Below are 57,671 nucleotides of genomic sequence, written 5' to 3'. Positions count from 1 at the left end.
TCCTCTACACGCACCGCAAGTCGAACCAGATCGCGACGCCGGGTACACTACGCAACCTGTCGATCTCCGCGGCGAACCCGACCAACCCGACAGGCCAGAACATCGTCCTCGTTCAGCGGCGCCTCGCCGAGCCGGGACCGCGCCAATTCTTCCAGCGCACCGACACCTGGCAAGGCACGGCGGGCGTCCGGGGGAAGTTGGTCAACGACTGGGCGTGGGAAGTGACCGGCGCCTACGGCCGCAATACCGCGGTCGACGGATCGACCAACATCGCCAATCTTCAGCGCGTCGGCTATTCGCTCGACACGTCGCGGTGCAGCTTCGCGGCGGGCGCGGCAATTCCGTGCGCCGACTATCTCGGCTTCGGCGACCTGACGCCGCAGGTGCTGGACTATATCCTGTTCACCTCGCGCGACACCGGCGGCAATTCGCTGTTCTCGCTGACCGCCGATTTGACCGGCAGCCTGTTCCGCCTGCCCGCCGGGCCGGTCTCGTTCGCGACCGGCGTCACCTATCGCAAGGAAGAGGGTTGGCGGAACCCCGATCCGCTGACCGTCGCCGGCATCGCCAACACCAACCAGCAGTCGCCGATCTCCGGCGCGACCAAGGCCAAGGAGGCGTATCTCGAACTGTCGGTCCCGGTGCTGGCGAACGCGCCCTTCGTCCGGTCGCTGACGCTGGACGGCGCGGTGCGCTATTCCGATTACGACCTGTTCGGGAGCGACTGGAACTACAAGTTCAGCGCCGACTGGATGGTCACCGAAGGGCTGCGCTTCCGCGGCACCTATGGCACCGGATTCCGCGTACCAAACGTGCCCGAACTGTTCGGCGGCGTGTCGGAAGGCAATCTGACGACCAGCGATCCGTGCAGCCGCTACGGCACCAGCACCAACGCGACGTTGGTCGCCAACTGCCGCGCGTCGGGCGTTCCGGCGAATTATGTGCAGCTCGGCACCACGATCCTGACGACGGTCGGTGGCAACCAGAACCTTCAGCCCGAGACGTCGAAGAGCTGGACGCTCGGCACCGTCATCCAGCCGCGCGGGATCGTTCCGGGTCTCTCGCTGACCGCCGACTGGTTCGACATCGACATCGACGGCGCGATCCGGGCCATTCCGGGATCGACGAAGCTGGCGGTCTGCTACAACAGCGCCAACCTCTCCAGCCCCTTCTGCCGCGACTTCACCCGCAGCACGCTGACCGGCGAGATCACGCGCTTGTCGGCCCAGCCGATCAACACCGGGCGCGAACGAATGAAGGGCCTCGATCTCGGCCTCGTCTACGCGCACACGGTCGGCCGTCTGCAACTCCAGGTCGATGTGAATGCAACCTATCTCGACGAATATGTGGTCGAGCCCTTCCCCGGCGGTGCGCCGATCGTGTTCGACGGGCGGATCGGCGGCGGCAACGGCGGCTATCCTAAGTGGCGCGGCTATGGCGTCGCGACCGCGCGTCAGGACGGCGTGTCCTTCACTTGGTCGACGCAATGGATCGGCAAGGCACAGGATTTCAACGCCGCGCCCACCGCGATCGGCTATCGCACGCCCGACATCTTCTATCATAACGCACAGGTCGCCTTCGAAATCGACCAGCGGACCCGCTTCCAGGTCGGCGTCGACAATCTGTTCGACACGCAGGCGCCCTATATCCCGAGCTTCACCGACGGAAATACCGACACGATGACCTATGACCTGCTGCGTCGCCGGTTCTACGTCGGCGTCCGCACGGCGTTCTGAGCATGGCGACGATCAGATGGCCGCTGACGGTCCGGCGGGTCCACAAATGGCTGGCGCTATTCGTCGGGCTTCAGGTCCTGCTGTGGACGCTGACCGGATTCTACATGGTCGTCGTGCATATCGACACGATCCACGGGGACCATCTGGTCAAGGCGGTGCCGGTGGCGACAATCCCGACGTCCGGGCTGATACCGCCCGCCCGCGTCGGCGCGATCGGGGCGACGGAGGTACGGCTTCAACAGCGGCTGGGCATGCCCGTCTGGCGCGTGCAGACGGAAGACGGCGTGTCCGCCTATGATGCGCGAACGGGTGCGCGGCTCAGTGAGCTGACCGAAGCCGAAGTCCGCCGGATTGCCGCGGACCTCTATTCCGGCGACGCCCGGATCGTTCGTGCGACCCGGCTGACGACCCCGGTCCAGGAACTGGGCAAGCGCAAGCCGCCCTATTGGCAGGTCGAATTCGCGGGCTGGAACCGGCCGACGCTCTACATCGCCCCGCTCACCGGGGAACTCGTCGCGAAGCGGCACCTGCTCTGGCGCGTCTTCGATTTCGCCTGGATGCTGCACATCATGGACTATGACACGCGCAGCGACGTCAACAACCCGCTGCTCAGGGTCGCCACCTGGAGCGCATTCGCGATGGCGATCAGCGGCGCCTGGCTACTCCTCTGGTCGTTCCCGAAGCGGAAGAAGAAGGCAAAGGCATGAAGCGCATCCGTCTCTCGCCGCTGATCTTCCGCCGCATCCACAAATGGGTTGGCCTCATCCTGGGCCTGCAATTCATCCTGTGGGCGCTCAGCGGCTCCATGATGGCCCTGCTGAATGCCGATGCAGTCGGCGGCCACGACGGCCCCGCGATGCATGTCATGCCCGTATCCACCGATGGTCTGATCGATCTGGCGACGATGCTGGCGGGGCGTCCGGTCAGCGGCCTCGTGCTGCGCGACCTCGCCGGCCGGCCGGTCTATGAAGTCAGCGACGGCACCGGAACGCGCCTGCTCGACGCGACGACGGGACGGCGCGTGTCGGTGGATCGCCAGCTGGCGAGCGACGTCGCCGCGCACGGGATATTGAAGCAGGTCAAAGGGGTGTCGTTCCTCGCCAAACCGAATCTGGAGGCGCGCGATCACCCCGGCGCCATGTGGCGCGTCGACTTTCTCGATCCTGAAAATACCAGCGCCTACATCTCGGCGACGACGGGGCGCCTCCTCGTTACGCGCGGCGATACGTGGCGAACCTGGGACTTCTTCTGGATGCTGCACAACATGGACTATGTGAACCGCAGCAGTTTCAACCATCCGCTCATCATCTTCGTCGCCTTCTGCGTGCTGTGGCTGTCCGGGACCGGCTTCTATCTGCTCTTCAAGAGCTTCCGGAAAACCGACTTCCGCTGGCTCACCCCCCGACCGAAATCGCGGGTCGAGGGGGCAGCTTAGGCGGCGCCGACGACGAAGCTGGCGGTCAGCTCATATCGGTCGGCGGGGTGGGTCAGCACCGCGTGCGACACCAGCCGCCCGCCGCTCCACGTCCGCCGGATCATGACCAACGTCGGCTCGCCCGGCGTCATGCCCAGCAGTCCCCGGACCGCCTCGTCCGGAACCCTTGCCATCACCCGGTGCTCGACCCGTTCGATCGGTGCGATCCGCGTCAGATACTCGTTGGGCGTCGTGTGGTTGAAGTCCTCGTCCCCATAGCCCGGAGCGGCTTCCGCCAGCACCAGACGGTCTTCGAGCTGTAGCGGGAATTCGGCTTCGTGATGCACGATGTGGCTGTGGAAGATCGCGGTGCCGATCGCGACGTCGAGCAGAGCCGCGGTCTCCGCGTCTGCGCGCAGCCCCGCGTTGCGCAGCACCCGTGGCCGATAGGCGTGACCGCGGGACCGGACCTCGTCCGCGATGTTGCGGATCTCGATCAGGTGACCGATCGGCTTCGCCTCGGCGATGAAGGTGCCGGACCCGGCACGGCGCACCAGCACGCCCGCGGCGGTCAATTCGCGTAGCGCCCGGTTCGCAGTCATCCGGGAGACGCCGAAGCGCGCCACGATCTCGGACTCCGACGGCACCCGGTCGCCGGAAGACAAGCGGCCGCTCCTGACATCCGCCAGGATCGATTCCTTGATCTCGCGATACCGGGGGGAAGCCCCGTCCGCACTGGCGCCCGCATCAGCCATGATGGTTGTATAGACATCTTGACCCCCGGCGCCATGCGGGAAGTCGCCATCATGGACACGATCGCCCGCCGGCACGCGGGAGGAAGAGCACAGCGCCGCCGCCGGCCCGCCATCGCGCCTACCGGATCGAGAAGGCGTGCTTGCCCGCGATCCTATGGCTATCCGCACCGACCACCGTCCAGTCGACGCGGTAGGTGCCGGTCGGCAGCGGCTTTGCGCTGGTCATGACGATCGTCTTGCCGTCCGCCGCAATCGCGGTCGAGACGGGCATCTTCATGTCGGGATGATTGGCCATGCCGGGCATGCCGGTCATCACGAGAGTCGCCGTCGATGTTGCAGGCGCCAGGCGCTGGTTGAACACCAGCCGCACGGTCCCGGTCTTCGCCGCCGCCGTATTGGCGGCCGGTGAGGCGGACAGCAGCTTGGGATGCGCCATCGCCGGCATCGCGGATATCGCGAGCGTCGCCAGGACGATCATGTGGCGGAACGTCATCAATTTCCTATGCTCCATGCCATCGACATACGCAGCGGACACCCCCGCCCCTTGTTCGCCCGGATCGATGAGGGACAGGCGCCCGGCGTGCGTAAGGATGAAGCGGACTGGAAGAACGAAATGGACATGGACATCGATACCGCGCTCGGCCGCATCGGCGGGCGCGAGCCTCACCCCGGCCTCGACGGGTTGGAAGAGCGCGTGCTGACGATCATCGCCGACCAGCCCGCGCGCACGACGGCCATGCGCACGACGATCGCAGGGGCGGCCTTCGCCTTGCTGCTGGGCGTGGGCAGCGTGGTCTATCCCGCGCCGGAGGCTCGCGCGAAGGTCGTGGCCCCGTTCGGAGTGCCCAGTCCGTTGACGCCGTCCACATTGCTGCTGGGCGCCGAATGAACGTGCGGCGGCTGTTGCTCACCGCATTCGTCGTCTTCGCCGCCGCGATCGCGGGGGTGGGCGTCGGACGGCACCTGTTTCCGGCGGACGCCCGAGCGACCGGCGAACTCCACGGCCTGCTGCACGAACAGGTCGACCTCGACCCCGAACAGGATCGACAGATCCACGCGATCGAACAGAGCTTCGCCGGGCGGCGCAAGCAGCTGGAGGCGGCGATGCGCGCGGAAAATGCCGGTCTGGCGCGCGCCATCGCTGCGGAACATCGCATCGGCCCGCAGGTGACCGCCGCGATCCATGCGTCGCACCAGACGATGGGCGAGCTGCAAAAGGAGACGCTGGCCCATGTCTTCGCGATGCGCCGCCTGCTGCGTCCCGACCAGGCGACCAAGTTCGATGCCGCCATCACGAAGGCGCTGACCGAAGACGCACAGTGAGCGCCGGCTTCGCCGACCACAGCGACGGCGACCTCGCGGTGCTGAGCCGTGCCGGCGACGCGGCGGCGTTCGGCGAGATCGTGCGACGCTATAAGCAGCCGCTGCATCGCACGGTGGCGCGGTTGACCGGCGATGAGGATGAGGCCGTCGACATCGTCCAAGACGCCTTCATCGCCGCCCATGCCGCCATCGCGAAATTCGACACCGAACGGCCGATGCGGACATGGTTGACGCGGATCGCGGTCAACAAGGCGCGCGACTGGCGGCGGCGGCGGATCGTCCGCCGGCTGATATCGGCGATGATGCCCGACGAGCCGGTCGAGGTGCCCGACGACGTCCCGGCCATCGACAGCGCCGTCGCCGACCGGGCCGAGCTGCGTCGTGTCGAAACCGCCATCCAGCGGTTGCCCGCGAACCTGCGCGAAGTGCTGGTCCTGCGCACGATCGATGGCCTGACCCAGGCGGAGGTGGGTGAAGCCCTCGGCGTCAGCGAGAAGACGGTGGAGACGCGACTGTACCGGGCGCGCGCAAAACTGAGAGACGATCTCGGCCGCTAAGCGTTCGGCGCCGTGTCGGCTCCGCACGAAACGCCTCCTACAGGGCAAGGGCTCGGCGCCTGCGATGCGTATCCTGTTCGACAGACTTTTCCGGAAGACCAATGACCTCTTCGATCAACCGCCGCGGCCTGCTTCGCGGGTCGATGGCCATCGGCGGCACTGCCGCCCTGTCGGCCTGGCTGCCCGCCTGGGCTCAGCCCGTGTCCGCCGGTATCGCCCGGCCGCTGCCGACCGTGTCGGGCGAGGACATCCGCCTTCGCATCGCACACCAGATGATGACGATCGACGGGCGCCAGAGCCATGCGATCGGCATCAACGGCACGGTCCCCGCCCCGCTCATCCGCCTACGCGAGGGACAGACCGTGCGCCTGCACGTCGAGAACACGCTCGACGAAGACAGCTCGATCCATTGGCACGGACTGATCCTGCCGTTCCACATGGACGGCGTGCCCGGCGTCAGCTTTCCGGGCATCAAGCCGCGGTCGACCTTCACCTACGAATTCCCGGTCGTGCAGTCGGGGACCTATTGGTATCACAGCCATTCGGGGCTTCAGGAACAGCTCGGCCACTATGGCCCGATCGTCATCGACCCGAAGGGCGAAGACCCGATCCGGTCGGATCGCGAACATGTCGTCGTTCTGTCCGACCACAGCCAGATGCACCCGCACATCATCTTCACGAAGCTGAAGCAGCAAGGCGGCTATTTCAACTTCCAGAAGCAGACGCTGGCCGGCCTGCTCGCGGGCAAGGATCAGTCCGCGAAGGAGCGCCGGGACTGGGGCGCGATGCGCATGGACCCGACGGACGTCGCCGACGTGACGGGCAGCACCTACACCTATCTCGTCAACGGCCACGGTCCGCGCGACAACTGGACCGGGCTGTTCCGCCCCGGCGAGCGGGTCCGGCTGCGGCTGATCAACGCATCGGCAATGACGACCTTTAACGTCCGCATTCCCGGCCTCAAGATGACCGTCGTCCAGGCTGACGGCCTGCCCGTCCGGCCGGTAGCGGTGGACGAGATGCAGATCGCGGTCGCCGAAACCTATGACGTCATCGTCGAACCCGCCGACGACCGCGCCTACACCATCGTCGGCGAAAGCGTCGACCGGTCGGGCATGGCGCGCGCCACCCTCGCCCCGCGCGAAGGCATGGCCGCTGCCGTCCCTGCGCTGCGCCGCCGTCCGCTCGCCGATATGAAGGACATGGGCATGGGTGGCATGAACCATGGCTCGGGCGGATCGATGACCGGAATGGATCACGGCGGCATGGATCACGCCGCCATGGGCCACGCAGCGCCGGTCGCTCCGGCAGCCGCCGTCGACGCCTGCGCGCCTGAACACGCTGCTATGGGCCACTGTACCCCGGCGACCGGCGGGGCCGCATCCTCGGGACAGAACGCCGGCATGAACCATTCGATGCGCGATTTCTCGGTCGCGCCCGAGGTTAAGAAGACGCCGACCGTCCAGACGATCTCCCCGATGCCCGTGGATCGCATGGGTGAGCCGGGCCAAGGACTGGAAGACGTCGGCCACAAAGTGCTCGTCTACACCGACCTGATGGCGGTGGATCGCAATCCCGACGTCCGCGCACCCGATCGTGCGCTGCGCATCCACCTGACCGGCAACATGGAACGCTATATGTGGGCGTTCGATGGCGAGAAGCTGAGCGAGGTGAAGAAGCCGATCCCGTTCCTGAAGGACGAACGCGTCCGCGTGACGTTGGTCAACGATACGATGATGGGTCACCCCATCCACCTGCACGGCCATTTCTTCGAACTGGTGACGGGGCATGGCGAATATGCGCCGCGCAAGCACACCATCCAGGTGCAGCCCGGCGGAACTGCCACGTTCGACGTGACGACCGACGCGGTCGGCGACTGGGCCTTCCACTGCCACATGCTTTACCACATGCACGCGGGCATGATGCAAGTCGTCACCGTCCGTCCGCGCGGGGGAGAGGCGGCATGAAGGGGCTGATCCTTGCCACGGCCGGCGTGATGGCGCTTGCGGTGGCTTCTCCCGCGGCCGCTCAATCGATGGACCATTCCGGGCACATACCGGGCATGACCATGCCTGCGCCCAAGCCCAAGGCGGCGCCGCGCAAGCCCGTGGCAAAAGCGCCTGTTCGCAAGGCTACGAAACCCGCGGCGCGATCCGCCCCCCGGCGGTCAGCCGTCGCGGCGGGCGGTGCGACTGCCCCCGCCTGCACGCCCGAGCACGCCGCGATGGGGCATTGCACGCCGACGACCGGTTCCCCCACAGCTTCGGCGGCACCCGCTGCGAATTCTTCCTGTTCACCGGAACATGCTGCGATGGGGCATTGCACGGCTACGCCCGTTGCGCCGACGACGCGGCCGCAGACCGATCCAAACTGTCCGCCCGAACATGCGGCCATGGGCCACTGCGTTCCGAAAGCCCTTCCGCTAACCGATCCTGCGATGGGCATGGGAACCGGCGGCACCGCCCTCCCCGCCGGGAACGCGCCCGCGCCGGCCGCGCCCGAGGCCACCTATGCCGACCGGATCTGGGGTCGGGATGCGATGACACCGGCCCGCGACATCATGCGCCGCGAGCATGGCGGCATGTCGTTCTCGCAGCTCATGATCAATCTGGCCGAGCTGCAGGTCCGGCAGGGCCGCGACGGATATCATTGGGACGCCGAGTTCTGGTACGGCGGCGACATCAACCGCCTGACGCTCAAGACGGAGGGCGAAGGCACGCTCCGTGGCAGCGCCGGGGGCGAGGTCCAGGCGCTCTACAGCCGCGCCATCGGTCCCTATTTCAACCTCCAGGCGGGCGTTCGACAGGACGTCGCACCGGGACCGGATCGAACCTATGCGACGGTCGGCTTCGAAGGCCTCGCGCCCTATTGGTTCGATGTCGAGGGTGCGCTGTTCCTGTCGGACAAAGGTGACGTCTTCGGCCGGCTCGAAGGCTATTACGACCAGCGGATCATCCAGCGCCTCGTCCTGCAACCGCGGGTCGAACTGAACCTTTCGGCGCAAGACTTCCGCGCCAGCGGCGTCGGATCGGGCCTGACCGACGCGGAGGCGGGGCTGCGCCTGCGCTATGAAATCCGGCGTGAGTTCGCCCCCTATGTCGGCGTGTCATGGGAACGCAAATTCGGCGACACCGCGCGCTTCGCCCGTGCGGCCGGCAGCGGTACCGGCGGCTTCAGCGTGGTGGCGGGAATCCGGTCATGGTTCTGACGCCGGGTTGAAAGACGCGACAAGCCTGCGCAATGTGGCCCGGTGCGATCCGATGGGTCGCGGGGCCGCTTGAGGAGTCCGACATGAAATTCACTCACCTTGTGACCGTCGCCATCGCAGGCATGATCCCCATCGCGGCCGGTGCGGCGGACCCCGTCCTCATGCACCGCGACCCCGGGTGCCCGTGCTGCGAGAAATGGGTCGAGCAGGTGAAAGCGCAGTTCGGACGGACGGCGAGGGTCGTCGACGATGCCAAGCGGCCGGCGTTCATGAAGGCGCGCGGCGTGCCGGCGGATCTCGCCTCCTGCCACACCGCGGTGATCGACGGAATGACCTTCGAGGGCCATGTGCCCATCGCCGACATGAAGCGCGCGCTCGCGATGCGCCCCAAGGGCGTGAGCGGTCTCGCGGTGGCGGGCATGCCGATGGGGTCGCCGGGCATGGAGATGCCGGGCATGAAGGCGCAGCCCTATGACGTGGTAGCGTTCGGCCCCGCGGGTCGCCGCGTATTCGCGCGTCACGGAGGGTGACCTAAGCCCTGACCGCCTTGAGCACCTCGCCTTTACCCTGATCCGTCCGCCCTGCGCGAAGTCGAAGGGCATGGGGCTCCGGTGCTTCGACTTCGCTCAGCACGAACGATAATGGGTGAGCCCGATAAGCGGCTCGATGCTCCAAGAGCAGTCACCCGATCCGGACGACCGCTTCCAGCCCGTCGATCTTGCCCGCCAGCCCCGGCACCTCCTCCAACTGTCGCAACGCGTCGAAGCGACCGCGCTCGTCGCGATAGCGAACCACTTCGAACCCATGGCCTTGAAGCTCCGGAACCGCGTCGATCTCCTCCGCCGAGGCCGTGTTAATATCGATCATGTGAAGCGTCCCTGATGGATCGAAAGGACTGTCAGCACGCCCTTTCGCGATTGTCGCCCTGCCGCAGCGGTCACAGGTTCGCCTGCTCCTGCGGCGGCAAATCCGCATCCGGCGGATAGTAGAGACTGGCGCATTCTTCGCGCAGGCAGCCACCCTCGATAACCACGTCGTCGCGATAGGCATCGGCGATGAAGGCCAGCGTGTCGACATGCCGCGCCTCGAAATACATCTCGTGCACGTCGTCGCGCCCTGCGCCGTAAACGACGCGCCCGACCTTCGACCAGATCGACGCCATCGTGCACATCCCGCACGGCTGGAGCGTCGAATAGAGCGTCGCGCCGCGCAGCTCCATCTCGCCGATCGCCTCGCACGCGCGGCGGATTGCCATCATCTCGGCGTGCGCGGTCGCATCGGGCAGCTCCTCGGTCTGGTTGCGCTCGGCCGCGATCTCCCGTCCATCGAGCACGATCACTGATCCCAGCGGCGAGTCCGCGGGGTCGGACCCTTTGGACCGGGCCACCTCGATCGCGCGCCGCATCCAGCGCTCATCATCTACGTTCATGTCCACCTCTGCCGCGCTCAACGTCGGCGGGCGCCACTCGGTCCGTCATGGCCGCAATTCGGCCCCCGGGCCGTCGATCCGTGTCAGGCGTCCTCTTCCTCGGTCACGGCTCTCGAGGCTTCGGAGGCCCGCTCGGTCATGGTGACATAGTCAAGCTTGCCTGTGCCCAGCACCGGCAGCGCATCGACCACCCGCACGTCCTTGGGAACCGACAATTCCGCGATGCCATTGCCGCGCGCCCATTGCTGAAGCGCACCTGCGGTCGCCCCCGCCTGAGTGGTGAACAGCACCAGCTGCTCGCCCTTGCGCGCGTCCGGCCGCGTCACCACCGCATGCTCGGCACCCGGCCACAAAGTCGCGGCATAGCCCTCGACCGCCGGCAGGGACACCATCTCGCCGCCGATCTTGGCGAAGCGCTTGGCGCGCCCCCTGATCGTCACGAAGCCGGCGTCGTCGATGGTCACGATGTCGCCGCTGTCATGCCATCCACCCTCCGGCGGTTGCAGGACGCCGGGGGCGTCGGCCTTCAGATAGCCCGCCATGATGTTCGGTCCGCGGATCGACAGCCGCCCGCCCTCTTCGATTCCCGGCACCGGATGGACTTTCGCCTCCACGCCCGGCAGCAGCCGTCCGACGCTGCCGGCTCGGAAGTGCATCGGCGTGTTGACCGCGATCACCGGCGCCGCCTCGGTCGCGCCATAGCCTTCGAGGATGCGCAGGCCGAACTTCTCCGCATAGGTCCGCCGCGTCTCGTCGCGCACCCGCTCGGCACCGGCGAAGATATACCGCAGAGAGTAGAAGTCGTACCCGTGCGCCATCCGCGCATAGCCGGACAGGAAGGTGTCGGTGCCGAACAGGATCGTCGCATTGGCATCATAGGCCAGCGCCGGGACGATCCGGTAATGCAGCGGGCTGGGATAGAGCAATGTCTTCACCCCCGACAGGATCGGCAGCAGCGTACCGCCGGTCAGCCCGAAGCTGTGGAACACCGGCAGAGCATTCAGCACCACATCGGCCGAATTGAAGTCGATCCGTGCCGAGAGCTGGAGGCAGTTGGACAGCAGGTTGCGGTGCGTCAACACCACGCCCTTCGGTAAACCTTCCGATCCGCTGGTGAACAGGATGACGGCCGGCGCTTCGGGGGACACGCCGTGACGGCGATGCAGCCGCCCCGCCCAGCGGGTGGTGATCAGTGCCCGCAGCTTTGCGAACGCGCCGATAGCTGCCCCTACATCCTCCAGATAGACGATGGCGACGCCTGCGCCTTCCAGCCCGGCGAGCACCTCGCCCAGCTTCGCCTGCTCGACAAAGGCGCGCGCGGTGATGATCGTACGCACCTCGGCGGCCGTGCACGCCGCCTTCAGATTGGCGAGGCCCGCCGTATAGTTAAGCATCGCCGGCACCCGGCCGATGCCTTGCAGCGCGAAGAAGCTCGCCACCACCGCGTTGACGTTGGGCAGCAGCAGCCCGACCGCCTCCCCCGGACGGGTCAACGCCGCGAAGGGGCGCCCCAGCGCGATGCTGCCGGTCAGCAGCCGCCCGTAGCTCATGGGCTCGCGCTTCACATCCTCGACGACCGGACGTGCAGCGCCGTGCACATCCTTGGCATCAATCAGCGCCTGATACAGCGTGCGGTCGGTATCCGACGTCGCGAAGATCATGTCGCTCATCACGTCGTACAGTTTCGCGCCCGCCGCCGCCCGCCGCTGGCGCGCGGTCTCGCCTTCCACCTGGAACCGCTGGGGCGGCAGGATGGTGAGGTCGATCTTCGGAAAAGCGCGCAGCCGCACCTTGCCCTTCAGGCGCGAAAAGCGCGTGAACTGCGCGCCTGCGATCCGCACCGGGATGATCGGCGCATCCGCCTTGTCGGCGACCATGCCGGGACCGTCGAACACCTTCATTAGCGCGCCGGTGACGGTGATGCGGCCTTCCGGGAAGATCACCAGCGTGCGCCCCTCGCGCACCGCCTTGACCATCGCCTTCGCGGCCATCGGATTGGTCGGATCGACAGGGAAGGCGTCGAACATGCCCAGGAACGGCTGCACCCACCAGGCGCGCGCAATGCGCGTGGCGACAGCGAAGGTCGGCCTGCCCGGCAGGAAGGCGGCGAGCAGCAGTCCGTCGAGGAACGAGACGTGGTTGACCACGACCACCGCCCGCTCGCCCGGCTGCGGCATGTTCTCCGTCCCGTGCACGTCGACGCGGTAGAACAGCATCAGCAGCGCGCGGACCAGCGCCTTGAACACCGTTTCCGGCAGCAACCAGCACGAGATCAACGCGATCGCGAGCGTGGCGAAACCCATCGTGCCGATGATCCCCGGCACACTGGTTCCGAGCGCCAGCAGCGCCGTCACCACAACGACCATCGCCACGGTCACCAATGCGTTGACGATGTTGTTCGCCGCGATGACGCGCGACCGCTGTGCCGGATCGCTGTGCACCTGAAGGATCGCGTAGAGGGGCACGATGAACACGCCGCCCGAGAAGGCCAGGCCGACCAGACTAGCCAGGATCGGCCAGCTACCGGCACTCGCCAGGAATGCTGGAACATCGGCCTTCGGCGTCGCTATCGTAAAGCTGCGCGTTGCGACCCACAGTGCGATCAGGGACGCAGCCATGCCCAGCGCCGCGGCGGGCACGTAGCGGGCCGACACCTCGCCCCCGAGCAGCCTGTTGACGACCAGCGATCCGACGGCGACCGACACGGAAAAGACGAGCAGAAACAATGTCACCACGCTCGCATCCGCGCCAAGCGTTCCGCTGACCAGCGGCGCAAATTCCGACAGCAGGATCGCGCCGACGGAGAAGAACCAGCTGATCCCGAGGATCGCCAGCCATACGCCGCGTCCGGACCGCGCGACCGACAGGATCTCGACCGTGCTGCGCCACACATTGCGCTGGATGACGAGGCCGGGTGCCGCCGCCGGCGCGCCCGGCACCGCCAGGCTGGCGACGAAGCCGACCGCCGCCACGGCCACCGCCACCAACCCCGCCTCCCACGCCGGGATAACACCGCCAAGCAACTGCCCGGCCAAAATCGCTAGAAACGTCCCCGCCTCAATCAGCCCGGTCCCGCCCATCAATTCGTGCCGGCCCAGATGCTGCGGCAGGATCGAATATTTGATCGGTCCGAAGATCGTCGAATGCACGCCCATCAGGAACAGGCAGGCGAGCAGCACCGGCACCGACTGGAACCAGAAGCCGCAGAGCGCCAGCACCATGATACCGATTTCGGCGGCCTTTACCGCACGGACCAGCACCGCCTTGTCCCATTTGTCGGCCAGTTGCCCTGCAAGGCCCGAGAACAGGAAATAGGGCAGGATGAACAGGCCGGTGGCGATGGTCGCCAGCACCTCCACCTTTTCAGGTGTCGCGGCATAGATTGTGAAGTTAGCGAGGAAGATCATCGCGAACTTCAGTAGATTGTCGTTGAAGGCACCCAGGAACTGGACGACGAACAACGGTGCGAAGCGGCGCTTGCCGAGCAGCGACAGGTCTGGTGCGGACATGGACGGAGCCCCCCTTTTCTACCGGGCAATAGCGATCAAGACTTAGAGCGTGATGACATGATTTTGTCGCGTCGGCGGCTGGATTACCGGCTGGGCAATCGGCTCCACCAAGCGATGAACGGCCGGCTACGGCTCGGGCGGGATACAGGCGGTTCGGGGGACATCCACTTCCGCCGGGACCGTTTGCACAACGGCGTAGGCTTCCAGCATTTCGACCCACTCGCGCAGCCGCCGCACCTCCTGCCACAGCAGCCCCCCAGCCACGCATCCGATGATCAGCAGCAGCAGCGACATCGCCCACCTCCTCGATTCGGCACGACATTATCATAAATAAAGCAGTGCTCAATATATAAATTGGACAATGCTCAATTATTGACCTACGCCTGTCCTATGGGCCGTCGATCCGACCACAGTCGCGCCGAACTCGAGGAGTTGATCCTGGCGACAGGGTCGGCGCTGATCGCCGAATCCGGACTGGGCGGTTTCTCCGCGCGCGAGGTGGCGCGGCGGATCGGCTATTCGATTGGCACGATCCACAATGTCTTCGGCACGGCCGACCGCCTGATCGCCGCGATCAACACGCGCAGCTTCGCCGCCTGGGCGGAGTCCTTACGCGAACGGCTGGAGGCCGCCGGACCGGACGGTGATCGGATCGCGGTGCTGGTCGAGGGATATTTCGGATTCGCGCGCGAGTATCCGCACCTCTGGACCGCGATCTTCGACCACCGCCTGCCCCCCGACAGCGGCCTGACCGAGGCGGACGAGACCGGCCGCAGCCTGCTGACCCGCATCGTCGTCGAGGAGATCGCGTATGCCGTCGGCCACCCGGTCGACGACAATCTCGCGACCCTGGCACGGTCCCTGATCGCGACGGTCCACGGTCACTGCGCCTTCGCGATCAGCGGCGCCTGGGCCTTGATGGGCGAAGCTGCCCCGGAGGCGGCAGCCTTGGCGCGCGTGCGGGAAACCCTCGCCGCCCGGGCGGCGCGCTGACCGTTCGCCGCCCCCCTCCTGTGCGCCGCGGCCTAGGCGGTCGTTCGAACGTCCTAGCCCGCCACTCCGGTCACGACGGCAAAGCGTCGCCTGAGGGTGGCCAGCACCGAAATCTTCACCGGTTTCCCGTCGCGTAGCTTGTACCAGCTATGCTGGCTGATGTGGTACGTCGCCATCACCCCCGCCTTGGTGACTGCGGGTAAGTAGCGACGATATTGGGCGAACTCGTCGGGCGATATGGTCGCCATCGGCAGCTCGCGGGATTTGCGGCGGTGGCGATCCATTGCTCAATCCTCCACGATCGCGCTGTTGGTGCGGGTGTCCTTCATGCGGATGTAGATCACGAGCGAGATCGCGATCATCGCGGTCACGTACCAATAGAAGCCCCGCTCCCAGCCGGCGTTCTTGAAAGTGAGCGCGACATATTCGGCCGTGCCGCCGAAGATGGTGTTGGCGAGCGCATAGGGCAGCGCAACGCCCAGCGCGCGGATATGCGCGGGGAACAGCTCGGCCTTCACCACCGCGTTGATCGACGTGTAGCCGGTGACGATGATCAGGCCGCCGAGCACCAGGAAGAAGGCGGTCGTCGGATCGCGCGTCGTCTCCAGCGTGGCGAACAGCGGATAGGTGCACAGTACGCCCAGGACGCCGAACCCGATCAGCAGCGGCTTGCGCCCGATCCGGTCGCTGAGCGCCCCCGCGACCGGCTGGAGCAACATGAAGATGAACAGGGTGCCGCCGTTAATCTGCGAAGCGACTTCGCGGCTGAGGCCGGTCGTGTTGACCAGGAATTTCTGCATGTAAATCGAATAGGCGTAGAAGGCGAGCGTACCACCGGCGGTCAGCAGCATGACCGTGATGGCTTCGCGCGGATGATGCTTGAACAGCGCGAGCATTCCCGATTTCGGTGCGCCGCTGTCCTTGGCGTTCTTGAAGCTTTCGGTTTCGGCAAGGCCGCGGCGGATCCAGAACACGACCAACGCCAGCACCGCACCGATCGCGAACGGGATACGCCAGCCCCACGCCTCCAGCGCCGCTTCCGACATGGTCGCCTGGAGCAGCAGCAGCACGCCGATCGCAGTCAGCTGGCCGCCAATCAGCGTGACATATTGGAAGGACGAGAAGAACCCGCGCCGGTTCTTGCCTGCCATTTCGGACAGATAGGTGGCGCTCGCGCCATATTCGCCACCGACCGACAGGCCCTGCATCAACCGCGCGAGGACCAGGATCGCCGGGGCGATCAGCCCGGCCGTCTCATAGGTCGGAGCGATCGCGATCAGCAGTGATCCCGCGCACATCAGCGTGACCGACAGCGCCAGGCCGCTCTTGCGCCCCTTGCGATCGGCATAGATGCCCATGATCCACGCGCCCAGCGGCCGCATGAAGAAGCCGACCGCGAACACTGCGGCGGCCCCGAGCAGCTGGGCGGTCGGATTGCCCGACGGGAAGAAATGCGGCGCGAAATAGAGCGTGAACGCCGCATAGGCATACCAGTCGTACCATTCGACCAGATTGCCGGTCGATCCGCCGATGATGGCCTTCAACCGGTCCCGCGTCAGGGGGGCGGGGGCTGTGTCGGGTGTACTCATGCGAAATTGCCGATCGATCGTTGGGGACAGGGACATCGCCGGTTCCTTCAGAATTTGAAGTTGGCTGCAGCGAAATAGGATGCCCCGTTGAAACCGAACTGCGTCGCGAACCGGCTGTACGGCACGGTGCCGTCGTTGGTCAGGCGCGGATCGGCGACCCGGTCGGGATAGACGTCGAACACATTGTTCGCCCCGACCTGGAACTCGACCGCCTCCGACAGGCGGTAGGCGAGCGAGATATCGGTCACGACCTTCGGCGAGAAGGTCTGGTCCTGTTCGGGCAGTTGCGGCGCCACGGTCGTGATCTCGCCGAAGCGGGTCGCCGCGATCCGGCCGAGCCACGGGCCGGTTTCATAGGTCAGCGTGCCGATGAACTTGCTGCGTGGCTGGTTGACCTCGATCCGCCCGCGCTCCTCGCGGTTGAGCAGCGTCTCACCGAAGCCCGACAGCTGCGTCGGCGTGCGCACCGGCCCGCGGATATCGGTCTTGTTCAGGTTCATCGCCAGCGTCGCGGTCATCTTGCCGGGGCCGACGTCGAAGATGCTGGTCGCCACCGCATCCAGACCGCGGGTGCGGGTGTCGATCGCATTGGTGAAGAACTGCGCCTCGGTCACGTTGGTGCCGGCGAAGAACTGCGCCAGCGCCGGGATGGTGTTGCTGAACCGCCCGGAGATGACGATGCGGTCCTTGATATCGATCTGATAGGCATCGACCGTCAGGTTGAGCGCGCGGCCCAGCGTCAGCGTGGCGCCCGCCGAATAGCTCCACGACGTCTCCGGCTTCAGCGTCGGCACGCCCAGGCGCCGCGCAATGTCGGAATCGTTGCGCACCGTGTTCACTTCGCGCTGTTGGTTCACGCCGTTCACGGTGATGAACTGGGTCGACACCGAACTGAAGAAGCTCTGGTGCAGCGACGGTGCGCGGAAGCCGCGGTTGATGCCGCCACGTAACGCCAGCGTCTCGGTCAGCTTGTAGCGGCCGACGAACTTGCCCGACACATTGCCGCCGAAGTCGCTGTAGTTTTCGTAGCGGACGGCGGTGCTGAGCAACAGCCGGTCGGTGACGTCGGATTCGAGGTCGAGGTAGACGCCCAGGGCGCGGCGTGTCTGGCTGGTCGCGTTTTCGGGGCGGAAGCCGCCGAAGACCTGTACGCCCGACGCCTTGACGTTCGCCGCCGCGGTCCCCGGCGGGTTGTAGTCCAGATAGGACTCGGGCTGCCCCTCGCCGATGCCATATTTGTCGAAGCGCAGCTCGACGCCGCCGGCGACGTTGAACGTGCGGGTACCCAGCAGCCCCTCGAACCCCTTCGACAGGTCGATGTTGTTGGTGAATTGCTGGAATTTCAGCTTGCCGGCGTAGAAGTGCGTGGGCGTGCGGTCGCCCATCGACGCGTTGATCGAATTGTCGACGTCGAAGCTGATCTCGTTGCCGCCGAACTTGCTGCTGATGTCGACGACCAGCTCGCCCTTGCCGCCGCGCCTGATACCCCCGGCGACCGTATAGTCGTCGATCCCCGTTTCAATGAACGGAAGATAGCCGTCGGGGAACAGGTTCAGGTTGCTGGTCCTCGGATTGTTCGGATAGCGATAGAAGCCCGCCGCGCGGCCGTCGCGGTGGGTCCAGCCGGCAAAGCCATAGCTCTCCCAGTCGCCCATCGGCGCGCCGGTGTTGACGAAGGCCGAATAGGTCTTCGCCTGCGAATTGCCGACGATCATGTTGAACCGGTCGAATCCGCGCTGTTGCACGATCGCCTGATCCTGTTGCTGGCGGGTCGTTTCGGCGGCGGTCAGCGGCACCGAGAAGCTGTAGCCCGGGAAGCGCGTGGCGGGCAGCGGCGCCAGGTAGACGGTGTTGTTATATTCGCCCGACCGATCGGTGTAGCCGCGGCTGATGAAGGCCAGCGTCGCGTTGATGAAACCGTCGCCCAGCTTGAAGCCGGCGTTGACGCTCGACTGCAACAGCTTGCCGTCGCCCTGCTTGGTGATGCCGGCCTGGTTGCGCCATTCGATGCCGTGGTCGCGGCGCTTCAGCCCGATGTTGATGACGCCGGCGATGGCGTCCGATCCATATTGCGCGGCCGCACCGTCGCGCAGCACCTCGATCCGCTCGATCGCCGCGGCGGGGATGGCGTTCATGTCATAGCCGACCGATCCGCGGCCGACCGTGGAATTGACGTTCACCAGCGCGGTGGTGTGCTGGCGCTTGCCGTTCAGCAGCAACAGCGTCTGGTCCGGCCCCAGGCCGCGCAGCGTCGCGGGGTCGATATGGTCGGTGCCGTTGGCAATCGTCTGCTTGGCCGAATTGAACGACGGCGCTACGAAGTTGACCATCTGCGCCACTTCGACCTGACCGGTTTCGGCGAGCTGTTCGGAATTGACGACGTCGACCGGAGCGGCGGTGTCGACATTGCTGCGAACTTCCTGCGAACGCGATCCGGTGACGATGATCTCGGCCGCCGTTACCGCGTCCTGCTCCGGTTGATCCGCCGGCACAGCAGCGGCCGGATCCTGCGACGAGGCTGCGGGCGGCGTCTGCTGGGCAAGCGCGCTTGCCGGCAACAGCAACGCAGCGGCGGTACACAGATAGTGGAGGCGGGCCTGGTGCCGTGTCGCCATGTCGTTCGTCCTCTCCTGACGGCCCGCGATGTGCCGCGTGGCGCTTCTGCGAAGGATGATCGACTCGGATCGGGGCATCGGCAATACAGGCTCGATTTTTGGCTATGGCATTGAGAATACTAGATTAGTTGAAGACGGCTACCACAGAGCGTTCAATAATCGTCCGGAAATCCGGATGGCAATTGCCCGACCGTCCGATACACCGGACGGATGAGGATGCTGGTTCGATTCGGCGGATGGCGCCTGATCCTGACGGTCGTCGGCATCGCTGCACTGGCCGGGGCTTTCGCGATCGTCTTCGGATCGGCCTCGCGGCGGGATGCGATCGTCGTGGCCCGGCAGCAGGCCGAGCGACGCGCTACGCTGGAGGCGGGAACGCTGATCGCCGACGTCGGCAAGTTTCGCGTTCTGCCCTATGTCCTCACCGAGTTGCCGGACGTTCGCGGTGCGCTAGTCGATCGATCGCCCACCGCCGTCGCGCGGCTGGACGCGACCTTGCGCGCGCTGACCCAACAGACCGGCGCCACCGTGTTCTACGCCATCGACCGCGACGGCACGGCGCGATCGGCCTCGAACGCAGGCGATTCCGACAGCTTCGTCGGCTATGACTTCCGCTTCCGGCCCTATTTCCTGGAGGCGATGCGCCGCGGCGACAGCGAGTATTTCGCGCAAGGGAGCGTGACCGGACGGCCCGGCCTGTTCCTCGCGCGCCGCGCCGGCCCGGCGGCGGCACCGGCCGGGGTCATCGTCGTGAAGATCGAGTTCGACCGGATCGAGCGATTATGGCGGTCGGCGGCGCAAATGTCGCTGGTCGTGGACCGCGACGGCGTGATCGTCATCGGCACGCAACCGGATCTGCGCTTTCGTACGATCGCGCCCCTGGCGCCCGATCGCCGCAGGGCGTTGGAGGCATCCCGGCAATATGGCGACCGCAAGTTGCACGATGCCGGATTGCGCTTCGCGGACGACGGCTCGGCGCGGGATGCCGGGGGCCTCCGCTATCTGGTGATCGAACAGCGGCTGCCGGTGCTGGGGTGGCGGCACTTCCATCTCGAACCGCTTCAGCCGATCCTGGCCGCGGCGGATTTCCGGACGAGAGTGGCGACGTTGATCCTGACGCTCGTCTTGACCGGGCTCGCGGCGCTGATCGGATGGAGCGGATTACGTCGGCGACGGATCGAGGCGGCGCGCGAGCAACTGGAAACCGAAGTCGCCAAGCGCACCGTCGAACTGACCGACGCCTATGACCGGCTCCAACGCGAAAGCGACGAGCGGGCGCGCGCCGACAGCCGGTATCGCGCCGCGCGCGAGGAACTGGCACAGGCCAACCGCCTCGGCTCGATCGGTACGATCACGACAAGCGTCGCCCATGAAGTCAACCAGCCGCTGACCGCGATCCGCACCGCGTCCGAAAACAGCCTCAAGCTGCTGGCACGCGGGCGGATCGAGCAGGTTGCGGAAAATCTGTCGCTGATCGTCGGGCTGACGCAGCGGATCGGCGCGATCACGGGCGAGCTGCTCTCCTATGCCCGGCGCGGGCGCGGCGCGCCGAAGCAGGTGCCGCTCGACGAGATCCTCGACGGCGCGCTGATGCTGGTGGGCGACAGTTTCCGCCGTGCCGGGGTGACGCTCGACATCGATCGCGGGCCTGGCCTGCCCCCGATCCGCGTCGGCCGCATCCGCATCGAACAGGTGCTGGTCAATCTGCTGACCAACGCGCTGGACGCCGTCGCCGACACGCCCGGCGGACGCGTGCGACTGCTCGCCTCGACCGACGGCGACCACATCCGCCTGTCGGTCGAGGACAACGGCCCCGGCGTCGCCCCCGACATGGTGGAGACCGTCTTCCAGCCCTTCTTCACCGGCAAGCGTGGCGGAACCGGCCTCGGCCTCGGCATATCGCGCGAGATCGTCGCTGACCACGGCGGCACATTGTCGGTCGCGCGGAGTGCGCTCGGCGGGGCTGCCTTTGTCGTGAACCTGCCGCGGGACGGAAAGGAGCCGCTGTGACGACCCTGCTGATCGACGACGACGCGACGCTGCGCACGGTGCTGCGCCAGGCGTTCGAGCTGGAGGACATGCCCGTCGACGTGTGCGGCGACCCGCTGGAGGCGCTGGAGCGCATCACCGCCGGCTTCGACGGCACCATCGTCACCGACGTGCGGATGCCGGGGATCGACGGCATCGAACTCTTCCGCCGCGTCCATGCGATCGACCCCGACATCCCCGTCATCGTGACGACCGGCCACGCCGACGTCCCGATGGTACTCGACGCGCTGAAACGCGGCGTCTTCGACTTCATCCCGAAACCCTTCGCAGCGGATCATCTGATCGCCAGCGTCCGCCGTGCGAACGAGCATCGTGCCCTTGTGCTGGAGAACCGCCGCCTGCGCGCGCTGGCCGCGCAGGCCGAAGACGGCGACCCGCTGATCGGCGAGACGGCGGTGATGACCGAACTGCGCGACACGATGCGCCGCGTCGCGCTGGCCGACATCGACGTGCTGATCGAGGGTGAGACGGGGACGGGCAAGGAATTGGTCGCCCTGCTTCTCCATCGCTGGGGGCCGCGGCGGGCGAAGCCGTTCGTCGCGGTCAATTGCGCCGCGCTGCCGCCGGGCTTCGCCGAAGCCGAACTCTTCGGCTATGCGCCTGGTGTCCACGCCCAATATCGTGGAGGTCAACCGGGCCGGATCGAGATGGCAGACGGCGGCACGCTGTTTCTCGACGAAGTCGGCAGCATGCCCCTGTCGGTCCAGGGCGCTCTTTTGCGCGTGATCGAGGAACGCGAGGTGTTGCCCATCGGTGGCGAGCGTCCGCGCACGCTCGACCTGCGGATCGTTGCAGCGACCAATGTCGACCTGGCGGCCGCCGTCTCGGACGGGCGGCTGCGCAAGGACCTCTATTATCGCCTGACCCCGGTACAGCTGCGTGTGCCGCCCCTGCGCGAACGTCTCGCCGACGTGCCACTGCTCTTCGCGTTCTTTCTGGATCAAGCCGCCCGCGGCATTGGCCAAGCGCCCCCGCCGATCAGCCGCGAGGTTCAGATCCACCTCTCCACCCATGATTGGCCGGGCAACGTGCGCGAGTTGCGCAGCTACGCCCAGCGGGTCGCCCATGGCCTGACCACCGCCCCCATCGACGACGACGCGCCCGCCGACCTCGCAAGCCAGATCGCCGACTTCGAAGCCGGCCTCATCCGCGCCGCCCTGATCCACTGCGCAGGCGACATCCCGGCCACGCTCGCCCGCCTCGGGACCGCGCGGAATACCTTGTACGATAAGCTGAAGCGCTACGGAATCCGGCCGGCGGATTATCGATGACTCTTGCTTGGACGCCGCGATAGGTCGGATAGGGCGCAAGCTCGACCATCCAGCGCGACCGCTGGTCGATCGCAAAGCCGACCGCGATGAATGGCTCTGTAAATGTCTGTGGCCGCCGGCGGCGGCCACGCATCGGCCAGTCAAAAGCCCAGCCGAACCGACATGCCGGGCCGCGCTGCCACCTCGGCCCGCAATCGCGCTACCAGGTCCGCCGCATCGGTGACGGGCCAGTGCCGTAACTGCCGCGCGATCACCGCGAAGTCGCCGGGCGTCAGCCCTTCCAAGGTGCGGAGGCAAGGCGGCGCGGGCTCGCCGAAGAACCGCTGAAAGGCTGCGGCGGCACGCTCGAATCCGAGCGGTTTTAAACGCAACTTGAATACGAACCGCCGCAATGTTGCAGGATCCAGCGCAGCCTCATGGTTCGTCGCCGCGACGACAGGTAGTGGATGCAGATCGAGCCATGTCAGCAACTCGTTGACCTGACCGACTTCCCAGCTGTTACGCGCGGAACTGCGGTAGAACAGCAGCGAGTCCGCCTCGTCGAACAACAGCACCGCCTCGCGCCGCCGCGCCTCGGCAAAGGCATCGGCGATCTGCGCCTCGGTTCGCCGACCCATTTGGACAGCAGGTCGGACGCACGCTTGACCAGCAGCGGCCGGTCCAGCGCCCGCGCGAGGTGATGCGCGAAGGCAGTCTTGCCGGTGCCGGGCGGCCCGGTCAGCAGCAGCGACACGTCACTCGCACCGCCGCCCGCCATCGCCGTGAACAGGCGATCGACCGGCCGATCGGTTTCGAACAGGTCGAGGTCGAACGCCGCCGGGCCGGGCGGTGGCAACGTGCCGCCGCGCAAAGCGCGGACCAGTGCCTCGGCTGCGACGGTGCCGCCATCCGCCTCGCCCGCCAACTTTCCCGCACGCGCCGCCATCCGCAATACGGTCGCCGCTTCCGGCGCCGCGTCGAGCAGGGTGGCAAAGCCCGGACCCGGCGTCACCCGCTCTTCCCGCGCCACCCGATCGAGCATCGCGTCTGCCGCCGCACGCGATGGCAGGTCGAGCCGCAGCACGAAGCTCATCCGCCGGAGGATCGCCGCGTCGACATTGCCGATCGCGTTGGTCGTCCAGATCACAGGGACCGGGTTGGCCTCCAGCAACCGGTTGACGAAGATTTTGCTGCCCTCGCGCCGGCTGAACCAGTCGCCGCCCGAGGACGGGCTGGCGTCGCCGATCAGATCCTCCATCTCGTCGAACAATAGCACCGCAGGCCCCCGCCCGCCCAGCAAACGCTGCGCCAGGGCCAGCGCCGCGACGCGATCCCATCGGCGCGGCTCTTCGCCATCTTCGTCCACCTCTCCGACACCGTGCAGCACTGCGTCTGCCGCCGCCAGCGTGCGAGCGAGCTCGGTCTTGCCAGTACCCGGCGGACCGTAGATCAGGATGTTGACCCCCGCCGCTCCCTCGCCCAGCGCACCGCGCAGGAGGCGAACGAGGAAGTCGACCGGCTCGACATGCGCAAAGGCGTCAAGACCCAGCGTGGACATCTGCCGCTGACCGACCAGCGTATCCAGCATCGCCTCTTCGCTCGCCGGAGCCCGGTCGAGCAAACGTTGCAAGGTCCAGCGAATCTCAACATCCGCCTCCCCCTCGCGGGTCGCGGTGAAGCAGGCGAGGCCCAGCCGGGTGATCGCTCCCCGGCGTGATGCTCGTTCGGCATCCTCCGCGCTGGCCCCCGCCATTTCGCCGAGGAGGTGCGGCAAGTCATGCCCGTGGCGGCTGAGCAAGCGCGCCAGAGCACCGACGCGGGGCAATCGATCGCACGCGACCATCAGCCGCAGCAGGGCCGCGTCGACGGGCGGCAATTCCAGCAACCGCGCCAGCGTACCCGCGAGTTCGAGCGCCTCGACCCGCACCGGTCCCACACGCGAAGCAGCAAGACCGGCGAACAGGGTTTCCCAGTTCCATTCGCCTTCTACGTCAGGCAGCAGCCACGGCCGATGCGGCTCCACCCATTCCAGCAGCGCTTTGGCGAGCGGTGCCGCAGCGGGCAACCCGCCCGCCGTCCGGAGCATCAGGCCCCGGACGATATCCAATTCGTCCATGTCGTATCCACGCGTCTCAGGCCAACGGCGCAATGGCGCACGTCGACGTCATTCCTGTCGAATGGGTGAGGTGCAGCGGGGGCGGATGCCGGCCCGCCGCCAACGTCGTGGGACGTTTACGCGAAAGGCCGGAGACCGCCGACCCGTGCACCGCAATAGGCGGCGAGGTCGAACACAGCATGTCTCCGTATGGCCCGCCCATTGGTGCGGACCCGGGTTGGATAGCAGAAAATCGTTACGCTCGCAATCCGTCAGGCGATCGTCACCACATGCGCCCCTCCCGCCTGCTGCTCGAACCGGGTGCGCCGACCGGTGAAGCGCTCGATCACCATCGCCGCCGTGCGGGCATGCTCGCTTGGCCTGACGGTGGTGAACACGCCGCCGCCCGCCAGCGCCATCGGCAGCAACAATTGGTCAGCGAGATACGGGCCGGCAAAAGCGTCGCGTGCCAGATAGCCGCGCATGCGGCCTACCGCCGTCTTCGCGACCCGCTCCGCGGTCACGCCCAGTTGCGCGAAGCCGCTGACGATCTCGGTGACATGCTCGAACCGCGCCTCCAGCAGCAGAATGTTGCCTGGCCCCTGATCGACGGGCAGTTCCCGCATGAAGCATTCGCGCTCCGACCAGTCGAGCGCCTTGCGGACCAGTGCGATCTCACGTTCGGCGATCGACATGGGCAACCCGGCGAACAGGGCGCAGGCCGACACGCCCCGCGCGTCACCCCGCGCCGTACATTCGATCGGCCGGAGCCGACCGGGGGTGATATTCACTTCGATCCGCCCGCCGCCGCGCGGGTAGAAACATGCCGGATCAGCCGCGCCTCGACCTGCCCGCCCAGCCGCCGGACGATCGGTAGGAAACAGCGCTCGACGAACTCGAACGGGGGGGGGCGAGCATGTTGTGTGTGCCCCCCTCCAGCACCAGCCGCGACGGGCCATTTGCGAGCAGCAGCGGCATCAGCACCGTCTGTAACACCAGCCCCGTCGATCCCGCCGTGCCGACCGAAAAGCGATAGTCGCCGGCCGTAACTTGGCCAGGACGGAAGGTGAGCTCGGAAGACCCGACGACCAATCCTTCACAGGTCGCACTGCCGATCGCGCACGCCGCCTCTATTGCCGTGACATGCTGGCGCATCAGCCCCGGCTTCGACCGCTTGGCGCGGATGTTGCTGATGCGGACAGGCTCTCCGGTGACGAGCGACAGCGCGCACGCATTGCGCACGATCTGTCCCCCGCCCTCGCCTTCCGCTCCGTCGATCTCGATCATGTGTTCACTTCTATCCAGTGCGTCTGGCCCGGCTCAGCGATGAAGACGTCGGACGTCCAGCAGTCGCTTTGCCGCGTGCCGGCCTCCACGCCACAATTGCGGCAGCGCATGTTCGGACCATCGGAACCGTCCAGCCCGCAGCAACCGTTCAGACGACGAACATCTGCGACCGGCTCGACCGCCATGTCGACGTCGGCCGGGTTGATCCAATGCTGGGGTGCGAACTCAAGCGGCGGCTTGTTCGCGCCATCGGCCGACCATTGCATCGGTTCGGTCGATACAAAAACGGTCCCGGCCGGGGTTACCGGGGCTGCATCCTCGAACACCAGCCCCGCCGATTCCGCAGAGTTGGGCGGCAAGAGCGTCACCGCGCCGGTCAAGGCCACACCGCAATTCGAACAAATCAACCGATGGAACGACATATTCTTAGTCCATAAAATGGGGATACACGCTCCAGGCTTCACCCCTTCACGCACACCACCTGTTTCAGCGTGTGGACGATCTCCACCAGATCGGCCTGGGCGGCCATCACGGCTTCGATCGGCTTATAGGCCTTGGGAGTCTCGTCGATCACGCCCTCGTCCTTGCGGCATTCGACGCCGGCGGTGTCGGCGATATGCTCGTCGAGCGTCACCAGCTTCTTCGCCTGCGTGCGGCTCATGACCCGGCCGGCACCATGCGAGCAGCTGTCGAAAGAGTCCGGGTTTCCCAGGCCGCGGACGATGAACGATTTCGCGCCCATCGATCCGGGAATGATACCCATCACGCCCTTGGCCGCACGCACCGCGCCCTTGCGGGTCACTAGTATACTCTCGCCGAAGTGGTTCTCGCGCGTGACATAGTTGTGGTGGCAGTTCACCGCCTCCAGCTCCGCCTCGAACGGCTTGGCAATGACCTTGCGCAGGGCGGCGATGACGTTGGTCATCATCATCCGCCGGTTCAGCGCCGCATAGTCCTGCGCCCAGCCGACCGCCTCGACATAATCGTCGAAATGGTCGGTCCCTTCCGGAAAGTACGCCAGATCCTCATCGGGCAGGTTCAGATGCCATTTGCGCATGTCCTGCTTCGCGAGCTCGATGAAGAAGCTCCCGATCGCATTGCCGACACCCCGCGAGCCTGAGTGCAGCATCACCCACACCCGCGCCTCTTCGTCGAGGCACAGTTCGATGAAGTGGTTGCCGGTGCCCAGCGTCCCCAGATGCACGAGGTTGTTCGTGTTCTTGAGCCGCGGATGGCCGGATGACGCATCCACGTGGGATCAGGTGGCACCTGCTCTGGCCGCGGAAGGGTTCCGCGTCATCGTCCCGACGTTGCGTGGGTTCGGCGCCACCCGCTTCCTCAACGACGACGCCCTGCGTACCGGCAACAGTGCGATGCTCGCGATCGACATGATCGCGCTGCTCGACGCGCTCGGCATCGACCGCTTCATGGTCGCCGGGCACGACTGGGGATCGAACACCGCCGAGGCTCTGGCCGTCGGGTGGCCCGATCGGGTCGAGCGAATGGCGATGCTGTCGACGCCGCCCCGGCTTGGCGGAATGCCGACGCCGCCATTCGATCAGACCCAGCGGCAATGGTATCACTGGTTTATGGCAACCGCGCGCGGGGCGGAGGCGGTACGTGCAGACCGGCGCGGGTTCACTCATCTGCATTGGGTCAACTGGTCGCCACCGGGATGGTTCGACGAGGCCACATTCGACCGTGTCGCCCGGTCGTTCGACAATCTCGACTGGGTCGACGTGACGCTCCATAGCTATCGTGCACGCTGGGACGAAGCGGAACCCGATCCACGAAGCGCCTGGCTGGAGGACAAGGTCAAGGCGACCAAGACCTTGTCGCTGCCGACGCTCTACATCCATGGCGATGCCGATGGCGTGAATCCGCCCTCGACCGCTGAAGACGTCCCCTCGAAATTCGCCGGCCCGTTCGCGCGCATCACCATGACCGGGGTCGGCCATTTTCCGCAGCGCGAGAACCCGCAAGCGGTTGTGCGCCACCTCCTTACCCTCTTTGCCGGCAATCCCGCCGCACTCACCGATGTCACCGATAGGAACCTGTCCATGAAGAAAGCCGCCCCCTATGCCGCCGGGATCGCCGCTATCGGCCTGGTTGCCGCTGCGGCAGCCGGCGTGGCCCACGCGCAGGGACGCAGCGCGCAGCTGACGCAAGTCGCGCAATTCGATCATCAGGCGACCGGCGTCGCCGTCACCGAGGATGGCCGTCGCTTCGTCAACTTCCCGCGCTGGACCGACGATGCGCCCATCTCGGTCGCCGAGGTGATGAAGGACGGATCCCTACGTCCTTATCCCGACGCCAAGTGGAACAGCTGGCGCAACGCCCGTGCCAACGAGCTGCCGGTCGGCGACTATTTCGTCTGCGTGCAGTCGATCGTGCCCGACGGCCACGGTAATCTCTGGGTCCTCGATCCTGGCGCGCCCGGCAACGAGAAAATCCTCGAAGGGGCACCCAAGCTCGTCCGCATCAATCTGGCATCGAACACGGTGACGAAGACGATCCTGGTTCCGGGCGACGTGGCGTTGCAGGGCACCTACCTCAACGACATCCGCTTCTCGCCCGACGGCAAGACCGGCTACATCACCGACAGCGGCACGCGCGGCGCGATCATCGTCGTCGATCTGGAGAGCGGCAAGAGCCACCGCGCACTCGACGGGCACGCGTCCACCCAGATCGACAAGACGGTGAAGGTCACGCTCGACGGCAAGCCACTCGTCCGCCCCGATGGCCGCCAGCCTGCCTTCGCCGCTGACGGCATCGCGATCTCCAAGGACGGCAAGACGCTCTACTACCAGGCATTGACCGGCAAGACGCTGTATTCGATCGACACCGCCAAGCTGCGTTCGGACGTCAGCGAGGCCGACAGGGCGGCAGCCGTGAAGACGGTCGCGCAGACCCACGTTGCCGACGGCCTGTGGATGAGCAAGGCGGGCGTGCTCTACCTGACCTCGCCCACCGACTATGCCATCAAGCGGCTGAACGGCGCGACCGTCGAGACGGTGCTGACTGACCGCCGCCTGCGCTGGCCCGACACCTTCTCCGAAGGGCGCGACGGGACGATGTACGTCACCGCCAGCCATATCCAGGACACCAACTGGTTCACGCCGGGCGCACCGCCGTCGATCAAGACGCAGCTGTTCTCCTTCGCGCCCGCCAAGTGATCGGACATCCCATGACCCATCTGCGCTATTCGTCCGACATCGAAACACGCGAGCCCGACGAACAGGAGAGCATCGACGGCATCATCCAGGGCATGACCCAGGAAAGCCAAATGGTCGAGAAGCGCGACGGGCATGCGGTACGGGCGAGCCATGCCAAGAGCACGGCCTGCGTGATCGGCAAGCTCACCGTCGCGCCCGGGTTGCCGGTCGAACTCGCTCAGGGTCTATTCGCGGAGCCGGGCACGTTCGATGTCGCCGTCCGCTTCGCGCAAGGACCCGGTGAAAAGCTCGGTGATCGCGTCTCGACCCACCGTGGCATGTCGATCAAGGTGTTCGGCGTCGATGGCGCGAAGCTGCCCGGCCATGACGCACCGACGCAGGACTTCGTCCTCGCCAGCGGTACGACCTTCCCAGCGGGGACTGCTGCGGGCTTCCTCTCGCAAGCCAAGAAGATTGGCCTGACGGTTCCCATGCCGGAGGGGGTGAAGAGCGCGGCCGCCTCTGTCGCTCGCAACATCAACAAGGTGCTGAACGCCGTCGGCGCGGGTCCAAGCCCGACGCTGGACTTCTACGGCCACCCCTTCAGCCACCCGCTGGTCGAGACATATTTCAGCCAGTGCCCTGTCCGCTTCGGCGACCATGTCGCGAAGATCGGGGCCTTTCCCGTCGCAGCCGACCAACAGGCGCTCGCCGATTGGCGGCTCGACCCGCATCAGGATGAGGATGGCTTCCGCCATGCCGCAGTCAATTACTTCGAGGGCAAGGATGCGGTGTTCGAGCTGCGGGCGCAGCTGTGGACCGATGCTGAGACGCAGCCCATCGAGGACACTTCCGTCGACTGGCCGACGAGCGAAAGCCCGTATCGCACCATCGCCACGATCCGACTGCCGCGGCAGTCGGCCTATGGTCCCGACCGCGTCCGCTATTTCGACGAGGTGATGACGTTCCGCCCGGCCCATAGCCTCGAGGTCCATCGCCCGCTCGGCGGAGTGATGCGCGCGCGCATGCAGGTCTACCAGGCACTCAGCGACTTCCGCCACCGCGAGAACGGCATTGCCCCTGCGAACACCGCCGACATCCAGGACATTCCAGCCTGAGCTGGGCGCCAGTGCTGACGATAGTGAGAGGACGATCATGAAGGTCGAAGGCAAGCACGACGTTCCGGCGGAGATTGCGTGATGGCGCGCTTTTCCAACAAGGTCATCGTCATCACCGGTGCCGCCTCAGGGATCGGCGAAGGCGCCGCGCGCCGCTTCGCTGAGGAAGGCGCGATGTTGGTGCTGGGCGACATCGACAAGGGCGCGCTCGACAAGCTGGCAAGCGAGCTCGGCGGTACGGTCGAGGTCCGCGAAACCGACGTGTCGGACCGCGCGGCGTGCGAGGCGCTCGTCCAGGCTGCGATCGATCGCTTCGGTCGGATCGACGTGCTGGTCAACGACGCCGGCGTCGATCATCTGGGCAAGGTCGATGAGGGTGATTTCGCCGAATTCACCAAGGTGATCGAGACCGACCTCTACGGCGTCGTTCACATGAGCCGCGCGGCGATCCACCATCTGCGCCAATCGAAAGGCTGCATTGTCAACGTCTCATCGGTGTCCGGGCTGGGCGGCGACTGGAACCACAGCTTCTACTGCGCAGCGAAGGGGGCGGTGAGCAACTTCACCCGCGCGCTGGCAATGGACGAAGCCAGGCACGGCGTGCGCGTCAATGCGGTCAATCCGTCGCTCACCTACACCGCGCTGACCGCGGGGATGAAGGAACAGCCCGAGCTGATCGCCAAGTTCGAAGAGCGCATCCCGATGGGCCGCGGCGCCGAGCCTGCCGACATCTCGGGAGCGATCGCGTTCCTGGCGAGCGAGGACGCGCATTTTGTGACGGGCGTGAACCTGCCGGTCGATGGCGGCCTTACCGCGTCAAACGGGCAACCGCCGCTGTCTTAATAAATGTGAGGCGGGCCCATGCGCCCGCCCACTATTCGGTATTGGACCATGCCGCTGGCGCCAGATTCATAAAGGGCAAATTGCTCAAGCCGATGGAGTCACGCCGCAGCAATTGACCCATACCCGGACGTTCGAAGCCACCTGCCTGCCCCCCAACTTCGGAAACTCATTCATATCAATTCCGGGCTACCGCCGGTCAATTAATCACATCTCTAAACCGCAGGTTTACCGTGCCTTCGTATGCTCATTTGGCAGTCTGGTTCGGTGGAGATGATCAATGGGTCACTCGTCGATAGATCCCGCCTTCCGCGAACTTCGACCTTGGAACGAAGGCCGGCTCATTGGTGCGAAGCGCGCGCTGAAACAGCAACAGGTATGGGCCATTCGCTTCTGGCTCGACCAGCATAAACGACTTCGCGACCGAGCGCTGTTCGACTTTGCGATCGACAGCAAGCTGCGCGGTTGTGATGTGGTCAGGGTGCGGATCGGAGATGTCGTTTCTGGCGGGCGCGTCCGAGCCCGCGCTGTCGTGGTTCAGCAGAAGACCAGACGGCCGGTGCAGTTCGAACTGATGGACACCGCACGAAAGACGATGCGGGCATGGCTGGAGCGTCGCGGCGGAACCTTGAACGACTTCGTCTTTCCAAGCCGGAACGACTACATGGCCCATATGAGCACGCGGCAATATGCCCGCCTCGTGCACGAGTGGGTCGTCGGCATCGGCCTTCCGGCTCAAGATTACGGGACGCACTCACTTCGGCGCACGAAAGCGTCGATCATCTACAAGGCGACCGGCAACCTCCGCGCCGTTCAGATCCTCCTCGGCCATGCCAAGATCGACAGCACAGCGCGCTACTTAGGCGTCGACGTTGAGGACGCTTTGGAATTGGCCGAACGCACCGAGGTCTGATCGGACCCAATTGCGGTCACTCGCGGCCTCGTTTCGACTTCCGAATTTCTGCCATTCATTAATTTTGGCAACATAGCAGCTGCGCCCCGGCTCCGCTGGCTGCCGTCCGGCTCTCCCGACAATGATCGGATCTGGTATAGCATGCCGCCGCTAACCCGGCGCTTGTGGCGGAGTGGCATTAGCGATCAGTCCGTTAAGATGAGAAAATGAGCTATCAGGCAGATATTCGAACCGTTTCGTCGGGGGCAAAGAGCATATTCTGAACCTCGGTCTCTGAGATAGGCTTGCTGAAGTAATAGCCCTGGATGTGGCTACAGCCCTGTTCGCGAAGGATATCGAGCTGGTCGATATTCTCGACACCCTCGGCCGTCGTCTCCATGCCCAGCGCCTCGGCCAGGGTCGTGATCGACTTGATGATCGCCTTGGCACCATCGCCGTTCAGCAGGTCGATGATGAAGCTGCGGTCGATCTTGATCTTGTCGAACGGGAAGGCGCGCAGATAGCTTAGCGAGGAATAGCCAGTGCCGAAATCGTCGAGCGCTACGCGGACGCCCAGCGCGCGCAGGCTGTGGAGCGAGGCGAGCGTTGACTGCGGATTGTCGATGAACAGGCTTTCGGTGATTTCCAGCTCCAGCCGTTGCGGCGGCAGGCCGCTTTCCGACAGCGCCTGGAGGATCACGGCCGCAAGCCCCGGATTGCGAAACTGGACCGGAGACACATTGACCGCGATCCGCACATCGTCGGGCCAGCTACGTGCCACGCGACTCGCCTCGCGGATTACCCACTCACCAATCGGCACGATCAGGCCGGTATCCTCGGCCAGCGGAATGAAGTCGACAGGCGATACCAGTCCGCGCGTCGGATGGTTCCAGCGCAGCAGCGCCTCGAACGCCGACACACGGGTCTGCGACAGGTCGAACAGCGGCTGGAACATCAACGACAGCTGTTGCCCTGCAATCGCGTCGTGCAAGTCGATCTCCATCTGCCGGCGCTTGCGCGCCTCGGCATCCATCGCCGCCTCGAAGAAGCGATAGCCGCCGCGGCCATCGTGCTTGGCACGATAAAGAGCCAGATCGGCATTCTTGGACAGCGCGACCGCGTCCGGTCCGTCCTCACCCAGGACGGCAATGCCGACACTGGTGCCCGGCACGATCCGATGGTCGTTGACGACGCAAGGCTCCGCGACAACGCGGATCAGTTCATGCGCCAGTCGGTCGAACGTCCGGTGATCCTCGAACAGGACCAGTGCGAACTCGTCACCGCCGAGCCGCGCGACGAACCCGTCGCCAGCGAAATCGCTTAGGCGGCCGGCGATTTCGCAGAGCAGTCCGTCACCGGTCGGATGGCCGAGCGTGTCGTTGACGGCCTTGAACTGGTCAAGATCGAGGCAGAATAGCGCCTGACGCCGTCCGCTGGCGACGCGAGCGAACGCGGTCGCAAGATATTCCCGCAGCAAGACCCGGTTGGCGAGGCCGGTGAGGCCGTCGTGCAGCGCCATGTGGGTGATCTGCCGCTCACGCGCGTCGATGTCGCCGACCATGCGGTTGAAGCTGAGCGCCAGCGCGCCAAGTTCGTCGCGGGTCGTCACTGCGACCTGCGTATAGTCGCCTTTTGCCGCGAGCGTGGCGGCAGCCTTCAACGCGACGATCGGGCGAGAGATGCGACGCGCCAGCACGAAGCTGCCCGCTCCGGCCAAGCCGATGCCGACGACGCCGCAGCCGAGCAGCAGCCAGAGCATGGGCCGGTAATCGGCAAGCGCTTTGGTAACACTGTGTTGCAGGACCAGCATCTGCGGCTCGTCATGACGGAATGACGCGATCGGCGAGGCCTGGATCAATAGCCGCTTGCCGTCGACATCCTGCTCGGTCGTCACACCGCTGCGCTGCGCAGGTGTCAGCGTCTTCGCCGGCACGATCTGCGGCGCAAGATCGATCGACGACAATTGCCCCAGTCGCGTCATCTCGCGCGCATCGAGCAAGTTGCCGAACACGACCCACCCCACCGTTACCGGCGCCTTCACCGCCGATGCAGCGGCGTTGAGGCCGACGTCGCCAATCCGCAGCACGCCCCGCGCCCGGCCGTCCTCCAACGCGGTCAGGAGGTCCTCGGCATCCTCTTCCCCGATCCTGCCGCGATAGCCGACGATGCCGCCATCGACGCCGACGAAGAACGCCTGGTCGAGCCGAAGCCGATTGCGCAGCGAATCGAGTGCCGACGCGATCGTCGGCGCGTCGCCCGTTGCGACCGCGCTGCGAAAGCCGAAGTCGGATGCGAGCACCGTACTCGCGTCGCCCAATTGGGCGTAGCGCATCTCAGTGACGCGATCGAACACCTTCGCGCTGGCCGCCATCTCGCTGCGGATCATGCGTTCGGCATTGCGCCGGATGCCGGCCTGCGCACCGATCAGGATCAGGCCGACGGCGAGCGCGAACAGGGTGCTGTAGAACAGCGTCAGCTTGGCCGACAACGAACCGCCGATCACCGCGGCGAGGCGGCCAGATACTAGGCGACGCACGGGCATCGGTTCAGCGAAGCGTGACGGTTATGCGCTTGGCGATGTCTCCGCTGGCGGGGACATTGAGCGGGAAGCTCGCTTCGTTCTGCTTTGCCTTTAGGCGCGGGTGCCAGACCGTGAGGACCGCCCTGCCCCCGGTCACGTTCGCGACACGGGTATCGCCTGCCGCCGCGGTCTTGCCGGCGAAGGGCGTGTCGACGACGCGGATAAAGCCCGACATCGCGTCATGGATGTTGCATCCGAGCGCGACGGTGCCCGGTGTCGTGAAGGTGTAGGTGCGGCTCTGGTCCCGGCCGAACAGCTTGAGCTCGAACTTCGCGGCCTTGGAAAAGCTGTAGACATGGTGCCGGACCTTGTCCTGGTTCGGAAAGGCGACCGTCGCACCAATCGGCACGATCAGCGTCCCCGGATTGAATGCGATATTCTTCTGGACCATTTCGCTGGCCCAGGGGAACCGGATCGGACCTGCCGGCACGCCGGCGGCCGGGTGGATGGCGACGACGGCATCGGGAACGGGCTGGCCGTTCGCATCGACGACCCGGACGGCGACCGTACCAGCCAGGGCGGGCAGCGGAGCCGACAGGGCGGCGACGATACAGAGCGCGTGAAAGGTTCGCATCCCGCGCGGTATCGGCGACAGGCGTCAATTCCAGGTTAAGGACGTGGCGATTAAGACCATGTTTACCAACCTGCGTCAGACAGCGGGCATGAATACTCGTGCCCTTCTCTGCCTTTCCACGCTCTGCGCCACCGTCCTCGCGCTACCGGCCGCGGCGCAGGGACTGGGCGCGCCCGGCAAGCTGCTGCTGACCAACGGCATCAGCACGATCGAGGGCAGCGCCGGCGGGGGGCTGACCCCCTGGGCCGTCATTGCGGGCAACGCTACCAGGGACGGGATTGGCGGCCAGGCGAGCGCGACGATCGCCGCGCTGCCCGATTATGACTTCATTAGCCTGTCCGCGGCGATCGGTGCCTGGGACCGGGTCGAGATCAGCGTCGCACGGCAGGTGTTCGATACCAACCGGGTCGGCGGCGCGCTTGGCCTCGGCAACGATTTCAAGTTTGATCAGAACGTATTCGGCGCGAAGGTCCGGGTTGCCGGCGACGTCGTCTACGACCCTGCATGGATGCCGGCGATCGCGGTCGGCGTGCAGCATAAGGATAGCCTGGATGACGCGATCATCCGCGCGGTCGGTGCGAGGCATGGCGCCGGGACCGATTACTATGTCACTGCGACAAAGCTGTTCCTCGACTGGTCGCTGCTCGCCAACGTGACCGTGCGCGCGACGAAAGCCAATCAAGGCGGCCTGCTCGGTCATGGCGGTGCGTTGGGTGATGCCCATCGCCTGCAGGTCGAAGGCTCCTTGGCCTACCAGTTCTCCCGCCGGCTCGTGGTCGGCGCGGAATACCGCACAAAGCCCAGCAACCTGGCGATCGCCCGCGAGGACGACTGGGCCGATGCCTTCGTCGCCTACGGCCTCAATCGCCATGTCACCGCGACCATCGCCTACACCGAGCTCGGGTCGATCGCGACGTTCGACAAGCAGCGCGGCATGCTGTTCCAGCTGCAGAGCAGCTTCTAACCTCTTATCTGGAGCCGTTCGATGTTCATCGCCGCCGCCCTCGCCTTAACCCTGCTCGCCGCTCCGCAACAGACTCCCGCGCCACATACCATGCCCGGTGAAGAGGCGGTCGATCCCTACACGGTCGATCCGTCCAATGCCGGCGCACGCCCATTCAACGGGGATGCGATGGCACGTGCGTTCCACGGCCAGGACGGTATCCGGCGCATCGTCGATCGCTTCGTCGCGAGCAACTTCGCCGATCCGCGGATTGGCGAGATCTTCACCAACCAAGACCGGATTCGGCTAAAGCGCACGCTGTTCGAGCAGTTCTGCTACATCCTCAACGCCGGTTGCGCCTACACCGGCCGCGACATGAAGGCGGCTCACAAGAACATGGGCGTGCAGCAGAATGACATGAATCGTCTAGTCGAGAATCTTCAAGCGGCGATGGGAGCGGAAGGTGTCGCCTTCGCAGCACAGAATCGGTTGCTCGCGAAGTTGGCACCAATGAGAAAAGTCGTTGTCGAGAGGTAAGACAATCATCGAATGGCGGGCTTTGACCAATCTAAGCTTTGACCGCGACGACCAGAAACTAAGTATAGCCGGTATGTTTGCTTCGTCACCGTCGTGTGACTTTGGAAATGGCACGCGTTTCACCCAGGCAGGCCAAGATCGACAGCATAGTGCACTACTTACCCGCTGACGTTGAGGACGCTCTGGAGCCGGCCGAACGCACCGAGTCTGGGCAGAACCACAATCGGCCATTAAGTCGCTACTCCCGCTTCCGATAAGCGGTCATTCATTAACTATTGGCCACGTGCGGCCGCTTCCGCAATTCGGGCAGTCCGAAAGCCGCAATGCGAGTTTCGCTGCCTGCTCGTTGAGAGCACCACTGCTTTAGAAGTGGGGCGTCGACGACAAGGCCCACATCCGGTCTGGGCACGCCCGACTGAGCAATTGCGTACGGTGGCGTCCGAAGAACGGTCCTTTTCCGCGGATGAGCGCAAGCACCCCACCGCCAATCCCTCGCAACGGTCATGGCACTCATTTAGCGTTCAGAATGTCGAAAGCTGACGTATCGTTCCGAATGAAACGACCAGGGTCGCCGACAAAGTCGATTAGCTAGCTATGCATGGTGACGCTGTCACTTACGCCTGGCGCACCGCGCAATGGTCGCAACAACGATACGGTTCATTGCGCCCCCAGTGCCGGGTGGCTTCCGGCCGAGCCGATCTCGCCACCCGGTAAGAGCGTGTCTTGCAAGCGAGGTCAAACCGCGTAGGCCAGATCCTGTGCTTGCGGCAGATACGGCGCGAAGCCGTTGCCGAACCGGTCGAGCAATGCGGGGGCGAAGTCCGAATAGCCATCGGACGCTACGAACACCACCGCCCGCACGTCGCTCACGCCGAGCAAAGTCACCGACGCCCCCTGCGTAAATTGCAGCGTGACGTCGACGATGCCGTCACGGTTGACGTCGCCGTACGTCGCCTTCGACAGCTGCACGCCGTCCAGCACGATACGATCTTCCATGACGTTGAAGTCGGTGATGACATCCGCCCCGTCCGCCTTGGCGAAATGGAAGCGGTCGGCGCCGCTACCGCCGGTCAGGGTATCACTGCCCTTGCCGCCGAACAGCACATCGTTGCCGCTGCCGCCGTCGAGGAGGTCGTTGCCGCCGTCGCCATATAGCACGTCGCGATCCGCGCCACCGAACAAGCGGTCGTCGCCATTACCGCCGACCAGCAAGTCGTGGCCGGCAAGGCCGGTCAGCGTGTCGGCACCGTTGCCGCCGGCCAAGTAATCCTCGCCCTCTGTACCAATGATCGATCCCGCGCCGTTGCCGCCGACGACCTTCACGCCATCGGCGACCGCGGTCACCGTTACGTCCACCGTCGCGGTGCTCGTCAGCCCACCCGCATCGACAATCGTGTAGGTGAAGCGGTCGCCGGTGGTGGTACCGGTGACCAGCCCATCGAACGAATCGCCGTCGGCGACGTAGCGCAGAGATTGGCTGGCGGGGTCGAATACGACCGACCCGCGCGTGCCGGTGACGTCGACCGAGCGGATCGTCGGCGCTGGCCCCGCGTCCGGATCACGATCGTTGCCGAGCAGCACCGACCACAGGTTCGCGCTCGTGGCATCCTCGTTCACCGAGATGCGGTCGCCGACCGCGACCGGAGCTTCGTTGACGTTGGTGACCGCGACGGTGAAGGCCGCCGTCGTCGACAGGCCGCCGGTGTCGGTCGCCCTGCCCACGATCGCGAAGCTCGCATTGGCCTCGTAGTCAAATGCGGCGGTGGTGGTAAGGACCCCGGTCCGGGCATCGACCGCGAAGCGCCCGCCGGCATTGTCGACAAGCGTATAGGTCAGCGTGTCGTTCGCGGTGTCCTTCGCCGAGAGCGTGCCGACGACCGCGCCGGCAGGCAGGTTCTCGGCGACCGTCGTCGCGCTCAGAGCAAGCGCGGTCGGCGCGGCGCCGAGGAACAGCAGCGCAACCTGCGGATCGTGATCGGTCAGACGGCTGCCGCCGAATTGCGAGTTGAGGTGGACCGCATCGTAGCGGGCACCAGGCATCAATCCGCCGGTCACTAGGATGTTGTCGATCTGCTGAGCGTTCCCCTCGAACATGTAGCTGTAGCGCTCTTCCGCCGGCAGCAGCGTGTTGAGGTTGGTGAAGACCCCACCCTTCGCAGCGTCGGTCAGCGTCGTCAGCGCATTTTCGAAATAGAAGCCGTTGAAGTCGCCCAGGACGGCCATATTGAGCTTCGGATCGGTCGCCAGCTCGGCGTTTACATATGCCTTTACCGCTTCGGCCTGCGCTGTGCGCTGGGCATCGCCTGCCGCCGTAGGGGGCTGGGTGCTACCCCACAGGGCATCGCTGCCGCCACGCGAGGTGAAATGGATATTGATCGTGGTGATCGTCTGCCCGGCGAATTCGAACTGCGCGACCAGCGGCTTGCGGCTGTTGGCGAAGGCGTCCGCGGTGATCAGTTCGGCGCTACCGGTTACGTAGCTGACCCGGTCGAGGTTGTAGAGATAACCGTTGCGGATGTTCCCGCCCGGCTCGCCGCCGGTCGACCCGGCGGTGGTCGGCGCGACCTCGACATAAGCGTAGCGCAGTCCCGAGGTAGTAAAGATCGCATCGATCAGCCCCTGCGCCGTCACAGTGCCGCTCAGGTCGCTGCCCGTACCGGCTCCATCGGCATCCTGTATTTCCTGCAGCGCCAGGATGTCGGGCGCGCGCAGATTGTAGACGATGTCGGAGGCGAGGATGGTGAACTTGCCGTCGCCGGGATCGAGGTTTTCGACATTGTATGTGGCCAGGCTCAGGAAATTCGCATCGCCGCGCAGGCCCGTGACCTCCCGCTCCAGGGTCGCGTCGCGCGTGATGGTCACCGCTTCGGTGACGACGACCTCGTACACGCCGAACGCATAGTTGACGACGCCCGTCACATTCGAGAGCCGGTCGCCGATCGTGTAGTTCGGCGCGAAGCCGGCGAAGACGCCGCTGTCGTCGTCGATCTGGATCTTCTCGGGATTGTAGTCGATCGTACCATCGACATTGGGGGCGATGGTGATACCGCCGCGGTCGTTCATTCCCGTCGCGCCGACGCCGTGCGACACGACCACGTCGGTCTCGCCGAAATTCGACGTGTTCGATACCGCCTGGGGCGTGTCGAGCGTGACACGCATCCCCTCTAGCGATTCCCAGAAGTCGATGCCGTCCTGAGTCGGGTCGAAGCTCTTCAGCCCGTCGTTGTCGATTACCTGGCTCGGCGGGAGGACACCGTTGACGCCGATCAGCACCGCGGCGGGCAACGCGTTGCCCTGGCTGACCACGGCGACCTGCGGCGTCGTGATCTGGGTGACCGTCAGGCTTCCTGCACCGCCGAGAAACTCGCTGACGATCCCGCTGACCCGCGCCTCGTCTCCCACCGCCACGGCGGGCGCCGTCCCGGTAAAGACGAAGATCGCGTCGGACGTCGCCGCGTCGCCGTCGCCGACTGCGGACTGGAGGAAGAAGCCGTTGGTGTCGACCGCGGTCACCACGCCGTTCGTGACGATCGACTGGCCTTCGTAGGCCGACCGGTGCCCCGCCCCCTGGATTGCCGAGATCGAGAGCGCGATCGGATCGTCGTTGACGATCGTGCCGATGGCGCTGCCGTCGACGATGCTGATCTTGCCGACCGGGTTCGACAGGGTGAGCGACAGCGTCTCGTTCGCCTCGCCGACGGTGTCGCCACGCACCGGAACCATAACCGTCGCGCTCGACGCCCCGGCCGCGAACGTCAGCGTGCCGCGGAGCACCGCAGCGGAACCGAGATCGGCGGCATCGGCGGTTCCATTCAGCGCGATCGCATAGTCGACGCTGGCGCTGGAGCCCAGCCCCCCGGCACGGCGGACGGTAAAGACAAGATTGGCGGTGCCGTCGTCGCCCTCCTTCACGCTCGCATCGCCGGCGCTGACGAGGCCGGTACCGCTGTCCGGAATAATGGTCTGGCCGGGGTTCAGCGAGCCGAAGCTGGCCGGGGCGCTGCCCTGCCACGCGAAGTCGGCGCCGCTCGCCCCCTGGCCGCCAAGTTGCAGCGACTGACCAACCGGATCGCTGCCGCCCTCCGACACGCCGATATCGGTGCTCGTCACCCCTGCGGCGGGCGTTCCCGGCGCGGCAGTGAAGACGCCCTCATAGCTCAGCAGTTGCACGACCGTGCCATCGGGCGCGATCAGCGCGACACCGTCCATTTCGCCGTTCTGCAGGCCATTGGCCGGGAAGCTGAACGCGAGGGCGCCATAGCCCAGCCCTTCGTCGTCGATGACACCCGACAGCGCGACCGTGCTGCCATAGGTCGGCGCCGCGCCTGGCAGGTTACTGCCATTGTAGAGGACCAGGCGGTAGCCCGACAAATTGGTGCCCGCGACACCCGCGATCTCGATCGCCTCGCCGACGTCGGCGCCGGCGTTGTCGTAATGGATTTCGTTGATGAAGACATTGGCGGGCGGTGCTGGCGGTGCGGCGTCGTCATTCGTGATCGTCCCGACCGCGACCGCATCGCCCAGCGTCGCGCCGCCCGTGGGATCGCTCAACCGTACAGCGAAGGTCTCGTTCGGCTCGAACGACGCATCACCGCGGATCGGCACGCGGATGTCCGCCGTCGTCTGGCCGTCGGCGAAGGTTACCGTTCCGGCGAGCGCGATACCCGCGCCGAGATCGGTCGCGTCAGCCTCCCCGGCGCCACTGCCCAGTACGACCGTGTAGGACACAGCGACGGCGCCGTCACTGCCACCGCTGCGCGTGACCTTGAAGATCATGTCCTGAACGCCCGCCTGCCCCTCGGCCAGCGACGCGTCGGCAATATCAAGGAGGCCCGGCTTGAGCGTCGGCGGCGGCGGCGTGACGGTACCCGCGATCGCCTTGATCGAAACATTGTCGATCGCGAGGCCATCGTCAGACCCCGACGCATCGCTGTCCTTCCAACGAATCCAGAAGGTCTTTCCGATGTCTATCAGGCTGGCCAGCTGAACCGTCGCGCCGATCGCCGTGCGATTAGCCGCAGCGTTGCCGTCGAGCGCACCGGTCGTGCCCGTTGTTACCGGGGAGGCGAAGTCGAGCGCATCGACGTCGTTCCAGGTGCCCGTCGTGAGGCTGGTCGCGTCGAAGCTGATCTGGAAGTCGAGTCGGTCGGATCGCCCCGCCGCGCCCAACCGCCACTGTTCGCCGGTGTAGGCGATCTCGAGCGCACCGATCGCTGCGCCGGTTCCATTTGTGAACTGTGCGCCGAACAGCGGACTGTTCGTACTGCTCAGAACCGAACCCAGTGCCCGATCGCTGCTGCCGCTCGCGCCGAAGCTGTAGACGTCGCCGGAATTGGACGATCCCGTCCCTGCCGTGATCTGCCCGTTCGCCACTGCCGACGTGCCGGTCTCGACGACGTACCAGCCGGACGGAAGCGTCGTCGAGCTCCCGGTGGTAATAAGCGAATCGAATGTCTCAGATGACGCTTCGTTTCGCTTAAGCTCGATGAACCCGCTGCCCGTCAAACCCGTCATCATACCCCCCCAAAAAATCAGCAGCGCCGTGCCGAATCGATCCGCTCGCGGCGCGTTAAATCACTATTATGACGGGGAAAAGAAACGCCTCAAGATCGGAGAGAGACATGAATATCAGGTCTCCCTTCCGCCGGCGCCGCCTCTGGATTGGCGGGCTCGACGTCTGCCGCTGCAAAATTGCTTGGTCCACGACCTTCCACCAAAGGCGCGTCGCGTTGGCGAGCGAGCAGTGGCAGGGATGACTCAATTGCGGCCATTCGGGCTCCGATTTTGCTTCCGAACTCCGGCCGTTCGTTCAGCTGAACATGAGGGTTCTTGATGGACCTAAAGGGGTGAGTGCCAGTGCGCTGCTGAGCGACAACGCGGCACCGTTCCAAAACAACCGCTCGATCATCGCCGCGGCGGTCAGGCTGAGCGAGCCACCGCTGGCGAAGCCGGACGGTCGTAGCAGCTGATTTGCGAGGTACGGCTCAGCGAACGCATCCGAGGCAAGATACCTTCAGCAGCAGGATATTGCCGCCCTTGGTTCTCCGGAAGCTTGCAAACGGCGAACGCTTCCTCTGGCCAGTCGGCGAGCAGCGTCCCCGCATCGCGATCGCGGTCGGTAACGCCGGTCGGAACGGCGGCAACCATCGCCAGCGCCGAACGATCAAGCAACGCGCCGGGATCGAGGAAATCGACCGAACGCAGCGGCCCTAGCGTGATGCGCACTTTGATGCTCCCGCCGCCACTCGGGCAGAAATCAAGCCGCACCAGCCACGCGATACCCGTCGACCCCAGCCGGCAGGCGATTGGCAGGAAGCTGCAGGCGCTGAAGTCGTATGGTGGCACCAGCATTCCGTGCGCGCCGCCGTCGAGCCCCAAGCGCGAGGAAGCATCCGTTGGGGCGAGCGGCATAAGGACGGCCCGCGATACCAACCTATAAATCACGCCAGGCCGGCAGCGACGTCGTGTTCGCCCGGTGTGGCCCGATCGGGGCATGGCCGACACAACTTCCGGCCCGAAAACCTCGCAGCACCGAACACATTGACAATGCCTCTCAGGACGCATAGTTCTTTTTATAGAACTATTGAACCCGAAGAGGTTCGGACGGGAGAGCGATGATGAACGGCACGCGCGTGTTCACCAAATTGGGCAGGGTTACTCTGGCGGCTGGAGTCTGCGTGTCCGCCTTGACCGTCCCTTTCGCGGCAGCGGCAGCACAAGTCGTGGCCGAACAGCGCGCTGAAATGCAAAGCTCGGATACGACCGATGCCACCGTGCCGCAGGCGGCTCCTGCGAGCGATGGCGACATCATCGTCACGGCGACGCGGACCGGCGTTTCCGGAGCGCAGGCGCCGACGCCTACGACGATCCTCGGAGCAGCGGCGATCGACCAGCGCCAGGTGTCGAACGTCGCGCAAATCCTGAACGAAATTCCGGCCTTCCGCGCGACCACATCGCCGGCGGCGAACGCCATCCGCACGCAGACGCCGGGCGCCTCGACCGCAGACCTGCGCGGCCTGGGGGCGGCGCGAACGCTGGTCTTGGTCAACGGCGCGCGCATCCCGCCTCTCGCGCCGGCCAGCAACGGCACGGGTACGATCCCGGCCGCGCCCGACCTCAACATCGTGCCCACCCTGCTGGTCCAACGCCTGGAAGTCGTGACCGGTGGCGCCTCTGCGCAATGGGGGTCGGACGCGGTCGCGGGCGTCGTCAACATCATCCTGAAGAACCGGTTCGAGGGGCTGGAGCTGCGCGGCCAGACCAGCATCAGTTCGCGCGGAGATGCCGGCCAATATCGTATCGGTGCGCTTGCCGGCTTCGGCTTTGGGTCCGGCGGACATGCCGTGTTCGGTATGGACTATGTCAAGAACGATCAGGTCGGCGATGTCTACACACGCGGCTGGGGCTTCAACGAATATGGACGCGTCGCCAACGCCGCGTTCGCGACGAATGGCCAGCCCGCCAGCATCATCACTACTAACGTCCACGCCGCGACGTCTCCGGGCGGCCTGATCACCGGTCCGGCCGCCTTCACGCTGCGCAACTATGAATTCACGTCGGCCACCACGGTCGCGCCGTTCGACCTGGGCGGTATCCGCAACGCGACGTTGCAGATCGGCGGCCAGGGCCAGTCGCTGGCAAAGGGCGTGTCGCTGGCCCCGAGCGTCGAGCGGCTGAACCCCTATGTCCGCGTCGAATATGCGCTCGCCGACGCCCTGTCGCTGTACGCGGAGGGGTCATATGCGGTGACGATCGCGAACCTCGCCACGCTGCCGCCGCGCGATGCGGCGATCACGATCCAGCGGGACAATCCCTTTATCCCCGCCGTCGTCCAGAACGCGCTGGGCACATTGCAGAGCTTCACCATGTCGCGGGTCGACTACGACCTGGGCAATGCGCTGGTGAAGGTCACCAACCGGACGCCCTATGCCAAGATCGGCGGCTTCGGCGAACTGGGCGGTGGGTGGAAGTGGGACGCGCACGTCAGCTGGGGCAAGAACCTCTATCGCAACGAGGTCTCGAACAACCGCATCCTGTCCAACTTCCGCTTCGCGACCGATGCGGTGCTGAGTGGCGGGCAGGTCGTCTGCCGCGCGACGCTGCCCGGTGCAGCCTTCAATGCCGCGGCAGCAGGCTGCGTGCCGATCAACCTGTTCGGCAATGGAACGCCTTCGGCAGCGGCGCTCAACTACGTCCGCGGCCAGTCTTTCATCGGGTCGGAATATGAGCAGAAGACCGCGGCGTTGAACGTCAACGGCACGCCGTTCTCGACCTGGGCCGGCCCGGTCGCAATCGCGGTGGGTGCGGAGTATCGCGACGAACGCCAGGTGGTCACCGCCGACGCGATCGCCGGCGTCGGCGGCTTCGAAACGTCGAACGCCGCGCCGTTCCAGGGCAGCTTCAACGTAAAGGAAGGCTATGTCGAGGCGAACGTACCGCTGGCGCGGAACGCGCCCCTGTTGCACTCGCTCGACCTGAACGGCGCGGTGCGTGTCGCGGAGTACAGCACGGCCGGGACGCAGACGACGTGGAAGGTCGGATCGACCTGGGAGCCGTTCGATGGGCTGCGGTTCCGTGCCAGCCGGTCGCGCGACATCCGCGCCCCCGCCATCTTCGAACTGTTCAGCAACGGGGCGGCGACGAACCTGCCCGTCACCGTGAACGGCATCGCGGCGAGCATTCCGCAGAATTCCACGATCGGCAATCCCAACCTGCGGCCGGAACGGGCCGACACGCTGACCTTCGGTGCCGTCGTCGAAGCGATCCGCGGCCTGACCGTCAGCGTCGATTACTTCGACATCGACCTCAAGGATGCGATCACGACCGTCGCAGCGAGCACCGCCGGGCCGCTCTGCACGCTGGGTCAGTCCTATTTCTGTTCGCTATTCACCTTTTCGGGCAGCACGCCGGTGCAGTTCCGGTCGAACTACATCAATGCAGCGACGCTGCGGACGCGCGGTCTCGACATCGCGGGCAATTACCGCCTGCCGCTGAACAGCCTGCGCGACGGATGGAACGGCGCCCTGACGATCGGCTTCACCGGAACATACACCTTCGGCTTCGACAGCAATCTGGGCAACGGTTCCGCGACGATCGACTATGCGGGCGACAACAGCAATGTTGGCATCGCCAAATTCCGGTCGAACACGTCGGTGACGTATGAAAGCGACGGCTTCTCGCTGACCGGACAGGTGCTGACGCTGTCGGGCGGCGTGATCGACCGGACGGCGGATCTCAGCGCTGCGACCTCGGTCAACACCAACCGGGTGCCGGCCGTCGCCTACGTCAACCTGCAAATCAGCCAGGACGTCGGCAATCGCTTCCGCCTGTTCGGCGGGGTCAACAACCTGCTCGATCGCGATCCGCCGCCGCTGCCTTCGGCGACGCTCTTCACGCTGACCAACGGCGCCTATTACGACACCATCGGTCGGGTCTTCACCCTCGGCGCCAGCGTGAAGTTCTGATCGTGACGCGGCGCGGCACTCTCGATCGACGCAACTTCGTCACGGCAGCGGTGCTCGGTGCCGGCGGTGTGGCGACGGCGCCTGCGGCGTCCGCACAGATCGCGACAGCGGCCCCGGGGACGCTGGCGCCGCGCCGGCTGCCGGGCACGAGCACGACCGATGGCGGCGTCGGCTTGCGGATCGCCGCTCATGTCGCCGCCGCGCGCTATGCCGACATCGACGCCGACAGCATCCGCGATGCCAAACTGCGGCTGATCGACGTGATCGGCTGCGCGATCGGCGGACTGCGCGGCGAAGGCGGCGCGGCTGCCGCGGCGGTGATCGGCGGCACCGGCGGTGGCCCGGCCAGTGTTCTCGGAACAGGGCAACGGGCGGCGCCGCGCGACGCGGCCATGGCGAATGCCCTGCTCGCGCGCACGTTCGACTTCGAAGTGATGACCGTCGTCGTCGATGGCACCCAGGTGCCGTCGCACCATGCCCCGACGACCGTCATGAGCGCGCTGGCGATGGCCGAGGCGCAGCGCGCCGATGGCAAGACGTTCCTGACCGCGATGCTGGTCGGCGACGATCTCGCGGCACGCACGCTGGCAGCGTCGGGCATCGACTTCAACGACGGGTGGGACGGCGTCCCGCTGCACGCGACGATGGCGTCGGCTGCGATCGCCGCGCGCCTCCTGAAGCTTGACGCGGCGGCGACCCGGCACGCTTTGGGGATGGCGGTCGACCAGATCGGCGGCACCGTTCAGAGCATCTGGGATGGTGCCTCCGCCTGGAAGGTCCAGCAGGGCAATTCCGCCCGCAACGGCATCCTCGCGGCTGAAATGGCCTCCGCCGGCTGGAGCGGGATGGCCGATCCGCTGCTCAGTCCATCCGGCCTCTACGCACAGTTCACGCCCGGCTGTGCGCGGCCGGAACTCCTAACGAAAAATCTTGGCCGCGACTGGCACGGCGAAGTCTATTTCAAGCCGTGGCCGTCGTGCGCCGCCAATCACCCCGCGATCGAATGCGCGCTCGCCTTGCGCGCGAAGAACCGCATCGACCCGGCAGTGATCGACGCGATCCGGGTACGGGTGGCCCCGCACGTCCTGAAGCTGTTCATCGCCAAGCCCCTGCAGGAGGGGCCGTCGCCCCATTCGCAGGCCAATTTCAACATCCGCTTCGCCTGCGCGACGGCGCTGCTGCGCGGCGATCTGACGCTCGAGGATTACGAGGCGACGCGTCGCCTCGATCCGGCGCTGGCAAGCCTGATCGACCGGATCACGCTCGAACCGTTGCCCGCGGGCGGCAAGGGCGTGATCGTCGAGGTCCGGACCGTCGATGGCCGAACGATCACAGAAGCCCTGCCGGGCAAACCGCGCGGCTATCCCGATGTCGCCGGTTCAACGCGGGCGCAGATCGAGGCGAAGTTTCACAAGCAGGTCGCCTATGCGGGGACAGTGTCCGCTACCGCCGCGACCGCCATCCTCCAGCGCATCGATGGCATCGACCGCGAACCCGACATGGCCGCATTCGCTCGTCTGCTCGCCGACACCCTTCGTTTTCCGGAGACCAAAGCATGATCGCCGATCCGGTCGCACCGACCATCGTGACGCGCGCCGCGCTGCACGACATGATTTCGCTCTACCTCGACGCGCTGGTGGCGCATGATCCGTCACGCCTGCCGCTGACGCCCGACTGCCGCTTTACGGAAAACGGCGTCGCCATCCCGCTGGGTGAGGCTCTGTGGCACACGATCGACCGGCTCGACAGCTACCGTGTCGACTATATCGATACCGATGCCGGAGAGGCGGCGAGCCATGTCGCCTTCGTCGAGAACGACCTGGCAGGACTGATGGCGTTGCGCCTGAAGGTGGTGGAGGGCCGCATTGCCGAGATCGAGACGGTCATTCACCGCGGCGCGCCCATGGCGCTGTCGATGCCGCCGGTCGATCCGATCTGGTTCGAGGCGGAGGCGCCGGAAACCCGGCTGACCCGCGCGCAGCTCGCGGAGGAAACCGAGAACTATCTGCGCGCGGTGTCCAGCAGCGACGGCAGCAAGGTGAAGTTCAATCCGAACTCCGCCCTGCGATTGGAGAACGGCACGTTGATGGCGCTGGGACCAAACGACACGTGGCCGCACCCGCTGAAGCCGATCGAGGATCAGGACAGCTGGTTCGCCGCCGTCCGCTCGACGCTGGGCATGCCGCCGGGCGAGCAATTGGACACGGGCGTCTACGGTTTCATCACCAGCTACGACAATGCGCGCTTTCCGCTGATCGACGTCAAGCGGCAGGTCGTCTTCGGCGTCTGGAACTTCCGCCGCCGCGGCGACGTGAAGGGCGTGACGCTGAACGGCAAATACTATCCGCACATGGAACGCACGCAGTTCCCGAACGAGAACCTGCTCGGCCAGGCGTTCAAGTTTCGCGACGGCGGAATCACCCGCGTCCAGGGCGTCTTCCTGAACGCCAACGTCTACCGCGCCGGGACCGGCTGGGATGCGCCGCGCTGAAACGGCGCCGCCACCACCATCCATCCCCTTTCAGATCGAGTATCGCCAGCCATGTCGCAGATGTCGGATTTCTTTGCGCCCCAAGCCTTTGAGGCCAACGTCGCCGAATGCCCGGTCGAAGGAAAGATTCCTCCGGGCCTGAACGGCGCCTTCGTCCGCGTCGGCGGGGACTGGGCCTATGCGCCGAAGCATGCCGACGATTCCGTGTTCAACCAGGACGGATATGTCAGCCGCTTCCGCTTCCGCGACGGCAAGGTCAGCTACAAGGGGCGGTGGGTCGAAACCGAGCGCTACCGCAACAATCGCGCCGCGGGCCGCCAGCTCTACGGCTATTATCGCAACCCCTATGATTGCGAGCCAGCGGTTGCGCATGTTGCAGAGCCGTGGCGCAACACTGCGGCGAACACCAGCGTGGAGGTCCATGCAGGTCGGCTGTTCGCGCTGAAAGAGGACGCACGGCCGATCGAGATCGACCCGATCACGCTGGAAACCCGCGGATTCCACGATTTCGACGGCGGATATTCCAGCCAGACCTTCACCGCGCATCCCAAGATCGACCCGGTCACGGGCGAAATGTTGACCTTCGGCTACGAAGCGACGGGCCTCGCGAGCGACGACCTGTTCTTCTACGTGATCGACCGGGCCGGCCGCGTGACGCGCGAAACGCGGTTGAAGGTGCCCTATGTCAGTATGATTCACGACTGGGCGATCACCGAGAAGCACGTCATCTTCCCCGTCTTCGGCTATGTCACCGACATGGAAAGACTACAGGCCGGCAAAATCCACTGGACGTGGGATTCGACGGTGCCCACTTGGTACGGCATCCTGCCGCGCGACGGCGAGGCACGCGACGTCCGCTGGTTCAAGGGACCGAACCGCGCCATCGTCCACACGTTCAACGCCCGGACGGTCGGCGACACGGTGATCCTGGAAGCGCCGATCTTCGAGACCAACCCCTTCCCCTTCTTCCCTTTCGCCGACGGGTCGAAGTGGGATCCGGTAAAGAGCCGCTCGCTGATCCGCCGGCTGACCTTCGACCTGAATTCGAAGGACGATGGCTGTTCGGAGGAAGTCCTGTTTCCCGGCCAGGCGGTCGTCGACCTGGGCCGCGTCGACGAACGCTTCATGGGTCGCGATACCCGCTACGCCTACACATCCTTCAACGACGATACCAAGCCGCTGGACCGCGATCGCGTCGGCACCGGCGTCCGGCGGATCACCAACAGCTACGGCATCTTCGACCTGAAGGATCGGACGATGCGCTCGTTCTTCGCCGGGCCGACCCATGCGCTGCAGGAAGTGACCTTCATCCCCCGCCACGCGGGTGCCGACGAAGGCGACGGCTGGCTGCTCGGGACCGCGAGCAACTATGCCGAGATGCGGACGGAGCTGGTCATCGTCGATGCGCTCCATCCGGAAGACGGCGCGGTGGCCCGCGTCATCCTGCCCTTCCGATCCAACGTCCAGGTGCACGGGCGCTGGTACGGCGACGATCAACTCGATTTCGGATGACTGACATGACGCCGACATCCCCGACCGCTTCCCCCGGTGCCGCCGACACCGGATCGGCCGAACGCGCGTGGACGCCGGTGTCGATCTACACGCTCGCGGTCGTCACGATCATCTATGCGCTCAATTTTCTCGACCGCACCATCCTCAGCGTCGTCCTGCCGCTGATCAAGCAGGATCTGCATCTCTCCGACACGATGCTCGGCCTGATCACCGGCTTCGCCTTCGTCTTGTTGTACTCCGGGCTTGCCGTTCCGATTGCGCGGCTGGCCGACCGGTCGAACCGCCGCAACATCCTGGCGGTCGGCTGCGCGGTGTGGAGTGCGATGACGGTCGCGACGGGACTGGTGCAGAACGTGGCTCAGCTCGCGCTCAGCCGGTTTCTGATGGGCGCAGGCGAGGCGGCCGGCATCGCGCCCAGCACAGCGCTGCTGTCCGACCGCTTCGCCGCCCGCGTCCGCCCGCTCGCGATGTCGATCATGACCGCGGGCTCCGGCGTCGCCGCCTTGGTAATGCTGCCGATCGCCGGCCTGATTGCGCAGCATCACGGCTGGCGCATGACCTATTTCGTCGCGGGCGGTATCGGCCTGGCAATGGCTGCGCTGCTGTACCTGACAGTGCCCGAACCGGCACGACGCGGCGGCCCCGTCACGCAGCGGACGCCCTTTGCCGAGGTCTGGGCACAGTTGCGGCAGCTGCGCAGCTTCCGCTGGATCTGCCTGGCCGGCGCGCTGCTGGCGATCAACGCCTATGCCGTGCTGACCTGGACGCCGACATTCCTGATGCGGGTTCATGATCTCGGTCCGGCCGAAGCCGGCGCCAGCTTCGGTCCGATCAAGGGGTTCGCCAACATCGTCGGTGTCATCTTCGGCGGCGCCATCACCGCCTGGGCGGCACGGCGGGACACGAAGTGGCTGCTGCTGGTGCCCGCGATCGGTGCGGCGATCGCGATGCCGGCGGAGATCGTGTTCCTGCTGTCCGACGACCTGCCGATCGCATTCACGGGCTTGGCCATCGCATCCTTCGCCGGCGTGATCCATTTCGGCCCGACCTATGCCGCGCTGGCGGCGATCGTGCCGCCATCGATGCGCGCCACGACAACGGCGATCTTCCTGTTCTGCGTCAACATGGTCGGCCAGATCATCGGCCCGCTGGCGATCGGCTACCTCAACGATCGCTGGGCCGGCAGCCTGGGCGAGGACGCCATTCGCTATTCGATGATCCTGGGCGGCATCTGCGCTTTCCTGGCCGCGCTCATCCTGACCTATGCCGCCCGCCATCTGCGGCACGACATCGCCCGATACGAGGACGCCACCGCATGACCGAATTCGACCGGCTGCACGCCATCGCCGATCGCTATCGCACCGCCTATGTCGCGCATGATCCCGCGCAGATGCCGATCAGCGCACGGGTGCGATTCAGCGAGAACAACGTCGCACTGCCGTTTCCCGACGGCACCTGGGACACGGTGGCCGAGGAACATGGCCCGCCCCTGACGCTGGTCGACACCGTCCAGGGGACGATCGGCATCTTCACCGCCATCCGGATGCTCGACGTGCCGGCCTTCCTGGCGGTGCGGCTGCGCGTCGAGGGGGATGAGATCGTCGAGATCGAGCATATCGTGTCCACCCGGCGCAACCTGTCCGGGCCGCCGACACCGATCGGTCCGGTCGAAACCTTCCGCCACGATCCCGACCTCGACCGGCCCGTGGCGGACGACGAGATCATGTCTCGCGAGGCGCTGATCGGCATCGCCAACGGCTATTGGTCGACGCTGGAGAACAACACCGGCGAGATTCGCGACACGGCATTTTCGCCCGACTGCACCCGGTTCGAAAACGGCATGGCGTTTCCGGACGTCGAACGGCTGTTCCGCCTGGGCCGCTACCGCTTCAACGAACGCGTACGCGACCGTGACTTCGTCGTGATCGACGAGGCGCGAGGACTCGTGATGAGCCGCGCCTTCATAGACCACAAGGGCGTGCTCGATCGCTACACGCTGACCGACGGGACGGAGATGGAGTCGATCTTCCGCGAACCGCACAGCTGGAGCGTGCTGGAACTGTTCAAGATCAAGGCCGGACAGATCACCGCGGTCGAAGCGACCTTCATCGCCGTACCCTATTACATGCCATCGCCCTGGACCCCGTCCGCGCGCTGGCCGGCCTGACCTGATCGGAAAGCCCTGACATGCCGTACATCACCCATCGCGGTTGCCGTCTGAACGTTGTCGTCGACGGGCCGGAGGACGGATCGCCGATCCTTCTATCCCATTATCTCGGCGGCGACCTGAGTACGTTCGCGCAGCAGTTGCCTGCTCTTGCCGGCCGCCGCGTCATCCGGTTCGACTCGCGCGGACACGGCGCGAGCGATGCGCCCGACGGCGAGTATTCGGTCGACATGCTCGGCGAGGATGCCCTGGCGATCCTGGACGCGCTAGGCATTGCACGGGCCGATTTCCTGGGCGTCTCGCAGGGCGGGATGACCGGCATGTGGCTCGCCGCGCGGCATCCGCAACGTATCGGCCGTCTGGTGCTGGCCAATACGACGCCGTTCATCCCCAACAAGCCGATCTGGGACGAACAACGTGCGCGGGCGCTGGCGGAGGGGATGGACGATATCGCCCACGCGACGATCACCGGCTGGCTGGGCGACACCTTCCGCCGGGTCCATCCCGAACGCGTCGATGCGCTGGTCGCCGTGATGGCGCGCATGCCGGCGCAGGGCTATGCCGGCAACACCAGCGTCCTGCGCGACGTCGACCTTCGCGCCGAGCTCTCCGATATCACCGCATCCACGCTGGTGATCGGCGGCGCGGACGACGGCCCGCGCGGCGCCGCTATCCCGGTCATCGCCGCCGGCGTGCAGGATGGCCGGTATGAGATCCTGCCAGAGGCGGCGCATCTGAGCCACATCGAGAACCCGGCAGCATTCAACGCCGCCGTCAGCCGCCAACTAGCCCTCTGATCGCGGCATCTCGCTGTAGAGGCGCAGCAGGTCGAGCAACTCGGTCATCTTCTCCTCGCCCATGTGCGCCTCGATCCGGGCGCGGATCGTTTCGTGGCGCGCAATCAGGTCTTGCGCGAAGGCCTCGCCGGCAGCGGTCAACCACAGATGCTTGATCCGCCGATCCTTGCTGCTCGATGATCGGCGGACATATTTGCGGGCGACCAAGCCCGAAATTTGCGGCACCAGATTGTTCGGCGTGATCCCCATCAGTGCCGACAGCGCCGACGGCTGACAGCCCGGATTGGCTTGGATCGTCATGATGATCGCATATTGCTGCGTGGTCACATCGAGCGAGGCAAAGACCTGCGCGAACACGGTGTCGGCAACGCCGACAGCCCGGCGCAAGCGAAAGCCGACCGCCTGATCGAGTTGCGGTGCGAGAACCAACTCGCCCCCCGGGGAACGCCTTGATCGACCGGTGTTCCCGAGAAACATGTTTTCCGGTTCGGCAGAGATCTCGGCACCTATTATTCGGTTGCTGTTCGACGGAGGATTGTCGGTATTGCCGATCTTTGTCCAGCATCCTGATTTCGTACCAAAGCCGGCGCTTCAGCCGCAGCAGGGGGCGATGGTCGAGGCTATGGCTTGGCCCCGCGTGAAGACCGGAATGCGTGACTCGTCTTGACTGACTGACAGGTAGCTCGAGCGGCTGCGGCCCTTTTCCCGAGGAGCCGTGGCAAGCCTCGGGTGAATGACCGTCGGGCGTCGTGCGGTATCGTCTTCGTTGATTGCAATCGGCTGCGCCGGCGAAAAGCGTCTTGCGCGCATGGTCCTTTAACGACGCTGTACAGCCGAACTCACTCACCGGCATGATCGAGGGGCCGGCACAGGATGCAGAACTGAAGACCGCAATGGTCGACGCCCTCACTACAACGCGCGCCGTCCGGCATCGAGCCTATGGTTATTACAGGGAGATTTGGCCGCCTGATCGGACGTACCGAATGCCTGCCTCGGCGAAGGCAGGGGCGGCATGCACGTCAAGCTCCATGCCGTCGCCGACGGAAACGGTTGCCCCTCTAGCTTCTGCATGCCCGCCGGGCGGCTTAGCGACTACACCAGTGCGGAAACGCCGCTGGACGACATGCCAAAAGTGCAGTGAGTGCTCGGCGACCCCAGCTGCAACGCTAATTGGTTCAGGGACGCTCTTCAGGCCAAGAGCATCCAGACTCGCATCGCCGACCGGCGACCACGCAACGAGCGGGATGGGACGGATAAGCGCCCATCGTTGAGCGCAAGCGACCCGTCCGCTGCGACCCAAACCCGGTCGTTCAGGCCTCCATCCCGGCTCCCCGACTTCTGCCATTCATGCATGTTTTGGATTGGTCTTGATAGCCCACGGCGCTCCCGATGCTAAACAGCGAGATTTGGGCCATTTCTGCCGTTTGCGAGCGCCATGCCGATGAAAGGTTTTGTCACGAGCCGTTCAGTGCTGCCCGGGCGACAATCGCAGGGCGATCGAAATTGGGCCAACATCGTCGGATATGGGCCGGGGTAACCTGACCTGATCGACTCCATGATCATTCAGGCTGAGACACAGCGCGAAAGCTCGCTGCCGGGCTCGAAATTGCGCTCACGTCGCCGTATGCGTTTCGCCTTCGACTACACGCGGGGGCAAAAAAATGGCATATCAAAGGTTTATGTCTAAAGCGGACATCGAGACGCTGATCGAGGCAGAGCCGTTCGCAAAAGGAACAGCGCGCCATGCGTATCGGATGAAAAGCGATACGAACGCCATCGTGAAGAAATCAATCCAGCCGCGTAACTACAGCAACTTCTTGGAATGGACAATCTGGCTTGGGTCAGAACCGCACCCACAGTTGGAAAATGTCCTCGGCCGTTGCCACTGCCTCAGCGTGACGGGTGAGTACTTAATTATGGAACGGCTCGATGACATCGAAAAGTCGGACTATCGCTTGATCCGTGATGTCCCGGCGTGGTTCAACGATACCAAACCGAGCGCATTCGGCAAGCGGAATGGCGTGATCAAAATCCGAGATTATGGAATGGTCCACTTCGCCGAATTGCTCAATTAATCGCTAGTCAAGCCGCCGGCATTTGCGCTTAACGCAAGAACGCAAGCCGTAATGGGCGGATCAACGAGAGGCTGTCAGTGACCGATGGGATTAAGAGCGTCGACGAGTTAGTCCGGTGGGTTTTCGAGACCCGCCAAGGCCGGGCGACGTTTCCTTCTTCCGGGGTCATTCGAACGCTGATAAATACAAGCTGCAGCCGTTCGCACTCCGGACCGATGCTGCGCGGGTAGCGGAGCCCCGCAAGTTCCGGGACCTCATGATCGCTAGTCCACACGACTTCCGTGAGGACAAATCCACCTTTGAGCGCGTCAGCCGGATGCAGCACTACGGCCTGCCCACGCGCATGCTGGACACTTCAACCAACCCGCTGATTGCACTCTGGTTCGCCTGCCGCTCAGGCACCGAAAAAGTTGGAGAGGTGATCCGTCTCACGATCGCGCGCGACAAAGTGAAATATTACGATAGCGACACCGTCGCCTGCCTCGCCAACCTCGCGCTCCTTGATGACGCGGTCCGGCAGCAGATCAATACGAGTCTGGATCGCGACGCCTTCAATAAGACGATACCAGTCATCAAGCTCCTGCACTTCATCCAGGAGGATAAGCCCTATTTTCGTGACGTCATCGACCCAGCGGATATCGATCGGGTGCTCTGCGTCCTTGGTCGTCACAGTCACGACCGCGTCGCGGCGCAGTCGGGCGCCTTCTTGCTATTTGGCCGGGATGCCATTCTTCCGGAAGAGGGAGACGCTGATATCGCCATCCGGCGGATCAAGATCGCGCACGGTCACAAGGACAAGATCATCAAGCAGTTGGACACGTTAGCCATCAACGAGGGCACCGCGTTCTGCGACATTGACCGGCGCGCAAAGTATATAGCCTTTCTCAACTGACAGACGGCGCCAATCGGACGGTCCGCTCGCACAGTGGGCTGGCACTCGATCATGTGCGAACGGCCGCATCCGGTAAAAGCTGAGCGAGTGCAGGTGGTAGAGAAGGGGCGCGTTGCGGTCTGGCTGCTCAACGGGAGGCGAGCGGCCAGTTCCCGCAATAGCTTCCGTTCACGAGCCGTACCCCAAATGGCTCCATTTGGTCGCGAGCTGCCGCTCTGCCCTTCTGTCCTAGCGACCCACAAAGCGACATTCAGCTCCCTCTGTAGCTTCCCAAAAGCGGACGTTCGTTCAGCCCCCCTCGCTCCAGGCTCTTACGTCGCTGCCGCCGAAGATCTGATCGCGCGGCAGGTCAAAAATGAAATAAGGATTGAGCTGAGGTGGTGCTCCTGCCGCATTAAGCCGCTGTTGCTGTTCGGGCGAAAGCGTGATGTCGAGCGATGCGATGTTCTCCAGGACCTGATCCGGCCGGCTCGCACCCATCAGCACCGATGACACCGCCGGCCGGTTCACCACCCACGTAAGCGCGACTTGCGCCATAGGGCGGCCGACTTCCTCGGCCACGGCGCGCAACGCGTCGACGATAATGAAGTTCGCCTCCGTGAACAGCATTCCGCCATAGGGATTGTCTCCATTGAGGCGACCGTCACTTCCGCCGCCATGCTCGCCGCCCTTGTTCGGTAGGCTGCCCGCCGGACCGAAATCCGCCAGCTTGTCGCGACCATATTTGCCCGTCAGCATGCCGAAGGCGAGCGGGCTCCACGCAACGAGGCCAAGGCCGAGCGCACGTCCGGCGGGCACGAGGTCCAGCTCGACGCCGCGATCGAGCAGCGAATAGCTGTACTGCAGCCCGACCGGCTCGGGCAGGCCGTGCGCGCGGGCCAGCGTTGCGATCTGCGCGGCGTACCATGCCGGCGCATTGGAGAAGCCGTAATAGAGAATGTCGCCACGACGCACGGCGTCGGTCAGCGCGCGCAGCACCTCTTCGGCCGGTGACGTGCGATCCCAGACATGGGTCCAATACATATCGATATATTCGCTGCCGAGCCGCTTCAGCGAGACGTCGAGCCCGTCGCGGATGTTGCGCGCCGAGTTGCCGCCGGCCAGTGGGTTGCCCAAGCCGCGCGGGAAACCCGATTTGGTCGACACCACCATTCGGTCGCGGTTGCCACGCTCCCGCAGGAAACGGCCAACCATCGCTTCACTCTCGCCGCCGGAATAGACGTCGGCGGTGTCGATGAAGTTACCGCCTGCCTCGACATACGCGTCGAAGATGGCGCGCGAACCGGCCTCGTCCGCTCCCCACCGGCCCGCACCGAAGGTCATGGTGCCAAGTGCGAGCGGGCTGACAGCAAGTCCCGAACGGCCAAGCGTGCGATAGTTGGTCAGGTCCATGTGTCTTCACTCCTCGTCTGAAGCTCAATTTAGGATCCGAAAGACCGCCTGATTAGACGTTGCGGATCGAAAGGGCTTGTGAGCATGATGCAGCAATGCGCCGCGGCAACCTCGATGATCTCGCGGCGTTCGCCAGCGTCGCTCGCGCGCGCAGCTTCACGCGCGCGGCCGCAGAGCTGGGACTTTCGCCCTCCGCGCTCAGTCATGCCATGAAGGCCCTGGAGACGCGGCTGGGTGTGCGGCTCCTTGCGCGCACCACGCGGTCCGTCGCACCGACGGCCGCAGGCGAGCAGTTGTTGCGCTCCCTCGACCCCGCCTTAACGCAGATGACACAGGGGCTGGCTTCGCTTGCCGACTGGCGAGACGCGCCGTCGGGCACGGTGCGGCTGACCACCTTCAGCTATGCGGCGCGAACGATCCTGGCGCCGCGCC

The 57,671-nt window shown here is 65.4% G+C and carries 48 protein-coding genes and 1 pseudogene (2 of these 49 cut by a window edge); 29 read left to right on the top strand and 20 right to left on the bottom strand.

Translation table 11 applies throughout. The features are described 5' to 3' along the window. The 3 genes in view from ACFSC3_RS12130 to ACFSC3_RS12120 are tightly spaced (at most 2 nt apart) and all read left to right on the top strand, a layout consistent with a single transcriptional unit that may run on beyond the window. Positions 1 to 1,736, top strand: partial view of a TonB-dependent receptor domain-containing protein gene (locus tag ACFSC3_RS12130; RefSeq protein WP_380940698.1) — the 3' portion only. 973 nt of this gene lie to the left of the window's left edge; the window shows 1,736 of its 2,709 coding nt (coding positions 974–2,709); its start codon lies off the left edge, out of view; it ends in the stop codon at positions 1,734 to 1,736. Between the two features lie 2 nt (positions 1,737 to 1,738). Further along, positions 1,739 to 2,443: a DNA polymerase III subunit delta gene (locus tag ACFSC3_RS12125; RefSeq protein WP_380940697.1), complete on the top strand. Its 705-nt coding sequence runs from the start codon at positions 1,739 to 1,741 to the stop codon at positions 2,441 to 2,443. Further along, entirely contained in the window at positions 2,440 to 3,171 is a 732-nt protein-coding gene (locus ACFSC3_RS12120) for a PepSY domain-containing protein (RefSeq protein ID WP_380940696.1), read from the top strand. Before ACFSC3_RS12125 ends, ACFSC3_RS12120 begins: the two co-directional genes overlap by 4 nt. Here ACFSC3_RS12120 and hutC read toward each other — a convergent pair. Both hutC and ACFSC3_RS12110 read right to left on the bottom strand, forming a co-directional pair. Then, a complete protein-coding gene (gene hutC, locus ACFSC3_RS12115) occupies positions 3,168 to 3,905 on the bottom strand; it encodes a histidine utilization repressor (protein WP_380940695.1) in 738 nt (245 codons plus the stop codon). The genes ACFSC3_RS12120 and hutC overlap by 4 nt on opposite strands. 118 nt (positions 3,906 to 4,023) lie before the next feature. Continuing rightward, entirely contained in the window at positions 4,024 to 4,440 is a 417-nt protein-coding gene (locus ACFSC3_RS12110; protein ID WP_380940694.1) for a copper resistance protein CopC, read from the bottom strand. Between the two features lie 45 nt (positions 4,441 to 4,485). On the opposite strand from ACFSC3_RS12110, the gene ACFSC3_RS12105 reads away from it, so the two are divergent. The 6 genes from ACFSC3_RS12105 (at position 4,486) to ACFSC3_RS12080 (ending at position 9,523) form a co-directional block, all read left to right on the top strand. Further along, positions 4,486 to 4,794, top strand: coding sequence for a hypothetical protein (locus ACFSC3_RS12105; RefSeq protein WP_380940693.1), 309 nt, complete (start codon positions 4,486 to 4,488; stop codon positions 4,792 to 4,794). Beyond that, positions 4,791 to 5,228 (top strand): periplasmic heavy metal sensor, encoded by a 438-nt coding sequence (locus ACFSC3_RS12100; RefSeq protein ID WP_380940692.1) that lies wholly within the window; start codon positions 4,791 to 4,793, stop codon positions 5,226 to 5,228. The genes ACFSC3_RS12105 and ACFSC3_RS12100 overlap by 4 nt, the downstream gene beginning before the upstream one ends. Beyond that, on the top strand, positions 5,225 to 5,785 hold the full coding sequence (locus ACFSC3_RS12095) for an RNA polymerase sigma factor (protein ID WP_380940691.1): 561 nt from the start codon (positions 5,225 to 5,227) through the stop codon (positions 5,783 to 5,785). Before ACFSC3_RS12100 ends, ACFSC3_RS12095 begins: the two co-directional genes overlap by 4 nt. A gap of 101 nt (positions 5,786 to 5,886) precedes the next feature. Continuing rightward, positions 5,887 to 7,752 carry a copper resistance system multicopper oxidase gene (locus ACFSC3_RS12090; protein ID WP_380940690.1) on the top strand — a complete coding sequence of 622 codons (1,866 nt, stop codon included), beginning with the start codon at positions 5,887 to 5,889 and terminating at the stop codon, positions 7,750 to 7,752. Positions 7,753 to 8,222: 470 nt separating this feature from the next. After that, on the top strand, positions 8,223 to 8,993 hold the full coding sequence (locus ACFSC3_RS12085) for a copper resistance protein B (protein WP_380940689.1): 771 nt from the start codon (positions 8,223 to 8,225) through the stop codon (positions 8,991 to 8,993). 83 nt (positions 8,994 to 9,076) lie between these two features. After that, positions 9,077 to 9,523, top strand: coding sequence for a DUF411 domain-containing protein (locus ACFSC3_RS12080; protein ID WP_380940688.1), 447 nt, complete (start codon positions 9,077 to 9,079; stop codon positions 9,521 to 9,523). Between the two features lie 151 nt (positions 9,524 to 9,674). Here ACFSC3_RS12080 and ACFSC3_RS12075 read toward each other — a convergent pair whose 3' ends face one another. The 4 genes from ACFSC3_RS12075 to ACFSC3_RS12060 all read right to left on the bottom strand — a co-directional run bounded on the left by ACFSC3_RS12075 (position 9,675) and on the right by ACFSC3_RS12060 (position 14,225). Continuing rightward, the gene (locus tag ACFSC3_RS12075; protein WP_380940687.1) at positions 9,675 to 9,860 is read right to left on the bottom strand and encodes a helix-hairpin-helix domain-containing protein; all 186 of its coding nucleotides are present in this window, start codon (positions 9,858 to 9,860) and stop codon (positions 9,675 to 9,677) included. A gap of 70 nt (positions 9,861 to 9,930) precedes the next feature. Further along, complete coding sequence (locus tag ACFSC3_RS12070; RefSeq protein ID WP_380940686.1) at positions 9,931 to 10,422, bottom strand: nucleoside deaminase; 492 nt, start codon at positions 10,420 to 10,422, stop codon at positions 9,931 to 9,933. Between the two features lie 83 nt (positions 10,423 to 10,505). Beyond that, complete coding sequence (locus ACFSC3_RS12065) at positions 10,506 to 13,931, bottom strand: acyl-[ACP]--phospholipid O-acyltransferase (RefSeq protein ID WP_380940685.1); 3,426 nt, start codon at positions 13,929 to 13,931, stop codon at positions 10,506 to 10,508. 126 nt (positions 13,932 to 14,057) lie between these two features. Next, positions 14,058 to 14,225: a hypothetical protein gene (locus tag ACFSC3_RS12060; RefSeq protein ID WP_380940684.1), complete on the bottom strand. Its 168-nt coding sequence runs from the start codon at positions 14,223 to 14,225 to the stop codon at positions 14,058 to 14,060. A gap of 96 nt (positions 14,226 to 14,321) precedes the next feature. Between ACFSC3_RS12060 and ACFSC3_RS12055 the strand changes: the two genes are divergently transcribed. Next, the gene (locus ACFSC3_RS12055) at positions 14,322 to 14,924 is read left to right on the top strand and encodes a TetR/AcrR family transcriptional regulator (RefSeq protein WP_380940683.1); all 603 of its coding nucleotides are present in this window, start codon (positions 14,322 to 14,324) and stop codon (positions 14,922 to 14,924) included. A gap of 53 nt (positions 14,925 to 14,977) precedes the next feature. Here ACFSC3_RS12055 and ACFSC3_RS12050 read toward each other — a convergent pair whose 3' ends face one another. Genes ACFSC3_RS12050 through ACFSC3_RS12040 form a run of 3 tightly spaced genes read right to left on the bottom strand, consistent with a single transcriptional unit; the run spans position 14,978 to position 19,128 of the window. Beyond that, positions 14,978 to 15,208, bottom strand: coding sequence for a hypothetical protein (locus ACFSC3_RS12050; protein ID WP_380940682.1), 231 nt, complete (start codon positions 15,206 to 15,208; stop codon positions 14,978 to 14,980). A 3-nt stretch (positions 15,209 to 15,211) separates the two neighbouring features. Further along, positions 15,212 to 16,513 (bottom strand): MFS transporter, encoded by a 1,302-nt coding sequence (locus ACFSC3_RS12045; RefSeq protein WP_380940681.1) that lies wholly within the window; start codon positions 16,511 to 16,513, stop codon positions 15,212 to 15,214. 47 nt (positions 16,514 to 16,560) lie between these two features. Continuing rightward, complete coding sequence (locus ACFSC3_RS12040; RefSeq protein WP_380940680.1) at positions 16,561 to 19,128, bottom strand: TonB-dependent receptor plug domain-containing protein; 2,568 nt, start codon at positions 19,126 to 19,128, stop codon at positions 16,561 to 16,563. Between the two features lie 210 nt (positions 19,129 to 19,338). Between ACFSC3_RS12040 and ACFSC3_RS12035 the strand changes: the two genes are divergently transcribed. Both ACFSC3_RS12035 and ACFSC3_RS12030 read left to right on the top strand, forming a co-directional pair. Then, positions 19,339 to 21,138: a sensor histidine kinase gene (locus tag ACFSC3_RS12035; RefSeq protein ID WP_380940679.1), complete on the top strand. Its 1,800-nt coding sequence runs from the start codon at positions 19,339 to 19,341 to the stop codon at positions 21,136 to 21,138. Continuing rightward, positions 21,135 to 22,448, top strand: a complete 1,314-nt coding sequence (locus ACFSC3_RS12030) for a sigma-54-dependent transcriptional regulator (protein WP_380940678.1) — start codon at positions 21,135 to 21,137, stop codon at positions 22,446 to 22,448. The genes ACFSC3_RS12035 and ACFSC3_RS12030 overlap by 4 nt, the downstream gene beginning before the upstream one ends. A gap of 140 nt (positions 22,449 to 22,588) precedes the next feature. Here the strand turns inward: ACFSC3_RS12030 and ACFSC3_RS12025 are convergent. The 5 genes and pseudogenes from ACFSC3_RS12025 to ACFSC3_RS12005 all read right to left on the bottom strand — a co-directional run bounded on the left by ACFSC3_RS12025 (position 22,589) and on the right by ACFSC3_RS12005 (position 27,061). Further along, a pseudogene (locus ACFSC3_RS12025) lies at positions 22,589 to 23,985 on the bottom strand (AAA family ATPase). An 809-nt stretch (positions 23,986 to 24,794) separates the two neighbouring features. Beyond that, positions 24,795 to 25,313 (bottom strand): RNA 3'-terminal phosphate cyclase, encoded by a 519-nt coding sequence (locus ACFSC3_RS12020; protein ID WP_380940677.1) that lies wholly within the window; start codon positions 25,311 to 25,313, stop codon positions 24,795 to 24,797. A gap of 40 nt (positions 25,314 to 25,353) precedes the next feature. Beyond that, entirely contained in the window at positions 25,354 to 25,809 is a 456-nt protein-coding gene (locus tag ACFSC3_RS12015; RefSeq protein WP_380940676.1) for an RNA 3'-terminal phosphate cyclase, read from the bottom strand. Next, a complete protein-coding gene (locus ACFSC3_RS12010; protein WP_380940675.1) occupies positions 25,806 to 26,231 on the bottom strand; it encodes a hypothetical protein in 426 nt (141 codons plus the stop codon). Before ACFSC3_RS12010 ends, ACFSC3_RS12015 begins: the two co-directional genes overlap by 4 nt. Positions 26,232 to 26,269: 38 nt before the next feature. Next, complete coding sequence (locus ACFSC3_RS12005; RefSeq protein ID WP_380940674.1) at positions 26,270 to 27,061, bottom strand: RtcB family protein; 792 nt, start codon at positions 27,059 to 27,061, stop codon at positions 26,270 to 26,272. A gap of 10 nt (positions 27,062 to 27,071) precedes the next feature. Between ACFSC3_RS12005 and ACFSC3_RS12000 the strand changes: the two genes are divergently transcribed. The 4 genes from ACFSC3_RS12000 (at position 27,072) to ACFSC3_RS11985 (ending at position 31,835) form a co-directional block, all read left to right on the top strand. Then, complete coding sequence (locus ACFSC3_RS12000; RefSeq protein ID WP_380940673.1) at positions 27,072 to 28,985, top strand: L-dopachrome tautomerase-related protein; 1,914 nt, start codon at positions 27,072 to 27,074, stop codon at positions 28,983 to 28,985. Between the two features lie 11 nt (positions 28,986 to 28,996). Next, positions 28,997 to 30,082, top strand: a complete 1,086-nt coding sequence (locus tag ACFSC3_RS11995) for a catalase family protein (RefSeq protein WP_380940672.1) — start codon at positions 28,997 to 28,999, stop codon at positions 30,080 to 30,082. 81 nt (positions 30,083 to 30,163) lie between these two features. Then, positions 30,164 to 30,925, top strand: coding sequence for a meso-2,3-butanediol dehydrogenase (budC, locus tag ACFSC3_RS11990; RefSeq protein ID WP_380940671.1), 762 nt, complete (start codon positions 30,164 to 30,166; stop codon positions 30,923 to 30,925). A 277-nt stretch (positions 30,926 to 31,202) separates the two neighbouring features. Further along, positions 31,203 to 31,835, top strand: a complete 633-nt coding sequence (locus ACFSC3_RS11985; protein WP_380940670.1) for a tyrosine-type recombinase/integrase — start codon at positions 31,203 to 31,205, stop codon at positions 31,833 to 31,835. A gap of 214 nt (positions 31,836 to 32,049) precedes the next feature. Here the strand turns inward: ACFSC3_RS11985 and ACFSC3_RS11980 are convergent, their stop codons facing one another. Both ACFSC3_RS11980 and ACFSC3_RS11975 read right to left on the bottom strand, forming a co-directional pair. Next, entirely contained in the window at positions 32,050 to 34,350 is a 2,301-nt protein-coding gene (locus ACFSC3_RS11980; RefSeq protein WP_380940669.1) for a putative bifunctional diguanylate cyclase/phosphodiesterase, read from the bottom strand. Between the two features lie 10 nt (positions 34,351 to 34,360). Next, the gene (locus ACFSC3_RS11975) at positions 34,361 to 34,969 is read right to left on the bottom strand and encodes a cupredoxin domain-containing protein (RefSeq protein ID WP_380940668.1); all 609 of its coding nucleotides are present in this window, start codon (positions 34,967 to 34,969) and stop codon (positions 34,361 to 34,363) included. 43 nt (positions 34,970 to 35,012) lie between these two features. On the opposite strand from ACFSC3_RS11975, the gene ACFSC3_RS11970 reads away from it, so the two are divergent. After that, the gene (locus ACFSC3_RS11970) at positions 35,013 to 35,933 is read left to right on the top strand and encodes a DUF3034 family protein (RefSeq protein ID WP_380940667.1); all 921 of its coding nucleotides are present in this window, start codon (positions 35,013 to 35,015) and stop codon (positions 35,931 to 35,933) included. Between the two features lie 21 nt (positions 35,934 to 35,954). Next, the gene (locus ACFSC3_RS11965; RefSeq protein ID WP_380940666.1) at positions 35,955 to 36,449 is read left to right on the top strand and encodes a group I truncated hemoglobin; all 495 of its coding nucleotides are present in this window, start codon (positions 35,955 to 35,957) and stop codon (positions 36,447 to 36,449) included. 735 nt (positions 36,450 to 37,184) lie between these two features. On the opposite strand, the gene ACFSC3_RS11960 is transcribed toward ACFSC3_RS11965, so the two are convergent. Next, entirely contained in the window at positions 37,185 to 41,963 is a 4,779-nt protein-coding gene (locus tag ACFSC3_RS11960; RefSeq protein ID WP_380940665.1) for a Calx-beta domain-containing protein, read from the bottom strand. A gap of 405 nt (positions 41,964 to 42,368) precedes the next feature. Further along, positions 42,369 to 42,944 carry an RNA 3'-terminal phosphate cyclase gene (locus tag ACFSC3_RS11955; protein WP_380940664.1) on the bottom strand — a complete coding sequence of 192 codons (576 nt, stop codon included), beginning with the start codon at positions 42,942 to 42,944 and terminating at the stop codon, positions 42,369 to 42,371. A 248-nt stretch (positions 42,945 to 43,192) separates the two neighbouring features. On the opposite strand from ACFSC3_RS11955, the gene ACFSC3_RS11950 reads away from it, so the two are divergent. The 7 genes from ACFSC3_RS11950 to ACFSC3_RS11920 are packed head-to-tail and all read left to right on the top strand — an operon-like array spanning position 43,193 to position 52,880. Further along, on the top strand, positions 43,193 to 45,913 hold the full coding sequence (locus ACFSC3_RS11950; protein WP_380940663.1) for a TonB-dependent receptor domain-containing protein: 2,721 nt from the start codon (positions 43,193 to 43,195) through the stop codon (positions 45,911 to 45,913). Between the two features lie 2 nt (positions 45,914 to 45,915). After that, a complete protein-coding gene (locus tag ACFSC3_RS11945; protein ID WP_380940662.1) occupies positions 45,916 to 47,472 on the top strand; it encodes an MmgE/PrpD family protein in 1,557 nt (518 codons plus the stop codon). Then, positions 47,469 to 48,404 (top strand): DUF8021 domain-containing protein, encoded by a 936-nt coding sequence (locus ACFSC3_RS11940; RefSeq protein ID WP_380940661.1) that lies wholly within the window; start codon positions 47,469 to 47,471, stop codon positions 48,402 to 48,404. Before ACFSC3_RS11945 ends, ACFSC3_RS11940 begins: the two co-directional genes overlap by 4 nt. Before the next feature lie 51 nt (positions 48,405 to 48,455). Beyond that, positions 48,456 to 49,916 (top strand): carotenoid oxygenase family protein, encoded by a 1,461-nt coding sequence (locus ACFSC3_RS11935; RefSeq protein ID WP_380940660.1) that lies wholly within the window; start codon positions 48,456 to 48,458, stop codon positions 49,914 to 49,916. Between the two features lie 5 nt (positions 49,917 to 49,921). After that, the gene (locus tag ACFSC3_RS11930) at positions 49,922 to 51,235 is read left to right on the top strand and encodes a spinster family MFS transporter (protein WP_380940659.1); all 1,314 of its coding nucleotides are present in this window, start codon (positions 49,922 to 49,924) and stop codon (positions 51,233 to 51,235) included. After that, positions 51,232 to 52,083 carry a DUF8021 domain-containing protein gene (locus tag ACFSC3_RS11925; protein WP_380940658.1) on the top strand — a complete coding sequence of 284 codons (852 nt, stop codon included), beginning with the start codon at positions 51,232 to 51,234 and terminating at the stop codon, positions 52,081 to 52,083. Before ACFSC3_RS11930 ends, ACFSC3_RS11925 begins: the two co-directional genes overlap by 4 nt. A 20-nt stretch (positions 52,084 to 52,103) precedes the next feature. After that, positions 52,104 to 52,880 (top strand): alpha/beta fold hydrolase, encoded by a 777-nt coding sequence (locus ACFSC3_RS11920; RefSeq protein ID WP_380940657.1) that lies wholly within the window; start codon positions 52,104 to 52,106, stop codon positions 52,878 to 52,880. Here the strand turns inward: ACFSC3_RS11920 and ACFSC3_RS11915 are convergent. Beyond that, entirely contained in the window at positions 52,869 to 53,309 is a 441-nt protein-coding gene (locus ACFSC3_RS11915) for a MarR family winged helix-turn-helix transcriptional regulator (protein WP_380940656.1), read from the bottom strand. The genes ACFSC3_RS11920 and ACFSC3_RS11915 overlap by 12 nt on opposite strands. A gap of 583 nt (positions 53,310 to 53,892) precedes the next feature. Here ACFSC3_RS11915 and ACFSC3_RS11910 point away from each other — a divergent pair. The 3 genes from ACFSC3_RS11910 (at position 53,893) to ACFSC3_RS11900 (ending at position 55,847) form a co-directional block, all read left to right on the top strand. Further along, positions 53,893 to 54,021, top strand: a complete 129-nt coding sequence (locus ACFSC3_RS11910; protein WP_380940655.1) for a hypothetical protein — start codon at positions 53,893 to 53,895, stop codon at positions 54,019 to 54,021. 538 nt (positions 54,022 to 54,559) lie between these two features. Beyond that, positions 54,560 to 54,955 carry an RNA-binding protein gene (locus ACFSC3_RS11905; protein ID WP_380940654.1) on the top strand — a complete coding sequence of 132 codons (396 nt, stop codon included), beginning with the start codon at positions 54,560 to 54,562 and terminating at the stop codon, positions 54,953 to 54,955. 115 nt (positions 54,956 to 55,070) lie between these two features. Beyond that, positions 55,071 to 55,847 carry an FRG domain-containing protein gene (locus tag ACFSC3_RS11900; RefSeq protein ID WP_380940653.1) on the top strand — a complete coding sequence of 259 codons (777 nt, stop codon included), beginning with the start codon at positions 55,071 to 55,073 and terminating at the stop codon, positions 55,845 to 55,847. A 288-nt stretch (positions 55,848 to 56,135) separates the two neighbouring features. Here the strand turns inward: ACFSC3_RS11900 and ACFSC3_RS11895 are convergent, their stop codons facing one another. Next, complete coding sequence (locus tag ACFSC3_RS11895) at positions 56,136 to 57,239, bottom strand: aldo/keto reductase (protein WP_380940652.1); 1,104 nt, start codon at positions 57,237 to 57,239, stop codon at positions 56,136 to 56,138. Positions 57,240 to 57,334: 95 nt separating this feature from the next. Between ACFSC3_RS11895 and ACFSC3_RS11890 the strand changes: the two genes are divergently transcribed. After that, positions 57,335 to 57,671: the beginning of a LysR family transcriptional regulator gene (locus ACFSC3_RS11890; RefSeq protein WP_380940651.1), read on the top strand. The gene runs 548 nt beyond the window's last position; the window shows 337 of its 885 coding nt (coding positions 1–337); the start codon lies at positions 57,335 to 57,337; the stop codon falls past the right edge of the window.

Origin of the sequence: Sphingomonas floccifaciens, assembly GCF_042681125.1 — a bacterium.
Classification (GTDB): Bacteria; Pseudomonadota; Alphaproteobacteria; order Sphingomonadales; family Sphingomonadaceae; genus Sphingomonas; species Sphingomonas floccifaciens.
The sequence above is the reverse complement of the archived record's forward strand: the minus strand, read 5'-3'. Positions and strand labels throughout refer to the sequence as shown.

Excerpts from the sequence above, each read along its gene's own strand:
- ACFSC3_RS12090 (WP_380940690.1), top strand. The coding sequence starts at position 5,887 with ATGACCTCTTCGATCAACCGCCGCGGCCTGCTTCGCGGGTCGATGGCC.
- ACFSC3_RS12060 (WP_380940684.1), bottom strand. The coding sequence starts at position 14,225 with ATGTCGCTGCTGCTGCTGATCATCGGATGCGTGGCTGGGGGGCTGCTG.
- ACFSC3_RS11965 (WP_380940666.1), top strand. The coding sequence starts at position 35,955 with ATGTTCATCGCCGCCGCCCTCGCCTTAACCCTGCTCGCCGCTCCGCAA.
- ACFSC3_RS12100 (WP_380940692.1), top strand. The coding sequence starts at position 4,791 with ATGAACGTGCGGCGGCTGTTGCTCACCGCATTCGTCGTCTTCGCCGCC.
- ACFSC3_RS11895 (WP_380940652.1), bottom strand. The coding sequence starts at position 57,239 with ATGGACCTGACCAACTATCGCACGCTTGGCCGTTCGGGACTTGCTGTC.
- ACFSC3_RS11920 (WP_380940657.1), top strand. The coding sequence starts at position 52,104 with ATGCCGTACATCACCCATCGCGGTTGCCGTCTGAACGTTGTCGTCGAC.
- ACFSC3_RS11960 (WP_380940665.1), bottom strand. The coding sequence starts at position 41,963 with ATGACGGGTTTGACGGGCAGCGGGTTCATCGAGCTTAAGCGAAACGAA.
- ACFSC3_RS11925 (WP_380940658.1), top strand. The coding sequence starts at position 51,232 with ATGACCGAATTCGACCGGCTGCACGCCATCGCCGATCGCTATCGCACC.
- ACFSC3_RS12070 (WP_380940686.1), bottom strand. The coding sequence starts at position 10,422 with ATGAACGTAGATGATGAGCGCTGGATGCGGCGCGCGATCGAGGTGGCC.
- budC (WP_380940671.1), top strand. The coding sequence starts at position 30,164 with ATGGCGCGCTTTTCCAACAAGGTCATCGTCATCACCGGTGCCGCCTCA.
- ACFSC3_RS12125 (WP_380940697.1), top strand. The coding sequence starts at position 1,739 with ATGGCGACGATCAGATGGCCGCTGACGGTCCGGCGGGTCCACAAATGG.
- ACFSC3_RS12010 (WP_380940675.1), bottom strand. The coding sequence starts at position 26,231 with ATGTCGTTCCATCGGTTGATTTGTTCGAATTGCGGTGTGGCCTTGACC.
- ACFSC3_RS12120 (WP_380940696.1), top strand. The coding sequence starts at position 2,440 with ATGAAGCGCATCCGTCTCTCGCCGCTGATCTTCCGCCGCATCCACAAA.
- ACFSC3_RS11995 (WP_380940672.1), top strand. The coding sequence starts at position 28,997 with ATGACCCATCTGCGCTATTCGTCCGACATCGAAACACGCGAGCCCGAC.
- ACFSC3_RS12085 (WP_380940689.1), top strand. The coding sequence starts at position 8,223 with ATGGGCATGGGAACCGGCGGCACCGCCCTCCCCGCCGGGAACGCGCCC.
- ACFSC3_RS11930 (WP_380940659.1), top strand. The coding sequence starts at position 49,922 with ATGACGCCGACATCCCCGACCGCTTCCCCCGGTGCCGCCGACACCGGA.
- ACFSC3_RS11940 (WP_380940661.1), top strand. The coding sequence starts at position 47,469 with ATGATCGCCGATCCGGTCGCACCGACCATCGTGACGCGCGCCGCGCTG.
- ACFSC3_RS12065 (WP_380940685.1), bottom strand. The coding sequence starts at position 13,931 with ATGTCCGCACCAGACCTGTCGCTGCTCGGCAAGCGCCGCTTCGCACCG.
- ACFSC3_RS11985 (WP_380940670.1), top strand. The coding sequence starts at position 31,203 with ATGGGTCACTCGTCGATAGATCCCGCCTTCCGCGAACTTCGACCTTGG.
- ACFSC3_RS12080 (WP_380940688.1), top strand. The coding sequence starts at position 9,077 with ATGAAATTCACTCACCTTGTGACCGTCGCCATCGCAGGCATGATCCCC.
- ACFSC3_RS12050 (WP_380940682.1), bottom strand. The coding sequence starts at position 15,208 with ATGGATCGCCACCGCCGCAAATCCCGCGAGCTGCCGATGGCGACCATA.
- ACFSC3_RS12055 (WP_380940683.1), top strand. The coding sequence starts at position 14,322 with ATGGGCCGTCGATCCGACCACAGTCGCGCCGAACTCGAGGAGTTGATC.
- ACFSC3_RS12015 (WP_380940676.1), bottom strand. The coding sequence starts at position 25,809 with ATGATCGAGATCGACGGAGCGGAAGGCGAGGGCGGGGGACAGATCGTG.
- ACFSC3_RS11955 (WP_380940664.1), bottom strand. The coding sequence starts at position 42,944 with ATGCCCCGATCGGGCCACACCGGGCGAACACGACGTCGCTGCCGGCCT.
- ACFSC3_RS11910 (WP_380940655.1), top strand. The coding sequence starts at position 53,893 with ATGCACGTCAAGCTCCATGCCGTCGCCGACGGAAACGGTTGCCCCTCT.
- hutC (WP_380940695.1), bottom strand. The coding sequence starts at position 3,905 with ATGGCTGATGCGGGCGCCAGTGCGGACGGGGCTTCCCCCCGGTATCGC.
- ACFSC3_RS12040 (WP_380940680.1), bottom strand. The coding sequence starts at position 19,128 with ATGGCGACACGGCACCAGGCCCGCCTCCACTATCTGTGTACCGCCGCT.
- ACFSC3_RS11905 (WP_380940654.1), top strand. The coding sequence starts at position 54,560 with ATGTCTAAAGCGGACATCGAGACGCTGATCGAGGCAGAGCCGTTCGCA.
- ACFSC3_RS12075 (WP_380940687.1), bottom strand. The coding sequence starts at position 9,860 with ATGATCGATATTAACACGGCCTCGGCGGAGGAGATCGACGCGGTTCCG.
- ACFSC3_RS11935 (WP_380940660.1), top strand. The coding sequence starts at position 48,456 with ATGTCGCAGATGTCGGATTTCTTTGCGCCCCAAGCCTTTGAGGCCAAC.
- ACFSC3_RS12035 (WP_380940679.1), top strand. The coding sequence starts at position 19,339 with ATGAGGATGCTGGTTCGATTCGGCGGATGGCGCCTGATCCTGACGGTC.
- ACFSC3_RS11950 (WP_380940663.1), top strand. The coding sequence starts at position 43,193 with ATGCAAAGCTCGGATACGACCGATGCCACCGTGCCGCAGGCGGCTCCT.
- ACFSC3_RS12045 (WP_380940681.1), bottom strand. The coding sequence starts at position 16,513 with ATGAGTACACCCGACACAGCCCCCGCCCCCCTGACGCGGGACCGGTTG.
- ACFSC3_RS11975 (WP_380940668.1), bottom strand. The coding sequence starts at position 34,969 with ATGCGAACCTTTCACGCGCTCTGTATCGTCGCCGCCCTGTCGGCTCCG.